The sequence below is a fragment of the Rhodobacter sp. SY28-1 genome (assembly GCF_005222785.1).
Classification (GTDB): domain Bacteria; phylum Pseudomonadota; class Alphaproteobacteria; order Rhodobacterales; family Rhodobacteraceae; genus Tabrizicola.
Map to the genome: position 1 here is coordinate 1 of NZ_STGH01000007.1, position 55,043 is coordinate 55,043.

The 55,043-nt window shown below is 64.4% G+C and carries 58 protein-coding genes and 1 pseudogene; 9 read left to right on the forward strand and 50 right to left on the reverse strand.

The annotated features are described in order from the left end of the window. Positions 1–235 (forward strand): hypothetical protein (locus E8M84_RS21630; RefSeq protein ID WP_205914650.1); only part of this gene is annotated, 235 nt, incomplete at its 5' end. Here E8M84_RS21630 and E8M84_RS21015 read toward each other — a convergent pair. The 16 genes from E8M84_RS21015 to E8M84_RS21090 form a co-directional block, all read right to left on the reverse strand. Next, on the reverse strand, positions 183–1,040 hold the full coding sequence (locus E8M84_RS21015) for a nucleotidyl transferase AbiEii/AbiGii toxin family protein (protein ID WP_137113219.1): 858 nt from the start codon (positions 1,038–1,040) through the stop codon (positions 183–185). The genes E8M84_RS21630 and E8M84_RS21015 overlap by 53 nt on opposite strands. Continuing rightward, positions 1,033–1,620 (reverse strand): type IV toxin-antitoxin system AbiEi family antitoxin domain-containing protein, encoded by a 588-nt coding sequence (locus tag E8M84_RS21020; protein ID WP_205914651.1) that lies wholly within the window; start codon positions 1,618–1,620, stop codon positions 1,033–1,035. Before E8M84_RS21020 ends, E8M84_RS21015 begins: the two co-directional genes overlap by 8 nt. A gap of 263 nt (positions 1,621–1,883) precedes the next feature. After that, entirely contained in the window at positions 1,884–2,141 is a 258-nt protein-coding gene (locus E8M84_RS21025; protein WP_137113221.1) for an addiction module antitoxin, read from the reverse strand. Further along, on the reverse strand, positions 2,101–3,027 hold the full coding sequence (locus tag E8M84_RS21030) for a hypothetical protein (RefSeq protein ID WP_137113222.1): 927 nt from the start codon (positions 3,025–3,027) through the stop codon (positions 2,101–2,103). The genes E8M84_RS21025 and E8M84_RS21030 overlap by 41 nt, the downstream gene beginning before the upstream one ends. A 128-nt stretch (positions 3,028–3,155) precedes the next feature. Continuing rightward, positions 3,156–3,401 (reverse strand): hypothetical protein, encoded by a 246-nt coding sequence (locus tag E8M84_RS21040; RefSeq protein WP_137113224.1) that lies wholly within the window; start codon positions 3,399–3,401, stop codon positions 3,156–3,158. Next, positions 3,398–4,072: a D-Ala-D-Ala carboxypeptidase family metallohydrolase gene (locus tag E8M84_RS21045; RefSeq protein WP_137113225.1), complete on the reverse strand. Its 675-nt coding sequence runs from the start codon at positions 4,070–4,072 to the stop codon at positions 3,398–3,400. The genes E8M84_RS21040 and E8M84_RS21045 overlap by 4 nt, the downstream gene beginning before the upstream one ends. An 83-nt stretch (positions 4,073–4,155) precedes the next feature. Then, positions 4,156–4,410: a DUF6127 family protein gene (locus E8M84_RS21050; RefSeq protein WP_205914652.1), complete on the reverse strand. Its 255-nt coding sequence runs from the start codon at positions 4,408–4,410 to the stop codon at positions 4,156–4,158. 32 nt (positions 4,411–4,442) lie between these two features. After that, complete coding sequence (locus E8M84_RS21055) at positions 4,443–5,441, reverse strand: FscB (RefSeq protein WP_137113227.1); 999 nt, start codon at positions 5,439–5,441, stop codon at positions 4,443–4,445. Continuing rightward, positions 5,438–6,304, reverse strand: coding sequence for a hypothetical protein (locus tag E8M84_RS21060; protein WP_137113228.1), 867 nt, complete (start codon positions 6,302–6,304; stop codon positions 5,438–5,440). The genes E8M84_RS21055 and E8M84_RS21060 overlap by 4 nt, the downstream gene beginning before the upstream one ends. After that, on the reverse strand, positions 6,301–6,978 hold the full coding sequence (locus E8M84_RS21065) for a DUF2793 domain-containing protein (protein ID WP_137113229.1): 678 nt from the start codon (positions 6,976–6,978) through the stop codon (positions 6,301–6,303). Before E8M84_RS21065 ends, E8M84_RS21060 begins: the two co-directional genes overlap by 4 nt. 33 nt (positions 6,979–7,011) lie before the next feature. Beyond that, entirely contained in the window at positions 7,012–10,146 is a 3,135-nt protein-coding gene (locus E8M84_RS21070) for a phage tail protein (RefSeq protein ID WP_137113230.1), read from the reverse strand. Beyond that, positions 10,136–10,354 carry a hypothetical protein gene (locus E8M84_RS21075; RefSeq protein WP_137113231.1) on the reverse strand — a complete coding sequence of 73 codons (219 nt, stop codon included), beginning with the start codon at positions 10,352–10,354 and terminating at the stop codon, positions 10,136–10,138. Before E8M84_RS21075 ends, E8M84_RS21070 begins: the two co-directional genes overlap by 11 nt. Beyond that, on the reverse strand, positions 10,351–10,599 hold the full coding sequence (locus E8M84_RS21080) for a hypothetical protein (RefSeq protein ID WP_101923142.1): 249 nt from the start codon (positions 10,597–10,599) through the stop codon (positions 10,351–10,353). Before E8M84_RS21080 ends, E8M84_RS21075 begins: the two co-directional genes overlap by 4 nt. A 9-nt stretch (positions 10,600–10,608) precedes the next feature. Next, positions 10,609–11,469, reverse strand: coding sequence for a phage BR0599 family protein (locus E8M84_RS21085; protein ID WP_137113232.1), 861 nt, complete (start codon positions 11,467–11,469; stop codon positions 10,609–10,611). Between the two features lie 54 nt (positions 11,470–11,523). Next, on the reverse strand, positions 11,524–11,658 hold the full coding sequence (locus E8M84_RS21850) for a hypothetical protein (RefSeq protein WP_276607140.1): 135 nt from the start codon (positions 11,656–11,658) through the stop codon (positions 11,524–11,526). Between the two features lie 28 nt (positions 11,659–11,686). Next, positions 11,687–11,899 (reverse strand): hypothetical protein, encoded by a 213-nt coding sequence (locus E8M84_RS21090; protein WP_137113233.1) that lies wholly within the window; start codon positions 11,897–11,899, stop codon positions 11,687–11,689. Positions 11,900–11,954: 55 nt separating this feature from the next. Here E8M84_RS21090 and E8M84_RS21095 point away from each other — a divergent pair, with 55 nt between their 5' ends. Continuing rightward, positions 11,955–13,370, forward strand: coding sequence for a hypothetical protein (locus E8M84_RS21095; RefSeq protein WP_137113234.1), 1,416 nt, complete (start codon positions 11,955–11,957; stop codon positions 13,368–13,370). Continuing rightward, complete coding sequence (locus E8M84_RS21100) at positions 13,370–13,993, forward strand: hypothetical protein (RefSeq protein WP_137113235.1); 624 nt, start codon at positions 13,370–13,372, stop codon at positions 13,991–13,993. The genes E8M84_RS21095 and E8M84_RS21100 overlap by 1 nt, the downstream gene beginning before the upstream one ends. A 654-nt stretch (positions 13,994–14,647) precedes the next feature. Here E8M84_RS21100 and E8M84_RS21590 read toward each other — a convergent pair. The 16 genes from E8M84_RS21590 to E8M84_RS21180 all read right to left on the reverse strand — a co-directional run bounded on the left by E8M84_RS21590 (position 14,648) and on the right by E8M84_RS21180 (position 29,694). Then, on the reverse strand, positions 14,648–15,796 hold the full coding sequence (locus tag E8M84_RS21590; RefSeq protein WP_170972026.1) for a hypothetical protein: 1,149 nt from the start codon (positions 15,794–15,796) through the stop codon (positions 14,648–14,650). After that, on the reverse strand, positions 15,789–18,251 hold the full coding sequence (locus E8M84_RS21110; protein WP_137113236.1) for a phage tail tape measure protein: 2,463 nt from the start codon (positions 18,249–18,251) through the stop codon (positions 15,789–15,791). The genes E8M84_RS21590 and E8M84_RS21110 overlap by 8 nt, the downstream gene beginning before the upstream one ends. Beyond that, entirely contained in the window at positions 18,244–18,423 is a 180-nt protein-coding gene (locus E8M84_RS21115) for a hypothetical protein (RefSeq protein WP_137113237.1), read from the reverse strand. Before E8M84_RS21115 ends, E8M84_RS21110 begins: the two co-directional genes overlap by 8 nt. 50 nt (positions 18,424–18,473) lie before the next feature. After that, a complete protein-coding gene (locus E8M84_RS21120; RefSeq protein WP_137113238.1) occupies positions 18,474–18,911 on the reverse strand; it encodes a hypothetical protein in 438 nt (145 codons plus the stop codon). A 2-nt stretch (positions 18,912–18,913) separates the two neighbouring features. Continuing rightward, positions 18,914–19,858, reverse strand: coding sequence for a phage tail tube protein (locus E8M84_RS21125; protein WP_137113239.1), 945 nt, complete (start codon positions 19,856–19,858; stop codon positions 18,914–18,916). 24 nt (positions 19,859–19,882) lie between these two features. Beyond that, the gene (locus E8M84_RS21130; protein WP_137113240.1) at positions 19,883–20,305 is read right to left on the reverse strand and encodes an acyl-CoA transferase; all 423 of its coding nucleotides are present in this window, start codon (positions 20,303–20,305) and stop codon (positions 19,883–19,885) included. A 144-nt stretch (positions 20,306–20,449) separates the two neighbouring features. Beyond that, positions 20,450–21,559: a hypothetical protein gene (locus tag E8M84_RS21135; RefSeq protein WP_137113241.1), complete on the reverse strand. Its 1,110-nt coding sequence runs from the start codon at positions 21,557–21,559 to the stop codon at positions 20,450–20,452. 82 nt (positions 21,560–21,641) lie between these two features. Continuing rightward, positions 21,642–22,277, reverse strand: coding sequence for a DUF6441 family protein (locus tag E8M84_RS21140; protein WP_137113242.1), 636 nt, complete (start codon positions 22,275–22,277; stop codon positions 21,642–21,644). Beyond that, the gene (locus tag E8M84_RS21145; RefSeq protein ID WP_137113243.1) at positions 22,274–22,588 is read right to left on the reverse strand and encodes a hypothetical protein; all 315 of its coding nucleotides are present in this window, start codon (positions 22,586–22,588) and stop codon (positions 22,274–22,276) included. Before E8M84_RS21145 ends, E8M84_RS21140 begins: the two co-directional genes overlap by 4 nt. A 7-nt stretch (positions 22,589–22,595) precedes the next feature. Continuing rightward, complete coding sequence (locus tag E8M84_RS21150; RefSeq protein ID WP_137113244.1) at positions 22,596–23,621, reverse strand: major capsid protein; 1,026 nt, start codon at positions 23,619–23,621, stop codon at positions 22,596–22,598. 48 nt (positions 23,622–23,669) lie between these two features. Continuing rightward, positions 23,670–24,050 (reverse strand): head decoration protein, encoded by a 381-nt coding sequence (locus E8M84_RS21155; RefSeq protein ID WP_137113245.1) that lies wholly within the window; start codon positions 24,048–24,050, stop codon positions 23,670–23,672. A gap of 81 nt (positions 24,051–24,131) precedes the next feature. Then, complete coding sequence (locus E8M84_RS21160) at positions 24,132–25,439, reverse strand: S49 family peptidase (protein ID WP_137113267.1); 1,308 nt, start codon at positions 25,437–25,439, stop codon at positions 24,132–24,134. Continuing rightward, complete coding sequence (locus E8M84_RS21165; protein WP_137113246.1) at positions 25,439–26,944, reverse strand: phage portal protein; 1,506 nt, start codon at positions 26,942–26,944, stop codon at positions 25,439–25,441. The genes E8M84_RS21160 and E8M84_RS21165 overlap by 1 nt, the downstream gene beginning before the upstream one ends. Positions 26,945–26,946: 2 nt before the next feature. Continuing rightward, positions 26,947–27,159 (reverse strand): phage head-tail joining protein, encoded by a 213-nt coding sequence (locus E8M84_RS21170; RefSeq protein WP_137113247.1) that lies wholly within the window; start codon positions 27,157–27,159, stop codon positions 26,947–26,949. Beyond that, the gene (locus tag E8M84_RS21175; RefSeq protein WP_137113248.1) at positions 27,159–29,210 is read right to left on the reverse strand and encodes a phage terminase large subunit family protein; all 2,052 of its coding nucleotides are present in this window, start codon (positions 29,208–29,210) and stop codon (positions 27,159–27,161) included. Before E8M84_RS21175 ends, E8M84_RS21170 begins: the two co-directional genes overlap by 1 nt. Further along, the gene (locus tag E8M84_RS21180) at positions 29,158–29,694 is read right to left on the reverse strand and encodes a hypothetical protein (RefSeq protein WP_137113249.1); all 537 of its coding nucleotides are present in this window, start codon (positions 29,692–29,694) and stop codon (positions 29,158–29,160) included. Before E8M84_RS21180 ends, E8M84_RS21175 begins: the two co-directional genes overlap by 53 nt. Positions 29,695–29,810: 116 nt before the next feature. Between E8M84_RS21180 and E8M84_RS21185 the strand changes: the two genes are divergently transcribed. Both E8M84_RS21185 and E8M84_RS21190 read left to right on the forward strand, forming a co-directional pair. After that, positions 29,811–30,038 carry a hypothetical protein gene (locus E8M84_RS21185; protein WP_137113250.1) on the forward strand — a complete coding sequence of 76 codons (228 nt, stop codon included), beginning with the start codon at positions 29,811–29,813 and terminating at the stop codon, positions 30,036–30,038. Between the two features lie 95 nt (positions 30,039–30,133). Continuing rightward, positions 30,134–30,691 carry a DUF3489 domain-containing protein gene (locus E8M84_RS21190; protein ID WP_137113251.1) on the forward strand — a complete coding sequence of 186 codons (558 nt, stop codon included), beginning with the start codon at positions 30,134–30,136 and terminating at the stop codon, positions 30,689–30,691. Between the two features lie 44 nt (positions 30,692–30,735). On the opposite strand, the gene E8M84_RS21195 is transcribed toward E8M84_RS21190, so the two are convergent. Next, entirely contained in the window at positions 30,736–31,224 is a 489-nt protein-coding gene (locus E8M84_RS21195; protein ID WP_137113252.1) for a hypothetical protein, read from the reverse strand. 197 nt (positions 31,225–31,421) lie between these two features. Between E8M84_RS21195 and E8M84_RS21635 the strand changes: the two genes are divergently transcribed. Continuing rightward, a complete protein-coding gene (locus E8M84_RS21635; protein ID WP_205914653.1) occupies positions 31,422–31,856 on the forward strand; it encodes a hypothetical protein in 435 nt (144 codons plus the stop codon). A 15-nt stretch (positions 31,857–31,871) separates the two neighbouring features. On the opposite strand, the gene E8M84_RS21205 is transcribed toward E8M84_RS21635, so the two are convergent. The 7 genes from E8M84_RS21205 to E8M84_RS21235 all read right to left on the reverse strand — a co-directional run bounded on the left by E8M84_RS21205 (position 31,872) and on the right by E8M84_RS21235 (position 43,245). Then, complete coding sequence (locus tag E8M84_RS21205; protein ID WP_137113253.1) at positions 31,872–33,200, reverse strand: site-specific DNA-methyltransferase; 1,329 nt, start codon at positions 33,198–33,200, stop codon at positions 31,872–31,874. Beyond that, positions 33,197–34,459, reverse strand: a complete 1,263-nt coding sequence (locus E8M84_RS21210) for a site-specific DNA-methyltransferase (protein WP_137113254.1) — start codon at positions 34,457–34,459, stop codon at positions 33,197–33,199. The genes E8M84_RS21205 and E8M84_RS21210 overlap by 4 nt, the downstream gene beginning before the upstream one ends. Positions 34,460–34,935: 476 nt before the next feature. Continuing rightward, positions 34,936–35,559, reverse strand: coding sequence for a hypothetical protein (locus tag E8M84_RS21215; RefSeq protein WP_137113255.1), 624 nt, complete (start codon positions 35,557–35,559; stop codon positions 34,936–34,938). Then, on the reverse strand, positions 35,556–39,101 hold the full coding sequence (locus E8M84_RS21220; RefSeq protein ID WP_205914654.1) for a BPTD_3080 family restriction endonuclease: 3,546 nt from the start codon (positions 39,099–39,101) through the stop codon (positions 35,556–35,558). Before E8M84_RS21220 ends, E8M84_RS21215 begins: the two co-directional genes overlap by 4 nt. Further along, positions 39,101–42,037, reverse strand: coding sequence for a site-specific DNA-methyltransferase (locus E8M84_RS21225; RefSeq protein ID WP_205914655.1), 2,937 nt, complete (start codon positions 42,035–42,037; stop codon positions 39,101–39,103). The genes E8M84_RS21220 and E8M84_RS21225 overlap by 1 nt, the downstream gene beginning before the upstream one ends. Positions 42,038–42,145: 108 nt before the next feature. Continuing rightward, positions 42,146–42,829 carry an RES family NAD+ phosphorylase gene (locus E8M84_RS21230; RefSeq protein WP_205914657.1) on the reverse strand — a complete coding sequence of 228 codons (684 nt, stop codon included), beginning with the start codon at positions 42,827–42,829 and terminating at the stop codon, positions 42,146–42,148. Between the two features lie 2 nt (positions 42,830–42,831). Next, positions 42,832–43,245 (reverse strand): MbcA/ParS/Xre antitoxin family protein, encoded by a 414-nt coding sequence (locus E8M84_RS21235; RefSeq protein ID WP_137113256.1) that lies wholly within the window; start codon positions 43,243–43,245, stop codon positions 42,832–42,834. A 312-nt stretch (positions 43,246–43,557) separates the two neighbouring features. Here E8M84_RS21235 and E8M84_RS21240 point away from each other — a divergent pair, with 312 nt between their 5' ends. Beyond that, complete coding sequence (locus E8M84_RS21240) at positions 43,558–44,235, forward strand: competence protein CoiA (protein ID WP_205914656.1); 678 nt, start codon at positions 43,558–43,560, stop codon at positions 44,233–44,235. Here the strand turns inward: E8M84_RS21240 and E8M84_RS21245 are convergent. The 7 genes and pseudogenes from E8M84_RS21245 to E8M84_RS21270 form a co-directional block, all read right to left on the reverse strand. Continuing rightward, a complete protein-coding gene (locus E8M84_RS21245) occupies positions 44,232–44,897 on the reverse strand; it encodes a hypothetical protein (RefSeq protein ID WP_137113257.1) in 666 nt (221 codons plus the stop codon). The genes E8M84_RS21240 and E8M84_RS21245 overlap by 4 nt on opposite strands. Further along, positions 44,894–45,466, reverse strand: coding sequence for a DNA methyltransferase (locus E8M84_RS21760; RefSeq protein ID WP_240790481.1), 573 nt, complete (start codon positions 45,464–45,466; stop codon positions 44,894–44,896). The genes E8M84_RS21245 and E8M84_RS21760 overlap by 4 nt, the downstream gene beginning before the upstream one ends. 49 nt (positions 45,467–45,515) lie before the next feature. Then, a pseudogene (locus tag E8M84_RS21765) lies at positions 45,516–45,977 on the reverse strand (DNA cytosine methyltransferase); the annotation flags it as partial. A gap of 5 nt (positions 45,978–45,982) precedes the next feature. Beyond that, complete coding sequence (locus E8M84_RS21255) at positions 45,983–46,990, reverse strand: helix-turn-helix domain-containing protein (protein WP_137113259.1); 1,008 nt, start codon at positions 46,988–46,990, stop codon at positions 45,983–45,985. Beyond that, on the reverse strand, positions 46,987–47,382 hold the full coding sequence (locus E8M84_RS21260) for a VRR-NUC domain-containing protein (RefSeq protein WP_137113260.1): 396 nt from the start codon (positions 47,380–47,382) through the stop codon (positions 46,987–46,989). The genes E8M84_RS21255 and E8M84_RS21260 overlap by 4 nt, the downstream gene beginning before the upstream one ends. After that, the gene (locus E8M84_RS21265) at positions 47,379–47,618 is read right to left on the reverse strand and encodes a hypothetical protein (RefSeq protein WP_137113261.1); all 240 of its coding nucleotides are present in this window, start codon (positions 47,616–47,618) and stop codon (positions 47,379–47,381) included. Before E8M84_RS21265 ends, E8M84_RS21260 begins: the two co-directional genes overlap by 4 nt. Beyond that, positions 47,615–47,863, reverse strand: coding sequence for an AlpA family transcriptional regulator (locus E8M84_RS21270; protein ID WP_137113262.1), 249 nt, complete (start codon positions 47,861–47,863; stop codon positions 47,615–47,617). The genes E8M84_RS21265 and E8M84_RS21270 overlap by 4 nt, the downstream gene beginning before the upstream one ends. Before the next feature lie 625 nt (positions 47,864–48,488). Here E8M84_RS21270 and E8M84_RS21275 point away from each other — a divergent pair. After that, positions 48,489–49,091, forward strand: a complete 603-nt coding sequence (locus E8M84_RS21275; RefSeq protein ID WP_137113263.1) for a hypothetical protein — start codon at positions 48,489–48,491, stop codon at positions 49,089–49,091. Between the two features lie 3 nt (positions 49,092–49,094). Here E8M84_RS21275 and E8M84_RS21280 read toward each other — a convergent pair whose 3' ends face one another. Further along, positions 49,095–50,366, reverse strand: a complete 1,272-nt coding sequence (locus E8M84_RS21280) for a site-specific integrase (RefSeq protein ID WP_137113264.1) — start codon at positions 50,364–50,366, stop codon at positions 49,095–49,097. Between the two features lie 529 nt (positions 50,367–50,895). Here E8M84_RS21280 and E8M84_RS21285 point away from each other — a divergent pair. Beyond that, positions 50,896–51,834: a cache domain-containing protein gene (locus E8M84_RS21285; protein WP_170972027.1), complete on the forward strand. Its 939-nt coding sequence runs from the start codon at positions 50,896–50,898 to the stop codon at positions 51,832–51,834. On the opposite strand, the gene E8M84_RS21290 is transcribed toward E8M84_RS21285, so the two are convergent. Next, a complete protein-coding gene (locus tag E8M84_RS21290; RefSeq protein ID WP_240790482.1) occupies positions 51,815–53,746 on the reverse strand; it encodes a glycosyltransferase in 1,932 nt (643 codons plus the stop codon). The two genes, E8M84_RS21285 and E8M84_RS21290, sit on opposite strands and share 20 nt — an antisense overlap. A 53-nt stretch (positions 53,747–53,799) precedes the next feature. Further along, positions 53,800–54,963, reverse strand: coding sequence for an HlyD family secretion protein (locus tag E8M84_RS21295; protein ID WP_170972028.1), 1,164 nt, complete (start codon positions 54,961–54,963; stop codon positions 53,800–53,802). Positions 54,964–55,043: the final 80 nt, after the last annotated feature.

Genomic DNA, 55,043 nt, shown 5'->3' on the forward strand with positions numbered 1-55,043 from the left:
GGCTCATAACCTGAAGGCCGCAGGTTCAAATCCTGCCCCCGCAACCAAAATCTATAAGAATATCAAAGACTTCAAAGCCGAGCATAACGCTCGGCTTTTGTCATTCCAAATTCTTGTCAACACCTGGTCAACGTTTTACGAGGCCCCCTACACGGGCAACATGATCACGCAGAACGCGGCAATCATTCCGCCGCCCTGCATGCCGGTTCAAGCCAAGCCCAGATCTCCGCAGTGACCTCCGCGAGCGGCCGCCCTTCGAGAGCCGTGCCCCCAGAGTAGGCCCGCCACTGCGTCATCTTCGCCGGATCGGTCGAGAACTCCTCCGACAGACCGACAGGGCAGGAGACTGGAACAATCGTATCGCGTCGAGCGAAGGTTCCTCGGATCGCGGCCGTGAGGTCGCCCGTGTCGATGTTGACGGACTTCGGCAGCGTCCAGAGATCATAGAGATCCTTCATCCGGCTGTTCGCCAAGCCCAGCGCAACTACGGCCTGGAACTTCTCGGCGATGACGGTGGCCGGTGAATAGGCGCGGATCGATGCGGCAGGAAAGTCCAGCAGGGAGCCGTACTCGATCTCGAATTGCGGATCCGCCAAGGCATCGCCAAAGCCGAGGTCCACGGTGATCGGAATGCGCGTGCTCCCGAGATATGCATCAGTCCGGAGCCGCATCCCGCCATAGATCTGGTCTTCCCGAATGGCGACGGCCGTCAGGCTGGCTACGTCGTAGACCAGCCCATCGCCTCCATCGATGGCGAGGATCTGAGAGAACGCGGTCTTGAGTTCGGCCTCCTCGTCCGAGCTGAACGCCAGGAAGTCGATGTCCCGGGTGAAACGCCCGGTGTCGGCTGTCCACAAGGTGACGAGCATGCCACCCTTTAGGACGAAGCGGTTGCGGTATTCGGAGACCGACAGCCGGTACACCAGTCGTTCGAGACCGAAAGCCACCAGGACGACGTCGAACAGCTGACCTTCCGCACGGGCGAGGTTCAGCAGACGCTGACGCACAGATGCCGCGATATCTTTCGGCTGCTTAGCCATTTGACGTCAGGGCCTCCAGATAGGGGCGCATCTGGTTCCATGCGCCGTTCTCGCGAGCGGCGGCGGCAAGTTGGCCTGCCGTTGCCTTCCTGGCGCTCAGCGCGGCCTTCATCGCTTCGATGGCCACCGATCGCTCCACCAACTTCGGGTTCCGAAATGCGTCTGCAATCGTCTTGGCGATGGAATAGACCCGAACCTCCGCCTCCCCGATCCGATGGACCTCAGTGCCATTGGTCAGGTAGGGCTCACGGAAGCGCACGATGCGGATGCGCGGGTATTCGATCTTCGGGGCCCAGTCCTTGGCGCCGATGGCGATCCATACCCGGCGTGGCAGCTGGTCAGTCAGCTGATGAAAAGACAGTGCCGAGGTCAGGCAGATGACGGCCTTGGGTGCGAGCTTGGCGATCTCGATCAGCCCTGCATGAAGGTCTGGCTCGCTGTCGGGCAGCTGGTACAGTCCCCGCCCGATCCGCACTACCACGCCATCTGCCACCGCCCTCGCGATGGTGGTTCCGCTCACGCCGATGGAGGCCAGATCCCTTGAACGGGCTGGCGCATGAACTTCCATGTAGTCGATCATGCGGGCGCGCTGGCCCTGATCCGTCGCAAGCATCGTTACAAAACCTCGGACACAAGTGCATACTGTCCTAGGTTTTGTAACATGCCGCTCGACTTCACGCAACCTGCGCAGGTCCGCACCCCACGGCGTCATCATGTTCAATCACCGCAGATTTTGCGGAGATTAGACCCGCTATTCTCCGCAAGACTGTTCCATAGGCGGATTTTGCCGGTCGATGAACCTTGGAACGGATCGCACCCGGATCACGCGAAACGGCTGATCCGTCAAAGGCGGTTACGCGCGCTCACCTCCGCAGCAGACAACGGATGGTAGGTGGATTCTGGGGCGCTGAACCCAGCGACAATTTCCGCCCGCAGTTCCATGAATGCAGAGGCCTCCTGGCTTGCCATGTCGCGCCGGACCAAGTCTTCAACATAGGCGCTGACAGATTGATAGGGCCCTGCGTCGCTCACCATCAACATCAGGATCTCGTACAGTTCCTCATCGATTTCCAGCGTCGTCGTTCTGGGTCGGGCCGTCATCCGTCTCTCCCTCTTCGCTCTCAGCTTGAGCCTCGGCGACCGCACGGCCGCAGTCGGGGCACGCAGTTTCTGTCCTTGAGAACGCAAATCCGCACTCCGGGCATGGCTTCAGATCGGTCATGTCCTCCAGGAAAGCGCAACGCTTACACAGCGTCTTTGTGTGCTTCAGCGACAGATACTCCCGGAAATCCGCAAGCCATGCGAGAATCGCTCCGCGCTTCCAATCACCGTCCCAGTTCGTCGCCTTCTCACGCCAGGCCATATATTTTCGCGCGCGGATACCGCGTTTCTGGGCCGCCGTGAGGGCTTCCTTCTTCGCCGGAACATCGAAGACGTGCCCGCAATAGCCCCGCCCGACGGGACTGTTGCAGATCCACGTTCCCGCCTTCTTGCGAAACTGAATCGACAGGCTGAAGCAAAGAGGGCAGCAGTCCCGCATTTCCGGAACGACGGCGTCTCGGATCGCGTAGCATTCTTCCCGCAACTCAGCGCGATAGTCGTGGGCAGGTTCCCGCGCCGCATATTCAGCCTTCGCCTTGTCCAAATAGGGCTGAACACGGGGGATTCTCACCGTGTGCTGAAGAACAAGCACAGCTTCATGGTCAGCGCCGCACGTTGCGCATTCCGAACCGAGGAATTGCACCCTGGTGCGCTTCCAGTTCTTCCAGTGCCAAGGCGGGCCATGCTTCCGTCTTGCGACGAAGATTTCGCGCGCAGCTTCCTGGCCTGTCATGGTCCGCCTTTCGAGGGCGTCATGAACACGCTGGAACTCAAAGGGCCATTCAATCATAAGACCATACCGCTGATCGAGAACAACGAGCCACGGCTGAGAAATTGGTGCCGAGGCCCGTGCTTTGTCATCATTGGCACGCTCGCGCTTGATCACGCAAGACAGCGTAATCGCTCAGCATCCGGACGATGACCGCGCCTTCCGGCAAAGCCTCTACCTCGTCGCCCGCCCGCACCTGCTCGGCGGCCGTATAGTCGACCACGGGCGGACATGGCCCGCGGGTCTTAGAACCGGCCATCGCGCAGCCGGTCAGCCAGAGCAACGCGATCAGCAGGGCGGCGGGCGGCGGCGTCGAGCATCTGGCGGTGGACGGCATCGTTTCTCTCTCTGGCATCAAGCCGTTCGGCGGCACGCCCAGCGCGCTCACCGGCGAGACGCAAGTTCATCAGGAACAGCAGGATCGCTACCGCGGCGAGAAATAGGCCCAGCGCCTTCCGCGCCGGGCCATAGGTGGGGAGCCAGCCGATCACCGCTGGCCCCGCTTCCAGTCGTCCAGCCGGGCGTGGATGGTGATGGCGATTCCGATCAGCGCGATAACGATCAGCACCCAGCGCAGCGTGTCGAGGTAGGGCACAAGCGGCTGGATCGTGGACTGGGTTTCTGCGAGGACGTCCTGCAGCACTTCAACACCGGCGGCGCCGACGGTGGCAGCGCCCGCAGCACCCCCGCCCCGGAGCGTGCGGCTTTCCGACAGGGCTTCGCGCGCAGGCGGCAGTTCCGGCGCGAAGGGCACAGGCCGCACCGGGAAGGGATCGCCCCAGGACCGGGCAGGCCCGAGGTCGATGTGTATGAAGCCTGACCGGCGGTAGTACCCGAAGCCGAGGAATCCGACCGCCCTTGCCGCCGCCTCGAAGGCCACCGGATCGTGGTTTGCCATGGCGATGTCGAAGGCCGTGCCCTGCATGTGCTTCGAGGCCGGGGCCCCGCCGACAGCGCGGTTGTGTTCGGGACTGCGATAGGCTGACCGGACAATCAGCGGCTTGCCCAGCCGGTCGCGAAGGGCCTGCAGCTTGTCCATCGCCTCGGTGTTGATCTTGATCGCGCCGGTGCCGCGGCAGGCGATCTCGGCGGGCGAGAAGCTGGGCCAGCGCCACGCCTTCTCGGGAACGTCGCGCCAGGTGGGAAAAGACAGGGTCGGCATGGGGAATCCTCCAAATGGAAAAACCCGCCTTTGGGGGCGGGTGAGGTGGTGGTTTCGATGATGAAATGGGCAGCGCCTCCCGGTCAGGGCGCGCTGCCAAAGATCTTCAGCTTGATCGCAATCCCCGCGAGCAACGCGAGAATGACGCCCGTGGTGATCAGGTGAACCGCGCTCTGGACAGCAGTTCGGCGCACAAAACGGATGGCATCAAGCAGCGCGCGCAGATCGCGGATGTCGAGGGCGGCTTCCTTGCCGTCGAGGCCAACATCGGCCAGCGCACGCTTCGCCCCCTCTTCTGCCGCCCGCGCGAGGAGTTCCTCGAACTCGGCATCCGGCATGCGGACATGGCCCTCTCCGGAACGGCGCGGGCTCATGTGGAGAGGATCCCGACTTCGGCAGGCAGGGTCACGCTCGTCCAGACGCTGCTGTCAGCCGGGTTCAGTGCCCATGTGGAATAGACCGACCTCGGCGCAAGAGACGGCACGGTGACCGGGGCCGCATCATGATTGACCCCACCCATCCGCAGGAACCCCGCAGCCGCCTGCGGCCCAACCGTCCCTGCCTGCGCGACCTGCTTCACATGAACACCGGCGATGGCGGCAACTGAAGCGGGCCCGGTCGGCCCTGTGAGCGAGAAGGACAGCCGCTGACCAGCGGTGTTGCTGGACACGCGGGTGCCGACATCCTCGTCCTTCAGCGCATCGATGCTGCCCGCCATCTGGCTGAAGGTGGCGATGGCATTGGGCGTGCGGCGGACAAAGCGCCGCCCGATGGTCGACACGCCATCCAGCACCGCGAAATGCGCATAGTACCAGGTGCGCGTGACGCTGGTGCCGTGCAGCCCGACGTTCGGGAAAACGATCTGCACCGGCTTGCCCTTGCCTTGGGTGTTGGCGGCTGTCGACGAACTTTGCAGGACGCCGTCGACGTAGAAGTCGATGGTGATGCTGGCTCCCACCGCCACGCGCACGTCGATCCATTGCGGCTGGCCATTTGGGGGCGTGTAGCTCGAATTGCCCTGCACGCTCGTGTCGCCGCGTGCGACAGCGTGGTAGCGATCCGTGCTGGCCACCGGCTGGATCTGCGCGACGCGGACCTGGTTCGCGTCGAAGAACTCGATGAAACTGGCATTGGCCTCGGTGATGAGGTCGGCATCCCCGTTGGGCGGCACGTAGCGGAAGCCGAGCCAGAGATCGCCCGCGGGTGCCGCAAATCCGAGGGAGAACGGCATGGCATAACTGCGCGAGGCGATGAAGCGGATGCCGTTCACGTCGAGGTTGGCATCGAAGCCAATGGCGGTCGTGTTCAGAAGCCCGGAAATGCCCGAGACGTCGGTCGGCTGGTGGCCGAGATGCAGGATGTAGCTCATGGCAGTTCCACTTCGATGTAGAGGTTGGCTTGGGTCCAGGTGGCGCCGCGCCCCCCACCGTGCTCGAGGAAGAGCGCGGCATCTGCGGCGGTGAGATGTGCCCCGCCACCCCGGCTGATCCAGAGGGAGGCGCCAGCGATGCTGAGGCCGCTGTCCCAGCCGATCTCGAGAAAGGCAGCGGCGTCGAAGACGCGGAGGTCGGGATCCAGGTAACCCAGCGCCGTCACACCCGGGGGCACCGGATAGCTGAACTGGGAGGGCAGCGAGCGGAGCGTGCCGCCGTCACCGGGGTTGCGCCCCTGGACCTGCGGATAGAAGGCGGGGCTTCCGCCTGCGGTCCAGGTCGCGGCTGCGCTGACCGGATCGTCGCGCCAGATCCCGTTCTTGCCGATCCAGAGGCGGCCGAGGGCCGGGTCGAGGACGAACATCAGAACGTCACCCGCGCCGAATGTGGGAAGACCCGTCAGACGCTGTTCCGCCGTGGCGGTGGGTGAGGACCAGAGCACCCCGGTGCCGCGCCAGCCGATCGAGCCCAAGGTGATCGGGTTGAGGCCGACGTTGAATTCCTCGCGCTGTGCCGCCGCGACGACGCCCATGTAGCCGTCGAAGGTGGCGGCCCCAGTGGCGCAGAGGACTTCCCAATAGCGCCGCCCGTCCGTGGGCAGGATTGCCTTGGCGGTCGGCACCCAGCGCATGTAGTTGGTGCCGCCCGAGGTGTTCACGGCGGTCTGATTGCCGTTCGACAGGGCGTAGCCCGCGGGGCGGCGGGTGGTGTCCAGCTGCCAGACCGCGCCGATATCGACCGGCGGTGCGGCATCGCCGCCTTGGGCAAGGATGGCACCGCGCATCATCAGGAGGCTCATGCGACGGCTCCCGCCAGCGCGCCCTGGATGATCCAGGCATCCGCCCCGCGCTTCACGAGGGCGGCACCGGACCATTGGCCGTCGAGGGCGACCGAACCGCCCGGGACACCGTTCAGCGACACACCCGCCGCAGCTGCCACCGTCGCGACCCCGGCGCCAACCTGCGTGATGTTAATCAGCGCGCCGAACTCGAAGGGAACGGTCGCCTCGGGGGGAATGGTCACCGTGACGGCCGAGGAACCGGTCGTCTCGAGAATGCTGCCCAGATCGACCGTTTCCAGTGTGTGGCTGGTGGCGGTGAGCGTGCGGATGCGCACGATGCCGGGGCGCGGAACCTCGACCCATGATCCGGCCGTGAACCGTACATGTCGGGCCTCGTCGGCGATCCAGACCTGCCAGCCTTCTTGCGGGGGCAGATAGACCCAAGCCGCAGCCCCGGCTAGCGACTGGTCCCAGAGCGCCAGCGCATTGGCATTGGCGCCTGCCGCGGCGGGCACGATGGCGATCTGGCCCGCGGTGCCGGTGGCAGGAAGTGCTGCAGTCCGTGAAGTGGCGCGCGGCTGAACCAGCGCAGACACACGTCGCAGGTCTTCGCTGAGGCTGGTGCCCCAGTTGCGCTGGCCGGGATCATAGAAGGCGCGCAGCCCCAATCCCGGCATGATCCGTTCCGGCATGCTTGTCCTCGCTCGTTATCGTGAATTCCGGGGTCAGGTGCCCCAGAGGAAACCCCAGCCTCGGTCCCATCCGGCGGCAAACGGTGCCGTCAGCCGAAACCAGCGCGCCTCGCGGTCGGTGATCCAGCTGCCTTCGACCAGACGCCGGGACCGGACGGCCAGTTCGATCTCGGCCGTGCGATCCGGCGCGCCCAACTCTGGAATGGTCTCGGGCGCCACGGACCAGCTGGCAGCGGTTCCTGCATCGATCACCACGCCCGCAGGCAGGATGGCCACACCGGTGTCCGGGTCTACCCAGCGCACCTCGATGATGTAGCTGACCCCCGGCTCCGGCCCGATGGAGGCTCCAGTGTGGTCGACGATGACGGGACTGGTCTGGGTCAACCGGTCCCGATGCGTCCAGGTCAGGGCAAGACTGCCGGTGACCAGCGCATCGACGTTTGGGGCATAACTGCCGTTCCCTTGCACCCGCCCTGGCGGCAGGGGCCGGATGGCGCGGTGGTCCAGCGTCACGGCATCTTCGGGCGCGAGCGCGAAGGCCAGTGTGCCGCGCCCGGTCTCGGGAAGCAGCCGGGCCAGCAGCGTCTCGCCAGCGGCCCAGCTGTCTTCGGTGATCCGAGCCACGTCATCGAAGAAGATCACCGGCGTGCCGGAGGCATGTGCGCGCGGGACGGTATCGAGGCATCCACGTCCAACTGTGATGCTGCTGGGCGTGATCCCGTCCACGCGGACCAGTTCGCCATCAATGCTGACGAGCGTTCCGATCTCGACCTCGCCGATGTCGCGCCAGCTGGTGACCGGGACCACGCGTGCTTCCGGGCTGTCGGTCACATCCGCAGCCAGCAGAGCGGTCGGGGCGAAGGCGACCACCCCCTCCTGCGCGGGTCCGGTACCGGGATCGATCCAGAGCTGGGCCGCCAGGGCATCGGCGCTCGGGCGTTCGCCGGTCGCGACCAGCGCGCCTGCGTCCGGATCCTCGGCAAGGCGGCGGTCGGCCTCGCTGTGGCCAAGCTCGCGGACGAGAAGCCAGTATGGGGCTTCCTCGACCATGCGCCGAGCGAGTGCCCGCGGCGGGGCGGCGACACCCGAGCCGGTCGGCATCCGTCCGCCCGCGATGGCGGTGGCGCCCAGCGCGAAGACATCCTCGGCAATCTTCAGCCGGATGCCGTTGTCGCGGCCATCGCCCTGTCCGATCTCGGAAATCCGCATCACGACGTCATCGAGACCCAGCCGCGTCGAACGCAGCCGGATCACATCGCCCGGCCCGAGGTCTGCGCCTTCACGGTTGACGACGATCTCGCCGGTCAGGAGGGGGGCGGACAAGGCACGCAGGTCACGTTCGGCCACGCGTACCGCCAGCCCCTGATAGCGGATGCCGGGATAGTCGAGCGTGGTCGCCAGCACCTCGCCCATGGCCTGGACGCGCGCGGTCTCGGTCACGCTGACGGCACCGGTATCGTCGGTCCAGGCATCGGTGAACCGCACTGTGACCGAGTTCACCAGATCGGAGGGCGAGCGACGGCCAAGACGACCCCAATCCACAACATTGGTCTCGTCGAAGAGCGGCAGCGTTGCGGCTGCATAATCCGCCCGGATCAGCTTCAACTCCCAGAGCCCGGTGCGCCGGTCGATGAACAGCGTGGCATCGATATGGTCGAGGACGCTGGCGATGAACTCCTCGATGGACGAGTCCTGCTGCCAGATCAGCGAGAGGCCGAAGCCCTCGGTATAGAGTGCATCCGCGGCGGTGGTAAAACTCGCCCCGATCTCAACCGAGGAATAGCCAAGGCCCCAATCCCGGTTGGTCAGGCATTCCCGGATGATATGCGCCGGGTTCATGTCCTGGCCGTTGCCGAAGGCGCCGCGCAGGGAGGCGACCAGTGCCTGCGGGTTGCCGGGCGGGATCACCGGCACCCCATCGACGGGGGTGTTATCGATGCGCGCGGTGTAGGACGTGTTCGCGAGCGCGATGTTGAAGCCGAAGATGTCGGCAGGCGGAAGGGTGCGGATGATGGCCAGCGCCGCATCGACCGAGGATACTGGCGATGGCTCACCATCGGTCACGAAGATGACGATCCGGCGTTTGGACCCACCACCCGCGAAGAAGGTGTTTGCTTCCGCGAAGGCGGCGTTGAAACTCGTGCCGCCATTGGTGAAGTTCGAGAGCCCCAGCATCCAGGTCTCGAGTGCGGCATAGTCGGCAGGGCCCATGTTGCGTCGTTCGATCGATCCGGCGACCGCAGCGTTCCAGAGGACGATGCGGATGTCGTTCGGCCGGTCGGGATCCACGCCCGCCGCGATCTCGCGGATGAGGGCTGCGACGCCTGCCTTCTGGGCCGACATACGTGTGCCCGACATAGAGCCCGAAACGTCGAGCGCGATGTAGATCGCCGCATCCGAGATATTGGCCTCCGGCACGATGGCTGCCTTCTCGGGATACCACTGCACCGCCCCCGCCTCTCCGGTCAGCACGCGGGTGACCCGAACCGCCCATGGTTTGAGATACGGATTGATGCCGAGATAGACCTGCCGCAGCACAAGGCTGCAGAGGCCACGGTAAGCAGGCACGTCCCCGCCCATGCGCGCGGCCAGATAGTCGTTCGGCCCCTGGCTCGGTCCGCCCATCAGCACATCGACATCGCCGCGGATGCCACCTTCGCGGCTCTCGCCGCCGAAGAGGTCGGGTTTGTCGATCCGGATGCGGCCGCCACCGGCGCCGGTATTGCTGGCGCCGGTCATGGCCTCGAAGACCTCGACCGATTGCGCCGGGAAGCTCAGCGCCTCGGGCAGGACTGTCCAGCGTGTGATGTTGGCTGCGGCATCGAAGGTGACGGCCTGCAGGGTGATGGTCTGGCTCGACCCGTTGGCGAGGGCGAGGCGGTAATCGCGTCCGATGCGCACGCCCGCGCGGGTGCCGGGGAAGCTGAGGGTTGCGCCGCTGTCTCCCGCCAGTGCCGCGGTGGCGGTCATCCCTGCGACGGTGCCGATGCGCGTCTCGACCGCCGCGCCCCCGCCTCCGGTAGAGCCCTCGCCGGTCGTGACGGACCATGCGGTGCGACGGTCGACGAGGATCTCGCGGATGGCATCGACCGGCCCGTGACAGAGCGCCAGATGCACGCCCAGCGAATAGCGGTAGCCGACGGTCTGCGCCTTGCTCCTACCGCCCATCGTCTGCCTCCGGCATCATCGCCGCCCGCGCTTCAGCCTTCAGGATCACCGGTTCCACCAGCGCGTCACCTGTGGCGCGGAGCGTCTCCGCCTCAATCCCGCCGTCGAGAAACGCCTGCCAGTCGAGCCCATGCCGCCGGAACCATGGCCGCACGCCTGCAAGGCAGTAGCGTGCCGCGCGCAGGTCCTGGATCGTCACGCGGGTCACTTCTTGCCGCCTTTCTTCTGGATGGGATCGACCCGCAGGTCCCCGGCCCAGACGACGTTCGGGCCAGTGATGAGCACGGTGCCGAAGACAACCGGGATCGGTCGGCCTTCTTCAGCCGTGGGCAGCGTGAAATCGTCGAGCCCTGCCGCCTGGGGCTTCTCGACCTTGGGCCGCGGGCTCAGCGCATAGGAAATCGCGGAAAGCACGAGCCCGAGGACGAGCCGCGCGATGAAGGTCCAGACCATGGATGATGCTCAGACGATGGAACTGCCGCCGAACGGGTTGCGGCCGGGGATCTCAGGGAATCCGCCGAAGTTCGCGAGGTTGCCGAACTTGGCCGCACAGGTGGCCGCTCGCAGGTCGCAGCCGGGTGCGATGTCGGCAACCACCGGCAAAAGGTCACCGGTCTCGGGATCGACCTCGGGTGCGGCCAGCGCCGCCGCCACCTCAGGCATCGGCCGAGATAGCGTCAGGGTTGCTCCGGCATGGCCGATGATGAACCCAAGCTGCGCCCCGAACCTCAGTACCCCACCCCGGAACCAGCCATCGGGCTGCCCCGCCGCCTCCGGGATCGTCAGTGCATTGCCCGAGACGGCCGTCACGGTGCCGGTCTGCCAGTGGAACCCGATGTCGAGCCCGCAACCACGGCCGTAGAGCGCGTGGCGGCAGAGGCGCTGGTACTTTGCCCGAACTCCAGCCCTGCGCAGGGTGCTGAAGACGGACTCGCAGTTCAGAAGGATCCGGACGCCCTCGACCTCGGCCCCGACCACGCGGCCCTTCCAATGCGCCACCGTCTCGCCCAGCACCTGCTCGTGGCCACGGAAGATAGTCAGTGTCACCGGCGTGTTGCCCAAGGGCGCGAGGAAGCGGCGCGCGAAGGGGTGCGAGAGCGGCCAGGTAAGTTCCAGTCGGCCGCGTTCAATCTCGCTCGTTTGCACCACATCGCCATGGGAAATGGCGGCGGCTTCCCAGGTGATTGCATCACCTTCGCTGGCAGCGCTGGTCCAGTCCATGGCTCGGCTGGTGAAACGCCAGACCTGATCGCCCTCGACGAACTGGTAGAGATAGTAGGGACGGCCCTCGGCAGTCGAGGACTCGATGATGGCGTGAGTCATGATTATTTGGGGGACCAGTCCAGGCTACGTGTGGTGATGCCGGATGGCGGATCATCAGCCGCCTTCGTGATATTTACCAAAAAAAATACCAAAAAAAGTTTCTCTGTATACCATTTCTGGCAGATACAGGTCGGTAGCGGCTTGCCATGTTGAGTTCATCAGAAAGGGAGACGGCTCGATGATCAACATGGCTTCACCGACCAACACGACACGTCATTCACGCCAGCGGTGCCAACAACGCGGCATCCGGCCCAGACTGCTCGAAGCAGTTCTTGCCAACTCTGACGTTGAGCGCCCTGCGGGCAGCGGTTCTTTGATTGTGTCGGTCAGCAAGGCTCAGGCTCAAGAACTCAATATCGACGACAGACTCGGGCGCTGCTGCGTAGTCCTGTCCGACGATGGCGCAATCATCACGGTCGGGCACATCCATGGTTCTCGGCGCGGCAAGTCATGGCGCCGTGGACGTCGCTGAAAGGAGGAACAAAATGTCCGGCAAAGCTTCGAAAGATCACAGTGCGGAACATATTCGTCGCGTGCGTCGTCGTGTTGCGGCACTCGTGGATGGTGCAGCCCCAAAGCGACTGAAAGACCGTCAACGGCTCGCGGCAGCTGCCCAAGTCGGAATGCACGTGAAACTCCTCCGTGAAGCGGGCACTTCCATGTCAGAAATCTGCGAATACCTCGGCGAGCGCATTGGTGCGGGCCCCCGATCGCAATCTGGCGAGCCGTTCCGTCTGCATCGGTGGATGCTCAAGGGCGGTGCGACCGAGGTGACCGACAATCTGGTTGCGCAATACAAGGGACGCGCCGAGCCACTACGCAGCACGGCAGTCTACCTGCAACTCCTGGAGCATCTCGCGCTTATGGCTGGTCGTGAACCGATCAATAGTCAGGGGGCATTGCTGACCGCACTCGATCTGTCGGTCAAGGATATGCAACCAGACGATGGCATGCCTCTTCCGGAGCAGCGTCTCGCGGCGCTTATGAATGAACATGCTGCTGTGATTGCACGGAACCTTGATCTGGTTCGGCTTTTTCAGCGGGCAGAACGTCTTCAGGCTGGCTGGAACATCAAGCAGAGCCCAGCTGAGGTTGTTGACCTTGCGACCGAGGGAATTACGGGCAGCTTCAAATCCACGGAACCCACAGATCGTCAGTATTGGCTCGAGACTTCGGCACCGCCGCTACCGACGGTTCCCGTTGCACGCTTGCCTTTTGGGTGGCTGTCCGGCCCCTTTCGGCTGACCAACCAGGCTGGCGATACACAAGAAAGACCCGGCCAAGCGGTGGCTTACTGGGAACTGCATCTGGCAATCGGGCCAACCGGACCGCTCAGCGTTGGTGCCTATCTTGTAAGAGCCAGCAGCGTCGATCTGGATATCGATGGCCACCTCTTCATGCTGCCGGACATGCAGGATGATGTAGAGCAGATTGCCTCCGGTTATCCTCACGCGCCGAAGATCGACCTCTTTGGTGACATCTGGGGAGTCTCCTGCGCCGCACAACCGGTTTATCGGACACAAAGGGCAGGCTTCGATGAGGACCCACCTTCCGAGACGGTACCTTTGCTTCGCATGGATCCCGTCAGCGCATCCAGCGTGCGTGACTGGTTGATGACACCCATGGATTTCGTACTGGACGATGGCCCCCTGATCAGTGCTGTGGACAGACTGGCCCCAATTGCCTTCGACGGGATCGGTTGGGTGCGCGCGGATAGTATTGCGCGCAGTCTGGAGATCGCGCTTCGCGATGGGCGTTTGGATGAGGGCTTCCGTCGATGGCTCGACCAATACCTGCCAGCGTTGGCTCAATTCGAAAAAGACTGGCTTGACCGTTGCCTCGAACTGGATGCGGCACTTCGCGCCCGTTCGGCCGCAGGCGACCTTGTGGGAGATGAATAATGAATCGTGAAAATTGGCATCAGCGTCTCGTCGTCGAGGAAGCAGAACTTGGTCTGCGCGACGGTTTCCGTTTCGTCTATGGGCCTTGGGCCACGCTACAGACCGGGCGCATAGCTTTCCTTTCTCTCAATCCTGGCCGGGCGTCATCGGACAGCGTGAAGCAGGAAGTGTCCGATGAAAGGGGAAATTCCTACGCCGTCGAACGGTACACGACGCTGTCACCCATCACGGACCAGGCGTTGCGGGCGTTTTCGGTTTTCGGGGCGCAGCCGCATGAGGTGCTTACAGGGGTCGTTTGCCCATTTCGGACCCCAAGCTGGAATGATTTGAGCAAGGACGACCGCGACCGGGCACTCGCACTGGGGCGTGAGTTCTGGACGCAGCCACTCCAACGTCCCGGCATCGAATTGATCGTTTGCTGCTCGACGGAGGCATCACGAGCCGTTGTGACATGGTTAGCGGCGCGCCACGAGGCTTCGGCATCCGCAGGATGGGGTGACATTGCCATCCATCGCTACCGAACCAGCACGGGCGTTCCCATACTTGCCTTGCCCCATCTGTCGCGCTTTCGTCTCTTTGGCCGCCCTCAGTCTGAAGAGGCGATCCGCAAGCTTCTGGCGTGAGTCGCTTCAGCGGCGAATCCGGGCCCCACTTTGATCGAAGCATTCGTTCCAGGGGGGGTCAGATTGCGCGGGGCTTCAGGTTGCGCTTGCAAACTGTCGGTGGCTGGCCGTCGCGGGAATACCCCTCTGACCCGCAGTCAGCGCAGGTCCATCGAACGAAGCCAACCTCGTTCGATGGGAGATCATCCACGCGCCATTTGCAGCGTGCAAACCGGGATCGTCCCATGCCCTTCCACCGGCTCCCCGACGGAGAAAGGCTGGGCACAGACTGAAGTGGTGCAGATGGACGCGCGACTTCGGACGCAGACGGTGTCCCCCAAGGCGATAGTGGATCCTTCGGCGAAGGCGGCAGCACTGCCAACGTCGTTCTTGGTCGACGAGCGCGGCGTATTGCTGCGATGGAGATCAGAAAAAAGAGGCCCAAAAAGGCTTCAGCGCCGTAGTCGGCAATCAGACGATCGAGCCAAACGCCTCCGATACCGATCCCGGAGGGTTCGGCAGATTGGTACGGCCAAGGAAATTCCGGCCGTGGTGGTGGCACCGGCGAGCGTTCCATTTCTGGTTCTCAGCACGAGGCGTGGGCGATTTTGTGGCCAGGAGCGGGCGAACAGTTCATACCGAAGCGTGTCATTCGGGTTCTGTTCCAGTCAGTTGTCATTCCGGAACCTCCACGACCGGCAGGTTCACCTCACTCGCCACGGCCCCATGCTGGATCTCGATCCGATCCGCATCCGACCGCATCAGCGTCAGGAAATGCACCTTGATCCCGATGGCCACCGGCTCGCCGAGGCTGGAGGACAGCGTCAGCCGATGATCCGCACCATCCGCCACAGCCGCGGTGATCGTCCGGAACCGCAACCCGCTCGGCATCTCAAGCAGGATCGCGCGCCCGACATAGGCCGCCAGTTCCGCAACGGGCACGACGCGCATCAGCGTGGATCCTGACGTCATTGCTGTCCGCAGCTGCAGCTCCCGCCCCCAGGTCGGCAGCCAGAAACTTGCCTGCCGCCCACGCAGAGACCAGAGCCAGCGGCGCAAGGCCCAACGTTCCGCCGCGCCCTGCGCCTTCAGGGTAAACGCCTCACCGCGCTCGAACAGATCGCGCAGCGGTTCGACCACGACCGGCCCGAAGCCGTTGTCGACGTATTCGACGGCGCGGCGCAGGCTGGCGGTGATCGACGAACGGGTCAGGCTCGGGTCGGTCTGGACCGGACGGCCGAGATAGGTCGGCATGACCGGTGCGGACAGATCAGGAGCATCGCGCAGCAGGAAGGTGGCCGTGACCATGCCGTCATTCTGGCGGCGACGTGCGATCTCGACGGGGGCAGACAATACGCTGGAACGGATGGGTGCAACGGCGATGCGCGTCGCAGCTACGGTGGTTGCGGGCAACTGTGCGCCCACCGGTTCCACCAGGATCAGCCGATCTGCCTCGACGTCAGCGATCTCCGCAAGAGATGCCTCGCGGCCATCCACCGCGATAGCCACAGCATCCCCCGCCCGGAAATCCGCCACGCCCGTTTCTAGGACAATCTCGGTCGCCCCCTGCACCACATCTGCCGTCGGCTGCACCGCCATGTGCCAGAGCGGTACCCGCCATTCCCCGACAAACCCCGCCCGCGCCAGCTCCGCCGCGCGCGCCATGCCCAGCGCGTCGTAGCGATGCTGGAAGGTGACGATCTCCCGCGGACGGGACCGCAGCGCGATGCGCTGTTCGCCAGCCTGGGACTGCAGCACATCCGTGCGCCATTCCAGAACCTCGGTGATCTCCTGCGCGGCCGGAAAGGGCCAGAGTTCAGGCATTGATGGCGCCCCGGTTGCGGCGGATGACGTTCAGGATGGCCCGCTCGCCCGAGGGCGTGGCGAGATAGTCGCCGACGACGGAGGGGTCGAGCACATTGATGATGCGCGTCGACATCGAAGAAGCCGCCGATGCGCCGTCACCATTCATCTCGACCCCGAGCCTGCCGCCCCTACCGCGGCGCAGGGGAAGGATGGCCTCGGGTCCAGCCTCGCCCATGAGCCCCACACCTTTGGCGAAGGGAAACACCGTCGGCTGGTTCACGACGCCACCCCGCGCGAAGGCGGTCAGTTCCGCGCAACCCGCAAAGACACCGCCCTTGGCAAAACCGAATAGGCTGCCGAAGAACCCGCCGCCACCGGAGAAGGCGTTGATCAGCGCGTTCTCGATAGGCTTGAAGGCCAGATCGATCAGCCGCGTGGCGAGGTTCTGCGCGATCCGCGAAATCGCACCGGCAAAACTCTCCCAGGTAAACTCGCCCGAGGTCAGGGCTTCCTTGATGGGTCCGGTGATATCCTGCGCGAGCCCTTGGGCGATCTCGCGGGACTTCTCCTGCGCCTTGCGCACCGCCTCGGCCGTGGCCTCCCAGGCATTCCTGGCCGCGTCTGCCCCCTCACGCAGCGCATTGCCTGCGCCGCGCCCGGAACTGCCAGCGGCTTCCGCGGCCTCCCCGGCACCCTGCAGGGCGGTGCCAAGGCCCGTCGCGGCCGTGCGTGCGTCCTCGAGCCCAGCTGTAGCCTCGGTGCCGGACGCCGAGACGGCCTCCCGCAGGGCGGCCACGGATTGCAGGGGAGCGGTGGCCGCTGTCGCCACCTCACCCATCATGTCGCGCAAACGTGCGGCCTCGGCCCGCGCTGCCTCGGCAGCCGCCGACAGGCCCAGATCGGGTGGCGCGATGGGGTCGCTGTTGAAGGCCGCCTCGAAGGCTGCGCGCGCCTCCGCTCCCGCATTGGCTGCAGCCCCCTCAAACGGGTTCTCGATCCCGCCAAGCTCGATGGTGCCGATCAGCGGCACCCGTTTCTCGATGCCCAGCACATCGAGACCGGCATTGATCCCTTCGAGGAATCCGTCGATCCGTGCCGCTACGCCGTTCAGCATGGCCTCGACCCCGCCGATCAGCGCGTTGGCCGCACCGTAGGCGAACTCGCCAATGGTGGCAGGCAGTGCCGACCAGAGCACCTTCACTGCCTCCATCGCCCCCTGAAACGTGTTCAGCGTGGCGTTCCCGAACCCCACCACCGCCTCGAGCCCGGTCTGCAAGGCGGCGGTGATGCCCGCGCTGATCTCCGCCCAGCCCGCCATGATCGAGAGGCCCAGCGCGACCATGCCGAGCTTCATGCGATCCCAGACCTCGCGGGCCACGTCGCCCAGAAGGCCCAGCGCGGCTCCGACGCTGCCCGTACCCTGAACCAGCCGCCCGAACTGGAAGATGAGCTCGCCCGCGCCGACGATCAGCGCCCCGATGCCGGTGCGGATCAGTGCGCCGCGCAGGACGACGAGGGCCGTCGCGAGCCCCCGGACGGAGAGCGCGGCGGCAGCCAGACCCGCCACCCAGCGGCCCGCCATGACGCCCACAAAGGCCGCGGCATAGGAGGCCATACGGCCGAGGTTCTCGCCCAGCGCATCTAGGGCCGTCCGCAAGGCTCCGCCTTCGGAGGCAAGCGCCACGAAGGCCTCGGCAAGCCAGGTGACGGCAGGCGCCACAGCGACGGCAATCTGGTTGCGGATCCCGTCAAAGACCATGCCGAGACTGCCCAGCGCAATCTGGGTCTGGCGGAGCGAGGACAGTGCCTCGCCGTCGAGGATCGCGCCGACCGAGCGGGCCTGATCGCCGAAGCGGGTCATCTCGGCCCCGCCATCGCGCAGCAGCGGCAGGAGGCGCGTAGCATCCGAGGCCATGGCCTCGAGATAGAAGGTCATCTCCTGCTGGCTGAGCCCCGCCTTCTCCAGCGAGGTCACGTAAAGCTGCAGGGCTTCCGGTCCCGACAGGCGTGCAAACTCTTCGGCCGTGACGCCCACACGCGGGGCGATCTGTTCGAAGAAATCCTTCATCGGCCCGCCACCGGTCTGCAGGAAATCCCCGACCCGGTCGTTCACGTCCTTCAGGATATCGGCCAGCTTCTCCTGCTCGACCCCGACCGTGCGTGCCCCCGCCGCCCAGCGTTGGAAGCTCTCGGGCGTGGCATTGGCGACTTGCGCGAACTGCCGGATCTGGTCGGCGCTCTGGGCCGCGTTGCGCACGATGATGCCAAGCCCTGCCGTCGCGGCAGAGGCGGCCGCAGCCATGGCGATCCCGGCACGGCGCGCGAAGGCGGCGAGCCGGGTGTTGGCCGCCTCCATCTCCCGCGACAGACGGCCGAAGCCGCGCGTCCCGGCCTCGCCGATCCCTTCCAGTTCGGCGCGCACCTGGCGACCGCCGACGGCCGCGAGGCGGACAGAGACCCGTTTCTCAGCCATCGCGGCGACCTTCTCTCTCTTCGTTCAACTTGCGCACCATCGCGGCCTCGATCACTGGCAACAGTTCGACGACGGCGCGCGGGGAAATGCCCATGGCGGCGGCCATGGCCAGTGCGGCCGTCATGTCCCATCCGAGGACAGCGCCGGGGATGGCGCGGATCTGGCCGCCCATGCGCTGCGCCAGATCCCAGACCTGCCAGCCCTCATGGCTCAGGGGCGCGTTCAGGATTTGCGGGCAGTCCGGGCAATGCCCGTCGCAGGCCTGGCAGTAGCCTTCGCCCCCTCCGAAGACCCAGTCGGCGAGGGCGGTAAGACGTTTTTTTCTGCCTCGAGCTCCAGACCCTTGGCGACATAGGCGGTCTGGAACTTCTCGAAGATCGGCCAGAGATCGAGGAGCGCGTCGATGGCCTCGGGGCTGACCGGGATCGGGGCGCCATCGGCGTCGCCCACGCCTTCCCAATCGACGATGGCGCGGGCAGCGATAGCCTTGGCGAAGATCACCGCGATGCTGTCGTCGGGCGTGCCAGGCGCGATGGCGCGCACGGCCGGATCGGTGCGGGCTGCGACCATGATGGCCGTGGTCAGGGGCTCGACCTTCACGCGCACGCCCAGCGCAAGGTCGAGCCATTCAGCTTCACGGGCAAGGTTCAGACGCAACAAGATCAATACTCCTCGATGTCGTTGACGAGCGTGGCAGTGCACATCCGACCCAAGGTGGCATCGCGTGCGGCCTGCCAGTCGAAGGTGGCCTGGATGCCCTGCGGCCCCGGAATCTCGATCCGGGGGCGCGGCAGATAGACGGCATGCGCCGAGAAGGTGAAACTCTCGCCCGAGGGCAGGACATAGGCGAAGGTCAGGGCGCAGGGATCGCCCGCGATGGCCTGGTTCACCAGCACCTGATCGGCGAAGCGGACCTCGATCTTGCCGGTCAGCGCGGCAATGGAGGGGTCTGCCCCGTCGATGCGGCCGTCAGAGCGGATGGTCTCCACCCGGTCGAGGTTGTTGGCGTAGGTGATCTCGGCCGAGATGATGTTGCCGAGCGGCTGGCCGTTCCTCGTGATCGCCCCGTTGAAATGCCCGAAGCGCTGTAGGTCGAGGTCGGCCATCGTCCCTGCGGCGGAGGCGCTCGCGATGGATTCCCCTTGTGCGACAAGGCTTGCCATCGCGGTCAGCAGCCCCGAACGCTGCATCTGCCAGTTCAGGCTGTCGAGAACGCAGCCGGAATACATGGCGTAGCGCGGCACCTCCGGCATGCCGGTCTCGATAGACATCGACGGCAGGGCCCAGGCACCGGAGCGAAACTCGTGGGTGAAGGGTCCCGGTGCAGCGCCGGAGGTCACCGGCGCCCCGAAGGCGGCCTTCAGCCAGAAGCCGAAGGCCGCGGCATCGATCGGGATGACCACGTTGCCGTCCGCCGTCACGGCATCCTTGATCGGCGCCAGTGGATCGCGGCCATATCCCAGGAGCTCGCTGTTCAGGAGCGGTTGCTCGGATCCCAGCGTGGTGCTGGCGAACGGCATCTTCGTGAAGCCGCCCGTGGGCGGGGTGCCGTAACTGGTCTCGAACGCAAGCGCCATTTGCGCCCGCGCGCCTTGCGCACGTGCCATGGAGGTCTCCTTGGAGGTGGGGTGTCAGGCCAGAGGGCCGGTCGTGGTGTAGTGCAGTACGACAGTGATCAGCGCCGCCTTCAGCGCTGCGGCGCCCTCCACGGGTAGATCGATCGAGGCCGGGGCCTCGGGTTCGACCCAGTCGCAGAGGTCGCCCAACGTCCGGTCAGCCTCAAGCGCAGCACCTATTGCGGCGATCAGGTCGTCGAAGGCGCTGGCCCGACCGGTGCCTGCCTGGACGACGACCTCCAGTTCGGCCCGGTGCTGGTAGTGATAGCGCAGGGGCGAGAGCGTCACCGCAGGCTCGCCCGGCTGGCCATCGCGCAGGATAATCAGGCCGGCCGCGGGGATCCGTTCGGGCAGCACTTCGTCACGCAGGGTGAGGGCGGCAAGCGGTTGAAGCCGCGCGTGCAGCGCAGCGAGGACGGTTTCGCGGGTGGTGGGCATGGCTCACAATACTCGTGATGCTAGAATGGCCGGGCGCAGGCCACTTAGACGTGTGCCCATCAGCTCTCTGTTGAACGGCAGTGACTGGCCGAGTCCTAGGTTTGAGTTTCGCCTTGGAATGCTTCGCCGCAGAGCGATCCCATTTTATTCTGCGGAGATCACTTCCCACATTGCGAGCATTTCTCGGATGACACGCTTGTCCCCGTCTGACACGACGTAATCATCATAAAATTGCTGCCCATTGAAGCGAATGACGGCGCGATCCGCGTCGGCGATTTTGCGCGCAAGCGCAACGGCGGCGTCGCCTCGCATGCTGGCGAACTCCCAAATCTCGGTGTCATTGTCGCGAAACCATTGACCAACCGGCACTCGGGTCGTTTCCCCGTCAGTGTTGATCGAGGCGCTTTCGACGAACAGCCAGCCATTCCGTGATGTGTAGTTGAAGAACAGCTCCATAGTCTTCTGACCCGAGCCAGATTCGATCAGATAGAGGGTCACATAGTTTCGGATATCCTGAAAGCGCGGGGACGAAGGGTGCCGTCCCCAAGAGGAACCGTCGAACTCGGCCGTCGTGCGCACCAGTCGCCCCTCGAGCGCACGGGCGGTTCTTTGGAGCTGCTCACGTTCCGCTTCGACAGCTTGTTCGTAGCTGGCGGCCTTGTCGACGTAGGTCTGGTTTTCGCCGTTCACCCGGCCCAGGGCTTGATACGCGATAAGATTGCGTTCGGCTTGTGCGGCGGGAATAGGTCGAACGTATGTATTAAGAGCTGCCTCAAGCGCATCACGTTCAGGACTTGGAGGCGGCGCAAAGGTCGTGTCCGCGGCGATCTCGCGCACAATCGCTTCCACGTCTGCCCCATCTGCTTCGATCCGAGAAAGAAGATCTGCGAGCCGCGTATCGGCTGCAGGCGCGTCTGCTTGTGGTGCCGCTGCCTCCTCAGACAGAGCAGAGGTCGGGCTGACTGCATCGGATAGGCCAGCCGCCCTTTCACGAGCGGTGTCCAGACTCGCGCCTTCAATTGCATCGGCAAAAGCAAGGCACAGCTCGACCTCCCTGGACCAATCCGCGTTCTGCAAGGAACCCCATGCGATCATTGATGCCGCAGCGTCCATATAGGCTTCGGCATCCCGCGCAAGAAACGCATCGCGGCATTCTGAACGCGCTGTGTCGAGCTCTTGCTGCGACGGATCAGCACTGGCAGGAAATGCGATGAGTGCCGTCGTGGTCAGGCCAAGGAGGAAATTGCGCATCATTTTGAGAATTCTTCCATTATCGGGTTAGAATCAGGCTAGCGGTGCGCAATTCAACCATCAAGCGAACATCGCTAAGCCAGCATCAGGCCCTGTCCGAATTTGTCACCCATCCCGCCACGATCTTTCCTCGTGCGCCGTCCACCGCCCGCTCTGCATCACGTGCTAAATCCAGCCGTTTGCGTAACTTGACCTGCGGCACCAGCAGGAAAATCGGCACGGTTGCCACGCCGCGCCCAGTTTTTGACTTCGACGCCACGGCCCGGCCCTTCGAATTCAGCCGCCACTCGGCCACCAGCAGGCCGGGCCCGCGGCGGCGATAAATGAAGCGTAACCGCAGGCCTGTGCGGCGTTCCCATTCGCCGGGGGTGATGCGCCCGCCGCGGGTGGATTTGCCCGCGGCCGGGGTGGGGATCGCCAGCCAGAACCCGTTGCGTGACCGGATCAGCGGCCCCGTGTCATGCGCGCCGACGATCACGGGGGCGTTCGACCAGACCAGCGCAGCGGCGTTCAGGCTCTCGCCGCCCTTGGGGTAAGTGGCCAGCCGGATCGAGTTTCCAAGCCGGGTGCCAAGCCCCGCGCCGGTGATCTGCCCGCGCCAGGCAGATTTGAGTCCCGCGCCCGCCTCGCGCATGGCGGTGGTGACGGCCTTCTCGCCCGCGGCGATTTCGGCCTGCATTATTGCGACGAGGTCGGGACTGATTTCCAGCTTCAGTTTCATGCTGGCCTTAGATCGAGGGTCCAGACCAACCGTTCGCGATCCCGTAGCGGTTCCCCGTGGATGACATGGCTGTCGGCACCGATCACGATCACGTCGCCCGGCCGCGGGGTGGGCAGGTCGGCCACGCGCACATCCACCACCGTCGTGTCGCTGACGAAGCGGCCCGCGCCGAAGTCGGTGACGCGATCCGGGGCGCGGCGGATGATGCGGATCGGGCGTTCCTCTGAGGTCGTGGCCGAGATCCAGAGGGCGGGGGCCGCCATGGACGCATGGGTGAAGATGCGGTCCATGGCGGCGGCAAAGACGGACATTTGCGTGTCAGTTCGACGTGTGCAGGCGGATGGCGAGGCGCGGCCGCTTGTTCACCGGCAGGATCGAGGCCTCGGTCATCACGTCGATCCAGCGCCCCTTCTCGTCGAGATGCTGGCGGGCATAGAGCGGCAGGCCGATGGTGTTGGCGGTTTCCAGCAGGTTCGCCGGGCCCCCGTAGGTGGTGAAGGTGTCCATCGTGCCCAAGGGGAACGCGATCCCTTCGTTCGCCGGGACCAGCCGTTCGGTGGCCTTGGTCGAAAGGGTGACGGTGCCCGAATATTCCTCGAACAGAATGCCGCCGAAGGGAAAGTTGCGGCGGACGTCCTCGCGCAGGGGCTGCGCGCCGGTCGAGGCATAGAACTTGTAGGCTTCTTCCGTCTTCGGATGCGCGATCAGCTTGTCGAAAAACTCGCGGCTGACCAGCGCATGGACGGATGTCATCGCCTCGCCGAGCAAGTTGTCCTCGATCGCACGCAGCACCTCGCGGACCTTGCCCTGCACGTTGGTGCCTGCGGTGCCGAGAACGAAGTCGACCGAGATCTGCGCCAGGCCGAATTCGGTGAAGTAGTTGTATAGCGTGGTGCCCGCGCCGTCCTTCACGATGCCGCGGAGCGCGTTCATCTCCATGTATTCCCGCGTCTGCGCATGCTTGCGACGCATCAGCAGGAGCTTGCGGTTCATCACCTCGACCAGGGGATCGGCCGCGTCGAAGGCGCCGCCCAGCGCGGGGGCGCCCTGGATGTCGGCTGGCAGGACCACATCGTCATGCGGGATCCACGGCAGCGCGAAGCTGCGCATGGACCGGCCTTCCCGGGTGCCGACCGTGGCGGGACCGCCGAGGGGGACAGAGGGCAGGAGGCTGAGGACACCTTCGTATTGTTCGATGATGACCGAGCGCTGACTGACGCCTTCGAAGCGGAAGAGGCCGATCTGGGCGAGGCGGGTATAGAGGTTGGGCAGGATGTTGATGGCCTGGGTCATCTCGGCCAGCGAATAGCCGCCAGCGTCGAAGGGATTGCGGACGAGGGTCATGGTGGGGCTCCGGGGGATGAAGGGATGTGCGCGGTCGGGTGGACAGCGTCAGACGCCGTCGCGGGCGATGATGCCTGCGGCGGCCAGCTGGCCGATCTTGGTGGTGATTTTGGCGGCATCATCGACGGTGGCGTCGTAGGCGAGCTCTGCGCGAGACACGATCGCGGGGCCACGGGCGACGACAATTCCTTCGGCGTCCGCCAGCGTGGCGTCGACGGCGTAGAGCAGGACAGCCGTTGCGGTTTGCGCGCCATCGGTGCCGCCGCTGGTCGCCAGTTTGTATTTGCCGTTGGCGGTGATGCGGCCGAGGACGGCGCCCACGGGATAGGGCATGCCCGCGAGCAGCGTCACCACCTCGCGGGTGTAGTTCGGGTTGACCTCATATTTGAGGACGTCGCCCATGCTGGGCGGTTCCGTCAGGACGGGCATGGTTCGGTCTCCATTGTTCTGTGGGGTGGGGAGGCGGGGCGAGGGCGCAGCGACGAATGCCGCCGGTGGCCAGCGCCAATGTCAGCGCGAGGCGGCGGCCGATTTCTTCGCGGCCGCGACGATGGGACTCTCTTTCGCGCCAGTCGCCGGGGCGGTGGCGATGATGCCCGCGGCATCGCTGCGGGCAGCGAGATCTGCCAGGACCTTGGCGCGCAGGGCCTCGGGTTTCACGCCCTTGGCGACAGCATCGGCAGCATCGATCTGAACGCCGAGCCGGGCGGCCTGCGCGCAGACCTGCGCAACCTCCGCGGCCTCGGCGCGGATGGCCTCGACGGAGGGCGTCGCTTCCGTCTGCGGCGGCGCGACTGCCGCGGGCGCGGCCGGTTCCGGCGGGGTGCTGGCAGCAGGCGCGGCCGGAGGCTGCGCATGGTCTTCGGGGGCGGTGTTCATCATCGGGCCCTTTCCTCTGGGGGTGATTGTGCCGCGGGGTGCGGCGGCGAAAGCGCGGAAGGCGGTGACGGGATCGGCCACCTCATCGGCAAGACCGGCATAAATGGCCGCCTCACCGCGGAAGACGGCGGCCTCCGTGCCCAGCGCCTGGCGTGTGTCCAGGCGGCGGCCACGACCTTCGGCGACGGTTTCGGCGAAGAGCTGCCGGAGATCCTCAAGTTCGCCCGCGATCCGTGCGCGGACGGCCTCGGGCAGGGGCTGGTAGGGATTGGCGTCGACCTTGCGGGCCCCGGCGTGGATTAGTGTGACGGCGATGCCCTTCTGATCGAGCGCCCCGCTCATGTCGCTGTGCATGGCCACGACACCGATGCTGCCGACAGCGCCGGTGCGGGGCAGGATGATCCGGTCGGCCTGAGAGGCCAGTGCATAGGCGGCCGAGAGGGCGTGATCGGCGACGAAGGCTTGGACCGGCTTCTGCGCCCTTGCCGCGCGGATGCGATCCGCCAGATCGAATGCCCCGGCGACCTCGCCGCCGAAGCTGTCGATATCGAGAGCGATGCCGCGAATGGCGGGGTCGGCCAGCGCCGCCTGCAGCTGCGCCGCGATCCCCTCGTAGGAGGTCAGGCCGGAGGATTGCCCGATCCAGGCCCCGCGATGCACCAACGTGCCAGCGATCTCGATCACGGCGATCCCGTCGACGACTGCAAAGGGCTGGCCGCCGTTTCGCGCCTGGCGGTTGGTCAGGTCGTCGCCAAAGAACGAGGCGCGGGCAGGCAGGGTGGCGGTGGCTTGATCCTCGGTCGTGACCTCCAGCCCCTCGACGCTGATTTCCCTGCCGGTGATCCGAGGACCAAGCCCGGTTAGGAAAGCCAGCGCCTTGGCAGGATCAACCATCAGCGGCGTGTTGAAAACGCGCTGGGCGATCTGGGTGTGGTGCATCATGCATCCTCCGCGGGCCGGTGTTCCCGGTCCTCGCCATCGTCGTTCTCTCGCTGGTCCTCTCTGGCAGGGTCCGTTTCGCTGCCCTGATCCTCGCGGCTCCCACTCGCCGCCTGTGCCGGGGATCCCGGCCGCCGGAAGTCGAGACCCAGCTCGGCCTCGCGTTTCCGTTCTGCCGCGATTTCGCGGTCGACCTGCTCTGCGTCGTAGCCGCGTTCGGCGATGGCCTGTGTGCGGGATTTCAGGCCCGCTTCGATCTGCAGGATCTCGGCCGAGGCATCCTTGGCGGGGTCGATCCAGTCCCATTTCGTGGGGAGCCAGTCACAGGCAAGGTATGCGGGCCGGTCGCTGGCATAGCCCGGCAGGTCGATGGCGCCCGCCAGCACCGCCATGTCCATCCAGCGCGTCCAGACCGTACGGCAGAGCTGATAGACCATGACCGAATGCTGGAAGGCCGAGATGCGGCGGCGGAAGTCGACCAGCGCGATCCGCGTGTTTGAGAAGTTCCCCTTGGCGGTGTCACCGGTCAGGTAGCCATAGGGCACGCCCAGCGCCGCGCCGATCTGCAATAGCGTGCGGTACTGGAAGGGTTCATAGGTGCTGCCCGAGTCCGGGGTGGATGGCGTGGTGACATCCTCTCCGGGGTCCAGTCGCACCACCTGGCCCGGTTCGACCTCCAGATCGTCCTCTGCCGGATCGAGGGCGGTTTCTGGCGCAGGCGAGGTGATGAACATGGCGAACATCGCCGCGGTCTTTTTCCGCTCCAGTTCCGCATCGTCGTAGAGATCGAGGGTGAAGAGCTTCACCACGGCCGCGGCAAAGCGCGACACGCCCCGCAGCTGTCCCGCCTCGACCGGGTCCAGAATGTGGATCACCTCCGAGGCTGGAACCCGCACCGTCTCGCCCGCCAGCCCCGGATCGGTCATGTCGCCAGGGTGGCGGCGCAGGAAGTGATAGGCGACGCGGCGGCCGATCCCGTCGAACTCGATGCCCTGCCGGATCGATCCCGCGCCCGGAAGGACGCGGGTCATGTCCTGGGGCAGCATCTCCGAGGGCAGCATCTGCAGCTGCATCGGCACCGTCAGTCCATCTTCGGGGCGGCGGGTGCGAATGCGCAGGAAGACCTCGCCTGCGAGGAACACCTCCCGCGCCGCCCGGCGCTGGAGGCCGAAGAAGTCGGTCAGACCCTCGGCATCGGCCTCGTCCGTCCAGGCGAGCCAGAGCTTTTGCAACTCCTCCTTCTTCGCGGCCTCGGCGATCTTGGATGAAGGCTTGATCCCGTCGCCGACGACATGGTTGGCAAAGGCATCGACCGCGTTCGCGGCATAGCCGTTGTTCCGGACCAGCCAGCGGGCCCGGGCGGTGATGGTCTCGCCCGAGGCAGCGATCAGCGTGTTCACATGGGCCCGGGTGGCGCGGAAGCCGCGCATGCGCCGGTGGGATTGCGCCGCGTCGAACCCGCCGATGATGCTGCCAAGGCGCTGACGGAAGGCATCCAGCACCATGGTCACAGACCCTTGTTGGCGACGGTGCCCCAGCGGCGGCGACGCGGCGTGGCAGAGGCGGTAGCAATTCGGCCCTCCAGATCCCGGATCGCCGCCGCCAGTTCTGCGTCCGAGCCATAGGTCACGGTCTTGCCGTCGTAGCTGACGCTGCGCAGCCCGGCGAAGCGGGCTTCCTGCAGCGCCGTGAGCAGGGCCTGCATGCGTTCCAGGTCCATCAGTCCCTCATGAAGTTCGGGGTGTAGGCCCGCCGTTTCCGGCGCGGCGTGGTCAGGGTTCCGGCCTTGGGCTGGGTCGGATCGGGTGGTGTGGCGTCCGTCGCGACCGCCGCAGGCATGCGCGTTTCCACGCCCGCCTGTGCCTCGAGCCGCCGCCAGGTCGCCTCGTCCCATCGGTCGGCGCCGAGGATCCACGCCGCGGCGCGAGCGTAGACCCGGCAGTCCAGCGCCTCGTTTCGCTCGCGCATCTTCTGCCATTCTTGATGGGCATAGCCGCGCTTGTTGCGGATCGTGACCAGCTGTTCGGCCACCAGCTGCTTCAGCCATTCGGTGTCCGCCCAGCTTGGGGTGTGCACGGTCCCCGGCGCATCGAGGATGCCCAGCGCCCGGTCCTCATCTGACGGCCGTTCGATCCGCAGAAAGCGGTAGGTTTCGGCCTTGAAGGTCGCGGTCGCCACCGACCAGAGCCGAGCACCGCGCCGCAGGCGTTTGCCGCCGATGGTCGCATCGACATAGGTCGGGCCCGACACAGGGGCGGCGCGGTTGAAACCCTCGAGACCCTTCAGCGGCGCCACCTGTTCGAACCCGACCTTGCGCGACCAGGCATAGACCGCCGCGGCCTCATAGCCGGTGTCGATACCGAACCGCGCCACAGTCATGAAGGCGCCGTTGGCATGTTGCCAGCTGCGTCCGAGCAAGGCGGTCAGCTTGTCCCAGGCGGCCGGATCATCAGGTCCGCCCGGGATCACGATGTGATCGACGAGCCAGCTTTCCATGCCCCGGCCCCAGGCCCAGATATCGACTTCGATCCGGTCCCTCTGCACATCGGCCCCGGCGGTCAGGAACAGCCCTGCCGCAGGCACCGTGCCCGGCTTCCACGATTCCCGCCGATCCGCCAGCCGCTGCCATTCCGGCGCGTCGCCGCTTTCAACCCAAGTCTCGCCCAGCAGCGTGTTGCGCGCGGCGCGCAGCGTCTCGTCCGACCCTTGGGCCGCCAGCCATTCCCGGGCGACGTCGGACCAGCTTTTCCAGCCCAAGGGCGAATAGAGCGCCGAGAGGTGGAAGCCGATGGCCTTCGGATCCTTGGACACGGCTGTTGCCCGCCATTCCCCCTTGGCCAGCATCTCCGTCTTGTGGTGCTCGGCGATTGGGCGTTCGCAGCCCTCGCAGTGGTAGGCAGCAGTCTCCGGCTTCCCCTTGGCCCAGCGCAGCCGGTCGAACTGCAGCCATTGCATCGCCCCGCAATGCGGGCAGGGGACGAAGTAGCGCCGCTGGTCGGACGCCTCGAACTCGCGCTCGATCCGGCTCAGCCCCCGGATCGTCGGGGTCGAGACCATGAACACCTTGCGCCGGTGCGAGAAAGTCGTCGTCCGGGCCTCGGCCAGCGTGACCGGATCGCCTTCCTCGTCAGCCGAGGCCGGATAGGCGTCGACCTCGTCGAGGAAAACATAACGCGCGGGCATCGACCGCAGACCGGTCGCCGAGTTGGCTCCGGTCAGCACGAGGATGCCGCCGGGGAATTCCTTCGACAGCATCGAATTGCCCGCATCGCGCGACCGTGCCGGGTTCACCCGCTCGCGCAGCGCCGGGCTGTCCGCGATCAAGGGATCAAGACGGCCACGAGACGTCCGCTTCGCCAGTTCCAGGCTCGGCAGCACCGCCAGCATCGGCCCCGGCGCGTGGTGGATGACGAAGCCGATCCAGTTGTTGCCTGCTTCCGTCGCTCCGACCTGCGCCGCCTTCATGAAGGTGATGCGCTGGGCGGGATGGCCGGGCGACAGCGCATCCATGATCTCGCGCAGATAGGGCGCGCGGGCGGTGCGATACCGCCCCGGCTCCGCCGCGCCGCGCGACGACAGCCAGCGATGCTGATCCGCCCACTCCGACACCGTCAGGTTTGGGTCGGGACGCATCCCCTGACGCCAGACCCGTAGCAGGTCTTCGGCGCCGTCGAAGCCGAGGTCGAGGTCGGCCGCTAGGTCGTTGTGATCTTCCTCATCATGCAAGAGAGACCCGGAGGTCGGCGAGGGCGTCGAGCTGTTCGCGGACATGGGCTTCCAGCACCCTCTGCATGATCGCGGTCTCGATCGTCACCGATGCCCCGGATTGCCGTTCCACCTCCGCCATGATCTGCGCCGCCATAAGTGCTGCCACCTGTCCGGGCCAGGTCACCCAGACATCCCGTTCCTGCCGCGCCAGGCGGAAGACGAGGGTCTCCGCCCGCGCGCGGTCGACCAGCGCGCCCTTCTTCTTCTGCACCGCCAGTTGGCGTTCCTGGGCCGCATAGACCGTGAGTGCCGTGCGCGCCTTGATATAGGATGTCGTCTCGCCCGGGCTGCTGGACAGCCCGTCGCCACCCAGCGACCGGCGCTGCTGGTCCGGGTCCGTCATCTCCGCCCGCCGCACGTCCGAGGCCGCGGCGTTGATCGACCCGTCGTCATGGACCACCAGCCGCCCGTTCTTCCGCGCCTTCTGCACCCCGCCGCGGGACAGGCCGGAATGCGCCGCGTACTCCCGCTCGCTCATGCCTTTCATGGCGCAGATAATCCGATCAAGCCAATGATATTGCCTGGTATTCAGTTGATTAGAGGGCGCGGCAGAGCGACTCTGATCGCAAGGAAACGATGCAACTCACCGATGGATGCCCCGCCATGACGATCAGCCGCGCCGCCTCGAACGACAAAGCCCTCGACGCCTTCATCGCTGCCAAGGCCGAGATCGACGTGATGCTGGAGCGCCTGAAGACCCTCAGCGACGACCATTTCGAGACCAACCCCGACGAGATCCATTGGGGGCATGTCGGCACCCTGAAGCACTACGCGGGCCTGCTGCGCCAGATCACCGACAGCGCCTTCAAGGAAGGCGAACACGCCGCCTGACGCACCCACGCGGCACGACGGCCGCCCCGTCCGACGACGGGGCTTGCCTCCGTAGAAGGCCCGCAGATCGCGCGCCCAAAGCCAAGGAGGCCCCGATGACCACCCCATCCGACACCCAGTCCCTGATCCTGTCCCGCGCCGCGACCCGACCGGGGAACCTCGCGCTGCCGCTGCCCGAGGGGCTGGTCGGCGCTGCCGCCAAGATGGTGGTCGGCAAGATGATCGCCCGCGGCTGGCTCGAGGAGGTCGAGGCCAACCTACGTCGAGGCGAGCCGATGTGGCGCGAGACCGGCGACGGCCACGGCACCACGCTGATCGCGACCGAGGCCGGGCTGGATGCCATCGGGATCGAGCCGGTGGTGGCCAGCGCCGTCACCAGTGCGCGGAATGCGAAGCCGAAGCCGGAACTGGCGCAAACGCCTGACGATGCGGCTAAACCAGCGGCAATCCGCGCTGGCACCAAGCAGGCGCTAATCATCGACATGCTGCAGCGCCCCGAGGGTGTGACAGTCTTAGAGATGGTCGAGGCCACCGGATGGATGGCCCACACTGTCAGGGGTTCGATTTCTGGCGCCCTGAAGAAGAAGTTGGGCCTGCCTATCAATGGCGAGAAGGTCGAGGGCAGGGGAACTGTTTATCGCATCGTCCGTTAGGCACAGTTTGGGGTCTGAGCCAAACGAGTTTCAGTAACGCGTGCCTATGTGCACAGGCCAGCCCATGGGCGAACATGCCGCCACCACTCCAAAGGTGTAAGAATCCTGATCGGCAATAGCCTCAATTGATCACGCTTCTTGATAATTGTCCGTCGGTCTCTGGTGCAGAAAACATCACATTCGAGGCCGACGGCATTTCCAATCAGCTCCCGATCTGCCTTGTCAGGCAATCGGTTGGTGAATGAAGCATCGATCAAACGCCGCCCGACCACTGAGGCGTATGCGTTTGCTTCGTCTTCAGGGTAGATCAACTCTACTGCGAAGTCTCGCAGCCGCTGGCGATGTTCGGGATCAGGCGTATTGTCAACTTCATCCAGTGTCTTGCGGGATGCCATTATCGCCCAATTTGCCCGCCTTCCAACGTAGAAGATGTGCATCAGCGCTTCGATGTCCTCAGCAAGCATTGCGTCTCCGAGCTCGGGTAGCGGCTGCTGTTCGAAAATCTGGTCTGGGTAGTTGACGAGCAGGTTCACCACATTCGTGTCGAGAAATATCCGTCTAGGCACTGCCTCATAGGGGTAGGCCCTGCAGTCCGCACTGTGTTCGGCCTCACTGCGATACAGTATCCAGCGCTTCCGGGTTTCGTCCCAATGCTCGATGCCCAAATGTGTTACCCGCTCGACCGACCCTTACGGTGGTCAGAGTAGCATCGGTCAGTTATTGCTGCACCATGGAGGTGGACCCTTTGCGAAAATTATCCCATCAACAGGCCGGAACTCTCGGTGAATTGCTTGCCTTGGCGAAGCTGAACACGCTTGGGCTTGCTGCCTACATCAGTCCCGAGGGCGCGCCCGGACACGATCTGATTGTGATCGTCAATGGGGAGGCAAAATCCATCGAGGTAAAGACCCGGCAGTTTCTTGAGCGGCCGACTGAGATCGGTCGCTGGCCCGTCGATCTTGGTACAAAGGGCGAAGCGGACTTTTTTCTTTTCGTCGAACTCGACCTCAGAACAATGACGCCAACCTTCTATCTGCTAAGCAATGCCCAAGCGCGTGCTACGAACCGGATTAGTGCTGGTTCCGGTATGGGTAATTGCTACCCGGCGCATGTGCGAAGGCTGATAGCCCCGAATGATTTCTCTCCTCTCCTTGCTGGAATCTGAGCGCGCTCGGTTCGATCAAATCTCCAGCCGTTCTGCTTGTCTCTTCGTCGCCATCTCCCACCTCCGCACGGCGACGTCGCAGTAGACCGGGTCCAGCTCCACCGCACAGCAGCGCCGCCCGGTGCGTTCGGCGGCGATCAGCTGTGTGCCGGAGCCGCAGAAGGGTTCGAACACCAAGTCGCCGGGATCGGTGAAGGCCTCCAGCACCGCCTCGACCAGCGCCACCGGGAACACGGCCGGGTGCGATCCGGCCGCGCCCAGCCCGCCCTTGTGGCGCATGATCCGAAAGACGCTGTCCGGAATGCGGTGGCTCTGGATCGCGTTGCCGTAGCCGGTCTTGCGATGGACCGTGCCGTCGGCCCCGCGCAGGCCGCCGCCGCCGAGGCTTTCGCCTGCGTGCTTGCTCTCGACCGTCTTGTTCGGCTTCCGGGGCTGGCGGTTGAAGTGGAAGATGAATTCGTGCGAGGGTGCGAGGCGGCCGTTCCAGTCGCCGGGCAGGCCGGGCCCCTGGTCCCAGACATACCAGCCGAACCGCCGCCAGCCCTGCGCGCGCATCCAGTCGAGCCACCGCTCCCAATAGGGAATCCACTCACCATCGCGATGCACAAGGCCGAGGTTGACCAGCAGCTGTGCATTGGCGGTGACGGGCGCCGCGGCGAAGACGCCCTGTAAGAGCGCGTCCCAATCGCCGACCTTTTCCTTCGCCACGCCATAGTCGCGCTGCTGCGCGTAGGGCGGTGAGGTGAACAGAAGCGAGGCCTGCGCCCCGTCCATCAGCCGTGCGACCACGGCCGGGTCGGTTGCATCGCCGCAGATCAACCGGTGGTCGCCCAGCGCCCAGATATCGCCGGGGCGGGTGATCGGTTCGGCCGGTGCCTCGGGGATGGTGTCGGCTGCGTCATCGTCGATGGGCGCGCGGTCGTCGGCATCGTGCAGCAGCGCGTCCAGTTCATCCTCGGGGATCCCGATCAGCCCGAGGTCGAAATCCTCCGCCATCAGCCCGCGCAACTCCTCGAGCAGCAGCGCCTCGTCCCATTCGCCCAGTTCCGTCAGCTTGTTGTCGGCGATCCGGTACGCCCGCCGCTGTGCCTCGGTCAGATGGCCCAGCACGATGACCGGCGCCTCGGCCAGCCCCAGTTGCGTGGCGGCCAGGACCCGGCCATGGCCCGCGATCAACTCGCCGTCTGCGGCGACGAGGCAGGGGACCGTCCAGCCGAACTCGGCCATGCTGGCGGCAATCTTCGCCACCTGGTTGGCATCGTGGGTCTTGGCGTTGCGGGCATAGGGCCGGAGACGGGCCAGCGGCCAGTGTTCGATCCGGCCGGGCAGGAGGGGCGCGTTCATGCCGCGAGCCGCCTAGCCTTGAGGGCAGCGAAGGTCTCGCCGGTTTCCGCCAGCACAGCCTCCTGGCCGGTGAAGGACTGCCACCGTTCGATGGCGACATCGACATAGGCTGGGTTCAACTCGACCCCGAAGCAGACCCGGCCGGTAGTCTCGGCCGCGATCAGCGTGGTGCCGGAACCCATGAAGGGCTCATAGACCGCCTGGCCGGGGCTGGAGTTGTTCAGGATCGGGCGGCGCATGCATTCGACCGGCTTCTGGGTGCCGTGCACCGTGTCGGCATCCTGATCCCGGTTGGCGATCTGCCACAGCGTGGTCTGCTTGCGGTCTCCGGCCCAATGACCCTTGCCCTTGGCGCGCACCGCATACCAGCAGGGTTCGTGCTGCCAGTGGTAATCGCCGCGGCTGAGGACCAGCCGGTCCTTGGCCCAGATGATTTGCGACCGGATGGCGAAACCCGCGGCCACCAGGCTGTCCGCCACGGTGGCGGCATGCAACGCCCCGTGCCAGACATACGCGACGTCGCCGGGGAACAGCGCCCAGGCTTCGCGCCAGTCCGCCCGGTCGTCGTTCAGCACCTTGCCGGTGCGTTTCGTCTTGGCCGCGCCCGCCTGATTGCGCCAGGAGGGGTCATACTCCACGCCATAGGGCGGATCGGTCACCATCAGCAGGGGGCGCACATCGCCGAGCAGCCGCCCAACCACATCGGCCGAGGTGCTGTCGCCGCAGATCAGCCGGTGCGCGCCGAGCTGCCAGAGGTCTCCCGGTACCGACACCGGCGTGACCGGAAGCTCCGGAACATCGTCCTCACCCTCGACCGGACCATCGCCGCCCAGCGCCTCGGGATCCCTCAGTAAGGCATCCAGATCATCGTCGCTGATGCCGAGCAGGGTCAGATCGAAATCCTCGGCCAAGAGCCCCGCGATCTCCTCGCGCAGCAGCGCTTCGTCCCATTCGCCCAGTTCCGTCAGCTTGTTGTCGGCGATCCGGTAGGCGCGCCGCTCGGCCTCGTCGAGATGGCTGAGCCGGATCACAGGCACCTCGGTCAGCCCGAGCATGGTCGCAGCCAGAACTCGACCGTGCCCTGCGATCAGCTCGCCGTCGTCGGCGACCATGCAGGGAACGGTCCAGCCGAACTTGGCCATGCTGGCGGCGATCTTCGCCACCTGGTCGTCGCCATGCATTTTGGCATTGCGGGCATATGGGCGCAGCCGGGCGATCGGCCAAGACTCTACCTGGCTCGGCGCGAAAACGAGGTCCATGGGATGGGGCTCGGGATGTGGGGGAGGGGAAATGAAAAGCGCCCGCGAGGGGGTTCCTCCGGGCGCAATTCTTCGATGATCAAGGGGTAGGTCAATCGGGGCAGGTCTGTCAACCCGAAAAGTGTAGCGGAGTCAACAGCTTCTAGTGAATTGGCTTTCCGCGGCGGCTTCCGGCCACCTGGCTTCCCCGGAGGTGGCTTCCCTGGCTTCCCGCCGGGAATCCACTCCGGCCAGATCGTGATTCCGCAAGCCCCTGATCGGACTCAGGAATTCCAGCATCAGCGCGCAAGGTGGCTTCCGCCTGGCTTCCCCGGTGAAAATGCCTCGCGCTAGCGAACCGCCGCGCTGCGCCCCCCCGCATACGTTCAGTGCCGGGGAGGAACCAGAGGAGGGGGCGCTCGATCGAGAACAAGTGGCTGGGGATTCCAAAATCGCACTGCGAATACGCTTGGCCGACGAAAAGGTCCGGCAAGTAGCTATTTGTCGGAACCCTCAAGGAAGAGATTGCAGCTCACATGCGCAACCGCGAGCTCTTCGCCGGAAGAGTGCGCATGGTGCGACAAGAAGGACCATTTGATGGTGTGGTCAGAAGTATGTCCCTGCTGACTGCAGGGTAAATCTTCATCCATCTTTGCCCTAACCGATTTTACCAGCTGCGCAATGTTGCTCTTCCTAACGTAAGAAAGAACAACGCCTCTTCCTTCTCTTCCTGTTGCGTATCGGTTCAGGAGCTGTTCTAGCCCACTTATATGATAGCTTGGCCCGTCATAAATTTTGGCTTCAAAGAGTTTCTTTCTAACGGGTGTGCAATGGTGAAAATATACGGTGATGTCCACATGGCCATTCGAGTGTGCTTCTTGAAGCACTGTCACTCCAGGCATTTTAAGCGAAGCAGCGAACACACCTGACAGACCCACTTCGTCTAGAGCGGCAAAGTTCTTCTTATTTACTTCCAGATGATCGACTGCCTCGCCTATAAAGGCGTCATGGGCACTGTCAAACTCATCATCTGTGCTAGCGCAAATGAGTTCAACGAAATCCGGTGCCTTCTTGATTAGCAACTCTGCAAAAGCGAGGGCTGAGTTTGGGTTCACAGTCACCGCGCAAACCCTTCCATGAACTCCCACCTTACTTCGAAACTATTCGCCCAATTTCGCCATTCAGATTCTGTAATCCTGCCTTGTTTCCAAGCGGACATCATTTTGAATAGGTCGGCCAAGCCCGCCGTGCTGGTCGATCCGGAAATTGAAAGCAGCCTCATGCGCAGGAGTGGGTGCTCATAGTCCGTCAATGCCGAAACAACGGACAGACCTTGGATCACTTCGCATGACGCGGCAAGTGCAGCAGATTCAACATGCTCTAGCTGGAAATACCTTCTGCTTTCTTGCTGTGCCTCTTCAAACAGTATTTGGCCGACCTTAACCAAATTTGGCATGTCTCTAAAGTGTTCAAGCAGCGTACCCTTGAGCGCATTCGAAAACTGATCATTGTTGAAAAGTGGCAAGTTGGCACTCTGCTGTTCCAGGTCCCACTTCTGACCCGCTAGGCCATTGATGGCCAGTCCGACCTTGCCTGGATCATCTACCAGCAGATAGTGCCACGTCCCGTATCCTCCTGTGTGGTTTACGGCTTCGACCCAGCGTTCAGCTGCCTTTGCCTTCGCGTCTGCGTCGTCATTAACTCGGCCTTTGATCTCGATGATTACGTTCAGATCTTTGTCGGTTACGACAATGAAGTCAGGGACATATCGAGAGACAACACCTCGATGTCGGTAAGGAATAGTGAAGCCGAGCCTATCGTTCTTGACCCAGCGCTTTACCCCAGGATGACTATCGAGAAGGAATGCAGCACTCTGTTCCCATTTCTCAGTATCGGCCACCATCGCGTTGAGGTGGCATCGATTGACCGGGTAGACTGGCTTGGTCGAATGAAAATCGACGTTCAAGGTGCTTCCGCGCCCTGCTGCACCGGTGGGAATGACCGCGACCTCGCGCTCTCCCGTCTTCGAACCTTTCTTGATTGCCTCAAGCAGGGAGCTGATCGCAGCCTGCATGTACTCGCCTACCAACAGCAAGTCTCTTGGCAGACTGTCACCCTTTAAATCGAGCTTCTCGTCGAGGAATCGCTTTGATGCGAACGCAACCTTCGGAAAGAGCTGCTGAACCGGAACAGCTTCTGCGCCGTTATCGGCTTGCCAACGAGCACACACCTCCCGAGCGAGCCTGAATGCCACCTGTTGATCGCGGAATCGCGCCCGCCAGTCTTTCAAGGACAACACAGGTCGCTCACCCGGTCCGAAAACGGCGAGCGAGCCGTCCGGTGAAGTCAGCGGCGTCAGCTCCACCGTCTGGGGGATTTTCATTGGATCGATGGTGACCTTTGACACCTTGGACCAGTCGACATGAACATCGAAATGCCCCGTCTGATGGTATCCGGAAACGACCGGGAACGTGATTTCGTAGTCTGCTTTCTCGGGGACAGAAAAGATGTGATTGGGGTCGGGTTGGGGCGGCTGCGGGCCGACTGGTTTGACTTTGAAGGGGATCAGTTCGAACGGAACCCCAAAGACCTTTGCCGTTTCCTCGGCAAACATTTGGGTCTCTTCGTTCAACGCATAGCTCTTGCGGCGCAGTGCCCTGCCGACGACCTGTTCGCACAGGAGCTGCGACCCGAATGGCCGCAAACCAACGATGTGAGTGACCGTGTTCGCGTCCCACCCTTCCGCCAGCATGGCTACGGAAACGATGCACCGCACATCGCGACCGGGCGGAATGCGTTCATCTATCCACTTCAGTGAGCCGTCATTGTCGTCGCTTGCGACCTTGTCATTGTGCTTGCGGACCAGCTCGGACCAGTCTTCAGGGATTCTGCCTCCCGGCCAAGTTGCTTTGCCCACTGTGTCGAGGATGAACCGTAAGCGTTTCGTTTCATCCTTTGAGCCGCCATCCTCGATGTCCTCCATCACCTTCGAGTCGATCCGGACTGTCACTTCTTGTCCTGGCGCGTTTCTGAACCAGTTGGGCGCTACGCCGTAGCTGTCGTTGCCGTTCGCCAACCAGCCGTGGACTTCCTTGGCGACCGCGGTGTCGCGGCAGACCACGATGAAAACGGGTGGCACCGGGTGTTTCTGCTGCTGCTTGGATTGCTGTTCCCATTCCGAGAACCGCTGGTACCATTCCTGTGCAAGCAGATTGATCGGTGCCGAGGCATAGTTCATCACGATCTCGGGCGTGATGTTGGTGCCGAGGCCATCTTCCTTGGCTTTCGCCTGCACCCACCGCCAGATGTTGAAGTAGGCGGCTTCCTCCGCCCCCGATACATCTCGGGCGGGTAGCTGCGGGATTTTCACGAGGCCCGATTCAATGGCGTCGAGCAGACTGAAGTCCGAAACGATCCAGGGGAAGGGCTTCCCGACCTCGTTGCCCGATCCCTGGATGTAGAAAGGCGTTGCCGAAAGATCGACGCACAGGTTGATCCCGCGCCTCCGGCCACCGCCAGCCAGCTTGTTGATCCTGTCCAGCGCCTCAACCCAGATAGTCGCTTCCCGAGCGTTCTTGCTGGCGAGATCCTTGTCCTCGTCGAGGCTTTCTTCGCTGGCCGCATCGCCGCGACGATAGGCGTGGTGGGCCTCGTCGTTGAAGATCAGCCAATGCGGGCTGCGCCCCTTGCCGCTGCCCAGTTCTCGTCGGATACGCTTGAACCATGCCGGATCGGACTCGAAGTACTTCGTCTCGACGCTCTCATTCGCCTTGCCCGCGTTCTTGATGACCTCGACCGCTTCCCCGGTTTTCACGACCTTGGCGCTATCCCCGTTGACGGTGTTCGTCTCCTTTTTCGCCAGGCGATGCCAGTTGGCGATCATCACCTCGCCGCGGCGCAGCTCTTCCATGCGGCGCGGCGGGACGAGCTGGCGCGTCCGGTAGAGGCTGACATCGCCCAGCGCCGGGTCGAGTTCTTGCAGCCGCTCGCGGATCGTCACGTTCGGACAGACGATCAGGACCGTGTCCGAAAACCGGTCATCGCGGGGCGAGGCGACGCGGTTGAGGATCGACCAGGCGGCCAGCATGCCCATGACGGTCGTCTTGCCGCTGCCCGTCGCCATCTTGCAGGCGTAACGAATGAAGGCACGGACACCGGCCGCCTTTGCCTCCAGCCCGGGTTCGTCGCGCGGAACTTCAGGAACGCCCTTGCGGTAAACGTCCTTGGCCTCGACCAGGAAGATGATCGTTTCGGCCGCCTCGATCTGGGCAAAGAACAGGCGTTGCATGCGCTGATCGCTGCGCCACAGCTCCAGCAGTTCCCGCGTCACAGGCGACGCACCATCATAGGCCACGCCACCGCTGTGGATGCCTGCCCGCCAATCCTTCACGCGGCCGCGGATCGCGTTGACGATCTCAAGCTCGACCTCTTCACCCGCCTGGCTTTCGAACAGCTCCGCCTGATTGCGGTCAGGGCGGCCACGGCCGGAATGTTCCGGCACGCGGTAGAAATAGCTCGCACGGCGCCGACCCTCTGCCTTGTAGGGGGGCTTTGCCTTTTCGATCTTCCAGTGAACCTGCGGCTCCCGGAAGGGCGAGTTGATGATGACCGGCTGATCCTCGGGGATCGGTTGCGGTGCGTCTTGTTCTGCGGCAACGGACATCAGACGGCATCCTCTTCGCCGCGGGTCGCCATAAGCTCGTTGCCGCGTTCGTCGATCACCTTCACCGCGATGCGCTTCTTGTCGCCCAGCGCGAAGGGTTCGCTGACCGTCCCCGCAAGGTGCGACCAGACGCTGTCTTCGAACTGGCCCTTCAGCGATTTCTGCAGGTTGTCCCAGGCGCTGGTCTTGGGGAAAAACACCTGGCTGGCATAGAACGCCATGCCGTTGTGATTGGTGTCGAGCATCCAGCAGGGCAGGTTTTCGGCATCGATGTGATCCGTGTCCATCAGATGCGGCAAGAAGATGTCGAGCCCGCGCAGCTCCACACGATAGAGCGGCGTGCCATCGGCACGTTGCCCTGCCTTCTTCAATCGCACATCCGGCAGGCCGGTGATCGAGAAGATTTCGCTGTTCTTCGACGTCTTCAGCAGGTCCGACATCACCACATCCGGTGTCACCGCGATGTAGGCCGTTGGGATCTTCATCTTTTCCAGAAGTTCACGAGCCTTGGCTTGTATAGCAAAGCCGAACAGGAACAGCTGACCAAAGCCCTGCTGCATCGCCTCCATCGCGGCGTTGAAGACGTAGTCGGAGCCGATGGCGCCGTCCTCCGGGCCGAAGGCTATGGCGATGGTCTTTTCGGTGCCGTTCTTTGCCACGGCCTCGGCATGCAGATACTCGCGGCCGGCCAGTGGGCGAACGTTGTCTAGCTGCAGCGTCACGTTGCCGGGCAGGCTCAGCGATTTGCTTTGCCGCAGCACTTCGGTCATCCGATCAAGATAGGCGCGCGGGCTCGATGACTGTGGCTGCGCGGTTGCGCCTTCAGCGTTTTCCTCCATGCTCATCGAGGCTTGGATGGTTGCTTCGACAGTGAAGGGCCCGCAGACGCGCGTGATCTTGTCGTTCACCTCGGGGCGGTCTACTACACGAACAACGACCGGGTCATCCCCGTTCGCAATGGTTTTCAGAGTAATCCGAGGGACGAGCCCACCAATTTCTTCCCCCTTGCGGTTTTGCTTTCGTTCGTAAACGAAGCCACCAGCGGGCCCTTTGCTCGGCTCCTTAAGGCGATACCAAGGGAAGGTAGCTGTAAGCAAACGCTGTCGCGCCAAGGCGATCGGAACTCGCGATGTATCGCAGGTTATCCATTTCCGCCCAAGTTGCTCAGCAACGAAGGCTGTCGTTCCCGATCCGCATGTTATGTCGAGAACCAAGTCACCCGGATCTGTGGTCATGTTGAGGCATCGCCGCACAACCTCATCAGAGGTCTGCACGACATAACTTTTCCCGCGCGCGCCAATTGTATCGGGCCACGAAGCGTTCATCTTTGCGAGCTTGTAGTCATCCAGATAAAGGACGTATCGAAGATATCTTCCCTCTGGCTCGATCCTTTTGGCATCTACCAGAGCTTTCATTCCTGCTGGACTTGAAGGATAACAGGCGCCTGGCGCAGGTGGCCATTTCTTGCCGCCGTACTCGACCTCAAACACTCCCGACTCCGAAAATGTCGGTGGCCACATAGAAACAAGCCGAAAAACTCGTGCGCCCTCTGGCAGAAGCGAATGATTGTCTACCTCCTCCTTCGACATTGAATGGCGCGAACCGTCTGGCAGTTCATACCACTTCCAGTGAAAGTCTCCCTGTACATCCTGTTCATAATACGGCTGATGGAATTTCGCCTGCTTTGGGTTACGGCCGTACCAAAGCAGAAAGTCGTTCATCTGTTCGAGATACGTTGCCCCCAGCGGCATAGTCTTTTTGCGAAACGGTATGAGCGCAATGAAGTTCTCTGGATTGAAAACTTCATCCATCATTTCCCGAACATGATGCAAGTTGTCGTCCGAAATCTGCACGACAATTGAACCGTCGGGAGTCAGGAGCTCCTTCGCTAACGTTAGTCGATCTCTCATGTAGCTGAGGTAGGAATGCAGCCCCAGTTCCCACGTGTCCCGATAGGCTTTCACCATTTCAGGCTCTCGGATCATTTCGTTGTCCGGTCCGTGCTTTACCTTGTTCTTTCGAACAAATGGCTGGAAATTTGACCCGAATTTCACGCCATAGGGCGGGTCGAAATAGATCATCTGCACCTGGCCGCCCATGCCCTCGTACTCTAGGAGCGAGTTCATCACCTGCAACGAGTCGCCGAGGATCAGCCGGTTGGTCCAAGGGCCCTTGTGCTCGTAGGCATCCAGCCGGTCGGCGATGTCGAGGTCCAGATCGCCGAATAGGTCCAGCGTCTGCCCACGCGCCTTGTGCGATTTCAGCGTCTCGAGGATCGCCGACGTCGAGTGACGTTCGTGCACGAATAGGGGCAGCGTCGGCACGCTGATCTGCTGCCGTTCCGCCTTGCCCGCCCAGTTCAGGAAGGGCTTGGTAAGGCTGCGCAGCCGCGCCGCACACTGCGACAGCGATGTGAATCGTTCCTCCGTCCCCTTCCAGACCTGCGGTTGGGCAAAGACCGTTGCCTCGCCCTTTTCGGCCGCATCCGCCACCAGGTTCAGCAGCCATTCCGCAAACGGCCGCTCGCCGTTCTCGTCCCAAGCCAGTTCCGGCGCGAGGCTGGAGTCGTAGCGATAGGTCTTTGGCGGCTTGCGATGCGAGAACTGCGCCTCGACCCCGACATCCGGGCGCAGAACCGCCTGGTCGGCATGCGCATAGGCGCCAGACCCGGCAGAGGATGCGATTGGCGCAGCTTTGGGTTTGGCAGGTTGCTGTGCCGTGGGCGCGTCACCATTCGCCCTTGCGACCGAGCCACCCTGACCGCGCCCTTTGGCAAGGACGCCTTCGGCGATCAGTTGGTCACGAACCTCGTGATAGTCCTCGTCCGTCAGATCTGGCAGGTCTTCGCGCAGCAGGGCAAGCAGGGCGCGATTGCCAATGGTAGAGCCGTCTTCGGGAATAAGGGAAAGGACAAGATCACGTAGGGATTCGGACATAGGGTACCTTCGGGGACATCGGCTATTGCAGCCAAGCTAAGGACTTTTCAGGCAAAATGCAGCCCAAAGTTGATGAATGCGGATTGAGGCTGACCGTTTCTGACAGGGTCATGTGACGTGCCACACCTCGGCGTTGTCGAGCTGCTTGACGAAGTCCACCGCTGCGCCGTTCCAGTGATAGGCGAAATGCGCGCCTTGGGTGGGGATCGGGATCACGTCGGGCCAGAAGACGGCGATGCATTGGCCCTCGGGATAACGGATGCTGGGCCAGGTGATGCCGTTCGACCCTGCCGCCCGCCGCTCGGCCCCGAAGACCTGCGAGGCTCGGTAGTCGTCGGGGTCCAGCAGTTCGGCGTGGCCGGTGGTGTCGTCAAGATCTGCATCGACGGACCCGATCAGTTCGCGAAACTGCGATGTCCAGCCGGGGGCCTCGTTCGTCGCGCGCATGAAGCGGGCGTGGTGGTGGATGGTTTCGGCGATGGCCACTTCGGTGCGGTCGCCCGCGTAGTAGAGGCCGAAGCTACCGTCAGAGAACCGTCCTGGCCGCAGGGGCGAGCAATGGACAAAGGGCGCCATGACCCAGCTGGCGCCGGGCCCGGTCACGCGGCGTGCGACCGGCACCTTCGACAGATCACCGATGCTGTCGCGGATGCGTGGGTTGAACTTGGCCTCTGCCGAGGCCAGCGCCTCCCAATCGGCAGGATCGGCGATGTCCTCGAACAGGTCGATGGGCGGGTGGATCGAGCGGATGATGCGGACAGTGCGGGGCCATGTCACGCGGCGGAGAGGCACATTCACCAGGCGCCCCGTTCGGCATCCAGATAGGCCCGCAGGTCGATCAGGTCGGTGATTTCGCCGCGCATCATGATATCCAGTGCGCTGCGCCCTCCAAAGGCCTCGCTGGGCTTGCGGATCCACGCGTAGCCCCGGGCGGGTTCGGTGAAGAGGTACCGCAGCGCCTTGTGGATGCCCATCAGGATCGCCATCCGCGCGCGCAGGTCCCGGTCGATGCGCCCGATGTCGCCAACCTTCCAGCGCGCCCATGTGCGCTGGGCCATGTCGCCCAACAGAACGCGCGCCTCGCCATCCGTCAGGCCCCAGGCGCGGAACAGGTTGACGGTGGTGCGTGCCAGAGCAGCCGCTTCCTCGTCGGTGATGACGGGAAGGTCGGGTCGAGCGATGATCGGCTGGACCGTGGCGAACTGCATGGTCGTTCTCCTTTGGCATCAAGATAGTCATTGTGTGCCAAAAGGCAATAACCATCCCTTACCCGGATGAACGCACCCTTAGTCACGGCCGCGTCTGCGGCATCGCCTTTGTCACCTCGACCCCGCGCCGCATCACGCCCGTGGTCAGTCCCTACCGAACCCAGCCCAGCGCCTGCCACCAGTCCTCATAGCCGCGCCGGTCGGCCACGATCTTCATGGCGCGCGCTCTGCGGCCCCGCCCACGGATGCTTCGACCGATTGAACAAATCCTTCGACCTGTGCAACCTACCGGCTCACCAATAAAGAGTTTGAATGCCCACCGACATGCGATTTGCCATTAAAGACCAAACCCGAATTGAAGCGACGCCCCAGGCGCGGGGTACATGTCCCGGCTGTGGCGCTGAACTCGTGGCTAAATGCGGAAACGTCAAGGTCTGGCACTGGGCACACAAGGGGCAGCGGCACTGTGACCCCTGGTGGGAAAACGAAACCGAATGGCACCGCGCATGGAAGAACAACTTTCCCACTGACTGGCAAGAGATCCCTGCTCGCGACCCAAAAGGGGAGCTGCACATTGCGGATATCAAAACGCCGCATGGGCTCGTGGTTGAATTTCAGCACTCCCATCTCAAGGAGGACGAGGCACTGCAGCGCACTGCGTTTCATCAGAACATCATCTGGGTCGTGGACGCCATGCGCCGAAAGACCGACGCCAGCCAGTTCGTCCGGGCAAAGTACGAGGGAATAAGGCACGATACGAAAGACGGTGTCGTCGATCAGCTCTGGCTTTACTCGGCCCGACTACTCAAGGAGTGGACGAAAGTGGGGGTCATCACCGCCTTTGACTTCGGCGGCGAGAAAGTGTGGCTGCTGCGACGCGTGCATTCGGATTGGATTTACGGGTTCGACTATCCAAAGACCGAGCTGATCGAGCACATTTCCGAGGGTAGCCCATTCCCAGACGTGCTGTTCGGAAAGCCAAGGCGCTAACGGACCCTCCACGGCCGCGCCTTCGGCATTGCCACCGTCACCTCGACCTCCCGCAGCATCCCGCCTTCGATCAGCCCGTCCCGGACCCACCCCAGCGCCTGCCACCAGTCATCATAGCCGCGCCGGGCGGCCTCGATCTGCTGGGGGTGAGGCGAGAACGTGATCGGACAGGCCAGGATGTTGATGGTCTTCCATGTGGCGCGCGCGCCCGCTCCACGTACCCGGACACGCTCCGTGCCCACGACGATGGCGCCCGCATGCGTGCCGTGCTGGTTCTGCTTGACGATGGTCGGCACGCAGCGCGGGACGGCGCCGGGCATCCAGTCCGGTGTCAGCCCGGCGCGGGCCAGTTCGGCGACGCGGATCGCCATGCGCTTGCCGCCGAGGCTGTCGGGGATCCCGGCCACGGTGGCGGCGATGACCTCGGCGTCCTCGTGGGTATAGCCGCCGATCTTGTGCTGACCGCCGTCGATCTTGCAGCCGAGCACGGCGCGCTGGAGGAGAACGTATTCCAGGCCGAAACCGAAGCCTTCCTCAGTGACGTCGGGGGGCAGCGGCAATTCCAGCTGCGCCTGTTCCACCCGGAACGCCCATTCCAGCGCGGCCTGCACGCCCAGCGCGCGCTTGACCTTGGTGCCGCTGACGCGACCGTGGAAACTCATGGCTGCAATCCTTCAAGAAAATTCATCAGCGCCGGGCGCTGGGCCTGATTTGTCGGCCGCCAGATCCACGGGCCTGAGGCCATGGGCAGCTGCGAGAGAGCGCCACGCATGTGCTGCTGCCAGAGGGTGAACTCCGTTTCCGAGCAAGCGCAGAGCGCGTGCCCGATGGGCCAGCCCATCAGCCATCCGACGAAGAGCGGGTTCAGCCGCCGCCGTGACCGGCCCTTCAGGATACGCCGCGAGACGACGCGCCCATGCGAGGCAATCATCGAAGCCCAGAGCGGGCGCGAGATCGGGGCGTGCGGCGAGGACCGCGGACCATCCGGCAAGGTCGCCGGGGCCGGGCGGGTGAAGCCCTGTTCCGCTCGGTAGTGCAGCAGGTCCATCCGGGATTTGCCGTCGGTGCGGGTGACGCTGGCCTGGCTCGACCCCTTCCAGTTCTGGGCGGCCGGGGTCGGCCAGTGGTTCGGCAGGGCTTTCGCGATGCCCAGCGCCAGCGCCTCGGCCTTGCGGGTGAAGTCGCTGTTCCCGGCCGGGTTGTAACTGCCGGTGCCGGGATGCAGGCTCATCGGTGTGGGCCAGGATGAAGATCCGCAGCCGCTGATGCGGCGCGCCGACCTCTGCCGCCGAGAACAGGCCCGCCGCAGGCGTGTAGCCCAATCCCCAAAGCTCTCGCAGGACGGTCTCGAGTCCGAGGGTGACATGCCCGGCGACGTTCTCGAGGAAGACCCATTCAGGACGGCATTCTCCGATGACCCGGGCGACGTCGGGCCAGAGGTGGCGAGGATCGTCGGCGCCGCCGCGTTTCCCGGCCGCGCTGAAGGGCTGGCAAGGGTATCCGGCCAGGACGGCATCGAAGGCGCCGCGGAAGGGCCGGGCATCGAAGCTGCGCAGGTCGGTCCAGATTGGGGCCGGGACGAAATACCCCGCGCGCTGGGCGGCGATGAGCACCGACCTTGGCCAGCTCTCCCACTCGACGAAGGCGCGGGTGTGATAGCCGGGTTCGGCGAGCATGAGGCCCAGATCAAGGCCTCCGCCGCCTGCACAGAGGGACAATCCGTGCCGGGGACGTGACACCATGCCATTCACCGCACCCCGCGCTCGCGCATGCGTTCGGCCGTTACCAGCCCGCGGGCCAGCATGGCATCGCGCATGGTGTTGCTGATCGCACTGACCGGCAGGTAGCGGTCGGAATTGACCAGATCGGCGTAGAAGGCGGGCAGGTCGGTGATCGGCTTCGCAGCCGGGGCAGGGGCCGCCTTGGGCTTCCGGCGTTTGCGCCCGGCATCCTCGACCTTGCGCTGGGCCGCCCGTTGCATCGCCCGGTCCAGCGCTTTCGGCCCATCGGGTGGTTCGGGGTGTTCCTGGCGGCTGGCCTCGGCCGCGGCGATGATCTCCGCCTCGGTCAGGCCAAGTTCGTCTCGCCAGCGCTGGACGTGCAGCCGGGGCGGCCAGCCTTGCCACCAGCCGGGCAGGGCGTCGGGGTCGAGGCCCAGCGCGTCCAGCAGGTCTCCGAAAACTTCATCGGAAATCGCCTCGCGCGCCTGCGCGCCCTCCTCCTCCTTTACTGGTTTACTTAGAGGTTCCCTTACAGGGTTAGTGTCCGAAATCCGGACACGGCTTTCGGCATTTTCCGGACACGGCTCGGCCTGAAGATCGGACACGGCTTCCGCATCGGTCCCGTGTTCGAAATCCGGACACGGCAGGGCGTCGGTCGCGGCATCGACATGCGAAGTGCCCGCATCCACGGTACTTTCTGTGCCTTCATCCTCGCCGTGTCCGATTTCCGGACACGGCACCACAGCCACAGGTGTGAACCCCGGCTCGAACCCCAGGATGTAGCGGGTGGGCAGCTGGCGCTTGGTCACGGGATCGAGCCGCGGCACCCGCCGCAGCAGGCCCACCGCCTCGAGCTGGCCAAGGTGATCGTTCAGCGTCGACCGGCTGATCTCGCAGTCATGCGCCAGCCGATCTTGTGAGGGAAAGCAGCCGTAGTCCGGGTTGAACCGGTCGCAGAGGTGCCAGAGCACGATCTTCGTCGTGGGCTTCAGCCCGCGCTGCTTGATGGCCCAGTTGGTGGCCTCGTGGCTCATGGCGCGGGCCTCCGTGCGGCAGGGGAGATGCGCGTGGTGAAGCCGTGATCGGCCAGCGCGCCCAGCGCATCGTCGAGACTTCGCACCAGCGCCCAGCCGAACCCTTGCGCCTGCACCGCGTCGCGGAACGCTTCCTGCTCCGGCCGCAATCGCCCCTTCGGTGCCTTCAACTCGAGAAACAGGACGCGGCCGCCGCAGAGGACCATCAGATCGGCGAACCCGGCATGCACGCCCATGCCGACGAGGATCGCTTGGCGCTTGGCCCCTCTCGGCCCGGCCTCGGTCACCTCGTTGGCGCAATGATGGATGATGGCCGAGCGGGGCAGGGCGATGCGCAGCGTCTGCACCACGGCACGCTGCAGATCGGCTTCGGGGGTGCCACAGCGCATCATCGCGCGGCCCTCCCCTGATCCTCGCGCTGGGCGCGCCGCACCGGCCGCCGCGCATCAACGACGACCAGCAGGCGCTGGGCATCCGCACGTTCGCCTGGGGTCTCGCCATGCTGGGCGAGCACACTGCAGGCCAGCCGGATCAGGAGATCGCTGTGATGCGCGACGTCGGCGATCACGGCGCGGGCCTCGGCCACGCGGTCGGCGGGCCAGGTGGATGTGCTGGGCTGGATGGTCATGACCGCCCCCGCGTCTTGCGCACCGGATGGGCCTGTTCCTGCGCCCTGATCCATTCCTGGATGGCGGCGCGGCGATAGAAGGTCTTTCGGCCTATGCGTGTGCAAGGCGGTCCTTGGCGGCGGGCTTCCCACCGGGACAGCGTGTCGGCCGTCAGGCCCAGCGCCCAGGCCAACTGCTCTCGGCTAATCCAGTCAGCGAGTAGGTCAGGGATGTCTTCGTCGAGATCGGTCTGAATGTCCTTCATGGGCTGCTCCGTTGGCCTTGCGCCCCTCTGACGGGGGCGGGGTCAGCGAAGCAGAGCGCGAGGACCGGAAGACAGGCGGAAGGTGGAATTGCAGGCCGTCACCCCGTTCCACCCCTTGTTTCATTGGATTTTTGCGGCCTCGGCTAGGCAGGATCACCGCAGGACGGCGACTCTGCGACCATCATCCGTGCCGGTTCCGGGCGGTGATCCATGCGCCAGCGTCATCACTCTCTCCGGGGCGGGCTGATTGACCGGTGTTCGGACGGATTCATCGGTTCTGCGAGGGGTGGAACTGCCGGAATGAATTGTTCCGGTCGGGTTCCGAAGGCGTTCGACGATATCCACCGAAACTCTGCCGACGACGGTCGAAGCGCACGGGATTGCTGTTGCCGACTCGTCCATCGGCTGAGTAGATTCTTCGCTGAGCAGTCCATAAGAATCGAAAAGACGAACGCATTCGGATGCGCACGCCGGTCACGGTGTGCCTCTGGCGTACAGGCGGTTTTCCTCGACGACGTGCTCTGAACCATATGTCAGCCCACGTGCTCGGCACGGCGGGTCACTTGTAACCTGCATGCCGACGGCCTTGGCCGAAGGATGCCGCATGTCTGAAAGGAGTTTCCCAATGCCCCTGCCGCCTGTCGCATTCTTCTCGATCTACGAAATCGCCGTGCGCTGGGGTTGCCCTCCCGCCGATGTGGCAGGCTGGGCTGCGGCGGGGCATCTGCATGTCGTCGCGGGCATTCCTCCCGTCCTCTGCGGTCACGAGACGGTGGCCGGGATGGTCCAGGTGCCGATGGCGGAACTGATGGGCATGTTCCGACGGATGGGCCCAAGCGACGAGCAGGCGAGGCTCAGGCGGGTCATGCCGCTCGGCAGCAAGGCCTGGCTCAAGATCACTGACCCGGCCGAGGGCTTGATGGTCCGGTCCTCCGACCTGCTGCTGGATTCCGGAACGCTGCAGGCCTTCGAGGAGGAGCGGGATCTGCTGCGGCGCCCGGCCTCCACCATCGGGGCCAGCCCGCGCTACGATTGGGACGCGATGTACGCGTGGCTGACGTGGTTCCTGTTCGAAAAGGGTGTGCCCGATACCCAGACCGCGCTGGTCTCGCTGGTGCAGGAGTGGTTCGTCCAGAATTCGAAGTCGGGCGAGGTGCCGGATGAAAGCACCATCCGCAAGCGGCTGTCCTCGCTCTGGCGCAGGTTGCGCGGCGAGGATGTTGCGTGAGGGTCAGGCCGATTTCGGCAGGTCGGCTCCATCTTGTGCCGCGTCATGCACAAGGCGCGGCCGCGGCCGCAGGAGGCTGGCCACCGTGTCGACGCCCGCGCGCAGGGGGGAGTCCATCAGGTGCGCGTAGCGCTGGGTTGTCTGCATCTGGCTGTGGCCCAAGAGCTTGCCGATCATTTCCAGTGACGCGCCGCCACTGACCAAGAGCGAGGCGAAGGTGTGTCGCAGGTCGTGGATGCGGACGTCGGCCAGCCCGGCTTCCTTCTGCACTTTGGCCCAGAAGCGGCGGATTTCCCGCACGGGCTGGCCGACCGTGTCGCCAGGGAACAGCCACGGGTTGCCGCGGGGCACCGCTTGCTGGCGCAGCCGCACGATGGCAGCGACGTCCTGCGAGATCGGCACCCGGTGGATCTTGCGCTGCTTGGTGGTCGAGGCGGGCTTCGACCAGATGGCGTAGTCGAGGTTGAACTGTTCGAACCGTGCGGTGCGCACCTCGCCCACCCGCGCGCCGGTCAGCATGCACATGCGGATGATCGCGGCGGCACGCTGATCCTCGGCGGCATCCAGCACGGCCGCCAGCCGGGTCAGCTCTTCGGGCGACAAGAAGCGCTCACGGGCATGTTCGATGCGCCGATGGAACCCCTGCGCGGGGTTGTCCGTTCGCCATTCCCACTCCACCGCCAGCGTAAACATCTTGCGCAGCACTTCGCCCATTCGGTTAGCGCGGATCGGGGTGGGCTTGTGACCCTGCAGCTTGCGTGCCCGGTTGTTGGGCTTTGTTTTGCAGGGACGTGGCCGCCCCTCGGCTACGAAATCGAGGAACTTCGCGACGTCGGACTTGGTGATCTCCGTAACCAGCCGGTTTCCCCAGGCGGGTTCGACCATCTTCTTCAGCATCGAGACCTGGTCGCCCGCGTTGGTCTTGGCGAGTTTCGGCAGATGCTCGGTGATGTAGCGGTCGATCATGTCGGTGACGCGCGGGGCCCCGCGCCACTCGTCGCGCGCCGCCAGAGGATCCTGTCCCTCGTCGATGGCGCGGCGCAGTTCCTTGGCGCGTTCGCGCGCGGCCGTGACACTCCACTCCGGCCAGCGCCCGATGGTCATTCGGCGCTGCCGCCCGGCGTGCCGGTAGTCGATGGTGAAGGTGCGCGCGCCCGAGGCCTGCACCCGGGCGGCGAAACCGATCACGTCCGTGTCGAAAATCTGATAGCTGACGCCGGGCTTGGGCTCCGCCTCGCGCAGGGTTTTCTCATTCAGTTTCAGTCTCTTGACCATCCATCTCGCCTCCTTGCCCGACGACACAGGCGTAGACCCGCGCCACTATCAAGTCGGACCATGGGGAAGGGACCGGAATACAGGCGGAAGGTGGAACTGGGGCGGGGAGGGGCGTTCCGCTTCAAGTAAGCAACGGCTTCGCTGGAGGGGGCCTGCCTGTGGTCCGGTCCGAAAGATCGGAGCAGAACGCGCGCTTTTCCGGAGGCAGATCCGAAATGGCAAGTGTCACACCATGTACGGGTCGTGCCTGATGGCGGCGCGGGGCATCGCGCAGGCTCGTGCGACCTAGAAAAGCCTTCAATTCTCCGCTTTTGCCAGTGTATTCCTGTCCCGTTCAGCAGCGCAGGAGGCCTTGATGGAGCGTATTACGACGAAACGTCCGGTCACATTGCCAACCGCCATCTATGCCTTTGTCATAATCAGTGCCCTGATCGGTGCCGCTTTTTTGACCGTGGCCCTGCGCTCTGCCGTAGACCGCATGGTCCAGGGAGCGATGGCCGAAGCAATAACCGTTCGTTCGGATGGCCTGATGAAGGCATTCACTCGGGAACTGTCGGACGAGTGGCTGCGGATGGAGGCGCTTTCGGCCCGGCTGTCGTCAGAGAACCCGGAAGCCTTGCGACCGGTCATGGACCTCATGGCCTCCGAAGGCGACAAGATTTCGTGGGTCGGATTTGCCGCGATGGACGGAACGGTCACCGTGGCGTCGAATGGCATGCTGGAGGGAGCGAACGTCAGCGAGCGTCCATGGTTCCGGCGTGGTCTTGAAGGCTATTTTGCCGGGGATGTTCACGAGGCGGTCCTGCTGGCCAAGTTGCTCGACCCCGAAGGAGAGAACCCGCCTCGCTTCATCGACTATGCCCTGCCAGTAATCGACGCGGAAGGCCGATACATTGGGGTGCTTGGCTTGCATATCAACTTCGACTGGGCCGCGGGCCTTGTCACGGACCTTGCCAAGGCGCTGGACATAGACGCGCTTCTGGTTTCGCAGGACGGTACCATCATCGTGTCGACGCTCGATGCCGACCCGGCCAAGCCGACCATTGCACCTTTCCGGCAGGCGGCACTCGCGGCGACCCGGGCCGCCAGCACGCAATGGCCCGACGGGAAGACCTATTTCTCGGTCGTGCTGCCGGTGGAGGCCTCCGGTCAAGTTCCGAACTTCGGCTGGAGACTGATCTCGCGCGTGGACCAGACGGCTTTCCGCACCATCGATGCCGACCTTCCGTCACTGCTGGTGCCGTTCATTCTCGGCCTTGTCGCGGCGCTGTCGATTGCGACCGTCATCTTCGTCCGGGTCTTTGCGGCTCCCTTCGGGGCTGCGGCCCGCAACGCGGCGGCCATTGCCGGCGGCGAGGACGCATTCCCGTTTGAGTCGCAGCGGACGCAGGAGTTGTCGCAGCTTTCGGCGGCCATCGCGCGCCTGCAGGGGCAGGTCCGGGCCCGACTCAGCGGGGGCCCTCGTTGAAGGACAGTCGCCGTGTGATCCCCTCGACAAGCGCGGCCATGCGGATGTTGAGGACACCCGGCGCCTCGCCATCGGCGTAGAAGCGTTCCAGCAGGGCAGTGCGCTGCGCGTCATCCGGCATGAGGCTGAGCCGCGCGCCGTCGTCTGTCGCAGACAGCGCAAGAAATGGCACATCGCCGACACCCTGAATGCGGAGCGTTCCGCGCGCGCCCGTCGCGCAATCCGCACCCCGGATGCGGACACGGTCCTGCGCCAGGGCAACCAGCCAGACTTCCTGCGGGATGCCCCCGTCTGGCATGAGTTCGGCTCGCTCGGGAGTGTCTGCGATGTGGCGCTCGCGACGTGGAAGCTCGATGCAGACCAGTATGGTGAAGGTGAGGACCAGGACGTTGTAAAGCGTCCAGAACAGGACGACCGCCTTGCCGTCCCCCGCATCGTAGAAGGCGAAGCGGTCGGACAGGATGCCGATGGTCAATCCGATCAGCGTCAGCGCCAGAATAACCGCGAAAGGAGCCAGAAGCGCCCATTGCACCGTCACGCGCGACCGGTCGCCGCCTTTAGCCGTGACCTTGAACGGATGCCCTTTCGGTCGCAGCAGGCCGACAAAGGCCGCGCGACAGATGGGCAACGCCCCCAGTAGCTGGCTGACATCGGTGAGGACCGGCGCGACCACGCCAAGAGTCACAAAGTTCAGCGCCATGATCACCCAGATGTAATAGGTTCCGAAATACCGGATGACGTCGGGCACGGTGGCATCCACGACCGTCACGTTGGCGAACCAGTAGAACAGCGGATAAACCAGCGCCGCGAGGCGGAAGGGAAAGGTCGTCGTCCAATAGAGGACGCTGTCGATGACGCTCCAGCGGTCTCGCAGGCGAAGTCGGTTTCGCGCGAAGGGGCCGACTTTGCTACGCGCAATCTGCATCATGCCAAGGCACCAGCGCGCGCGCTGGGTGACGTATTCCTTCAGGCCTTCGGGGGCCAGGCCCTCCGTTAACGGCTCGTTGAGGTAGGCTGTGGACCAGCCCGCCTCCTGCAGAACCAGCGTCACCATGAAGTCCTCGGTCACGCTGTCCGTCGAGAACCAGCCGATCTCCTTCAGCGCGCTGAAGCGGGCCACCGACGAGGTGCCGCAGCAAAAGGCCACGCCCCAGGCATCGCGCGCGGCCTGCATGTGGTCGAAGAAGAAGCGCTGCTCGTCGGGATATGACCGGCTGAGTCCCAGATTGTGCTGGATCGGGTCGGCGTTGAAGAAATGCTGCGGCGTCTGCACCAGCCCGACCTTCGGGTCGCGGAACAGGGCCAGCGTCCGGCTGATGAACCCGCGGTGCGGCACGAAATCGGCGTCCAGCACGGCCACGAAGTCCGGCGGCTCGGGCGAGGCGTCCAGAAGGGCCAGCGCATGGTTCATGTTGCCGGCCTTGGCGCCCTTGTTGTCGGGCCGGGTGATGTAGCCCACGCCCATGCGGCCGCAGTAGTCGCGCAGCCAGTCGCGGCGGCCGTCATCAAGGACAAAGATCTCCTTGCGCGGATGGCGCAGCGCCAGCGCGCCGACGACCGTGCGTTCCAGCACCTCCAGTTCTTCGTTGTAGGTGGCGATCAGGATGGCCACCTTGGGCATCGGCCCGGGTTCCCACCAGCCGAGGTTCTCGGTGGCGTCGGGCGAACGGTCGCGTGTCCGGGTTAGCATCACGAAGGCGCTGAGGGATCCGACCAGGGCCGCCGCCTCGAACAGGAACAGCGATCCGCTGGCAAGAAAGTCGAACGTCAGCCCCGGTGGGGCCAGCGTAGAGGTCGCGCGCCACCAGATGTAGCGACCGGCGAATAGGAAGGCGATCCCGAACAGAAGCAGCCGGTGCCAGGTGGTGCGCCGGTTCAGGACCGACGTTGCAAGAAAGGCGGCCGCGATCACAGCGCAAAGTTCAACCAGCGCCGACTGTGTTTCGGAAAGAAGCGGAACGCCGATCACTGCCCGATCAACCCACGCAGCCAGTCCAGCGGACGCGCCGCAAAGAACACGCGCCCCGTGCGGCCGATTGCGCAGGCAAGCCCGGCATCCTCGGCCAGCCCCGGAACATCCACGGCCACATCATAGCGCTGCAGGTGGCGCTGGCTCGGGGCTACGGCGAGATTGCGATAGACCGTCTCGGCCCCGGATCCGGCCAGCCGCGCCACCGTTCCCTCGAAGGTCCGGCTGTCGCCTTGCGGCCGGAACGTGGCCGGATCGCCAATGGACAGCGAGTTGTAGATGCTTTCCGTCACCGAGACCGTGACCATGACCGAGCCGCAATCGACCAGCTTCAGAAGCTCGTCGCCCCTCTGGACGTTCTCTCCGCTGGCCGATCGCAATTCCCAGACGATCCCGTCCACGGCCGCAGTCAGGGGCGCGGTGGCCAGCCGGTTGACCCGCAGCCGCTCGGCGTCGATCCGTGCCGCAAAGGCGGCGGCGCGCGCCTCGGCCTCGGCCAGCACGCTGCGATGTTCCGCAAGCCGCGCCCGCAGGTCGGCGCGCCACTGTTCAGACCAAGGGGCATCGTTGTAGCCGTCGCCAAGGAAAACCGTCCCTCGCGCCGCCCGAAGCTGGTTTTCCAGCACTGCCACCCTCTCGCGCGCGTATTCAAGTGCGATGCCGGGCAGCAGTGGATCCCCGGGGTTCTCGGTCTGTCCGGGGCTGAGCGTCGCCGCCGGATCATTGTCTTCCGCCGCCGGGTCCTCTTCAAGTAGCACCAGCCGGGCGCGGGCATGGGCGAGCCGTGCCTCGATTTCGGTGATCCGAGCAGTCCGGTAGGCTTCAGTCCTGCCATCGAGTGCGGCAATCTGCGAGTCCAGGTCCGTGATGATCGCCCGTTCACGGGCAACCGCCGCCTCTTCCAACTGCCGCTCCATGGTGAGGTCATCAAGCCGGACGGCGTCCGACCTTGGGTCGTCCACACTGCCAAGCGTGTCGCCTGACCGCACGCGTTCGCCCAACGACAAGGGCACAAGGGTGACATCGCCCGCAACGGGGGCCCGCACCGCAGTCAGACGCGCATTGACCACTGCATCGGCACTCACCCCTGCAAGCTGTTCGCCTACAAGGATCCACAAAGCGACGAGAAGGACGCCGAGTCCGATGAGAATACGTGTCAAGCGCATCGCTGCTCCGGTAAGGCTAGGAATATCCAAGCGGAACCACATCGCAAACGTGGATCACGGTCAAGGCCGAGCCG

Excerpts from the sequence above, each read along its gene's own strand:
- E8M84_RS21220 (WP_205914654.1), bottom strand. The coding sequence starts at position 39,101 with ATGTCCGTTGCCGCAGAACAAGACGCACCGCAACCGATCCCCGAGGAT.
- E8M84_RS21760 (WP_240790481.1), bottom strand. The coding sequence starts at position 45,466 with ATGAGCCTGCATCCCGGCACCGGCAGTTACAACCCGGCCGGGAACAGC.
- E8M84_RS21185 (WP_137113250.1), top strand. The coding sequence starts at position 29,811 with ATGACGATCAGCCGCGCCGCCTCGAACGACAAAGCCCTCGACGCCTTC.
- E8M84_RS21130 (WP_137113240.1), bottom strand. The coding sequence starts at position 20,305 with ATGCCCACCACCCGCGAAACCGTCCTCGCTGCGCTGCACGCGCGGCTT.
- E8M84_RS21135 (WP_137113241.1), bottom strand. The coding sequence starts at position 21,559 with ATGATGCGCAATTTCCTCCTTGGCCTGACCACGACGGCACTCATCGCA.
- E8M84_RS21125 (WP_137113239.1), bottom strand. The coding sequence starts at position 19,858 with ATGGCACGTGCGCAAGGCGCGCGGGCGCAAATGGCGCTTGCGTTCGAG.
- E8M84_RS21210 (WP_137113254.1), bottom strand. The coding sequence starts at position 34,459 with ATGGACCTCGTTTTCGCGCCGAGCCAGGTAGAGTCTTGGCCGATCGCC.
- E8M84_RS21020 (WP_205914651.1), bottom strand. The coding sequence starts at position 1,620 with ATGATCGACTACATGGAAGTTCATGCGCCAGCCCGTTCAAGGGATCTG.
- E8M84_RS21190 (WP_137113251.1), top strand. The coding sequence starts at position 30,134 with ATGACCACCCCATCCGACACCCAGTCCCTGATCCTGTCCCGCGCCGCG.
- E8M84_RS21260 (WP_137113260.1), bottom strand. The coding sequence starts at position 47,382 with ATGATGCGCTGTGGCACCCCCGAAGCCGATCTGCAGCGTGCCGTGGTG.
- E8M84_RS21275 (WP_137113263.1), top strand. The coding sequence starts at position 48,489 with ATGCCCCTGCCGCCTGTCGCATTCTTCTCGATCTACGAAATCGCCGTG.
- E8M84_RS21160 (WP_137113267.1), bottom strand. The coding sequence starts at position 25,439 with ATGCACCACACCCAGATCGCCCAGCGCGTTTTCAACACGCCGCTGATG.
- E8M84_RS21155 (WP_137113245.1), bottom strand. The coding sequence starts at position 24,050 with ATGCCCGTCCTGACGGAACCGCCCAGCATGGGCGACGTCCTCAAATAT.
- E8M84_RS21115 (WP_137113237.1), bottom strand. The coding sequence starts at position 18,423 with ATGGGCGGCCAGATCCGCGCCATCCCCGGCGCTGTCCTCGGATGGGAC.
- E8M84_RS21070 (WP_137113230.1), bottom strand. The coding sequence starts at position 10,146 with ATGGGCGGTAGGAGCAAGGCGCAGACCGTCGGCTACCGCTATTCGCTG.
- E8M84_RS21065 (WP_137113229.1), bottom strand. The coding sequence starts at position 6,978 with ATGCCGGAACGGATCATGCCGGGATTGGGGCTGCGCGCCTTCTATGAT.
- E8M84_RS21170 (WP_137113247.1), bottom strand. The coding sequence starts at position 27,159 with ATGGACCTGGAACGCATGCAGGCCCTGCTCACGGCGCTGCAGGAAGCC.
- E8M84_RS21270 (WP_137113262.1), bottom strand. The coding sequence starts at position 47,863 with ATGAAGGACATTCAGACCGATCTCGACGAAGACATCCCTGACCTACTC.
- E8M84_RS21090 (WP_137113233.1), bottom strand. The coding sequence starts at position 11,899 with ATGGATGTGCCCGACCGTGATGATTGCGCCATCGTCGGACAGGACTAC.
- E8M84_RS21140 (WP_137113242.1), bottom strand. The coding sequence starts at position 22,277 with ATGAAACTGAAGCTGGAAATCAGTCCCGACCTCGTCGCAATAATGCAG.
- E8M84_RS21280 (WP_137113264.1), bottom strand. The coding sequence starts at position 50,366 with ATGGTCAAGAGACTGAAACTGAATGAGAAAACCCTGCGCGAGGCGGAG.
- E8M84_RS21045 (WP_137113225.1), bottom strand. The coding sequence starts at position 4,072 with ATGCCGACCCTGTCTTTTCCCACCTGGCGCGACGTTCCCGAGAAGGCG.
- E8M84_RS21235 (WP_137113256.1), bottom strand. The coding sequence starts at position 43,245 with ATGCAGTTCGCCACGGTCCAGCCGATCATCGCTCGACCCGACCTTCCC.
- E8M84_RS21175 (WP_137113248.1), bottom strand. The coding sequence starts at position 29,210 with ATGTCCGCGAACAGCTCGACGCCCTCGCCGACCTCCGGGTCTCTCTTG.
- E8M84_RS21285 (WP_170972027.1), top strand. The coding sequence starts at position 50,896 with ATGAAGGCATTCACTCGGGAACTGTCGGACGAGTGGCTGCGGATGGAG.
- E8M84_RS21245 (WP_137113257.1), bottom strand. The coding sequence starts at position 44,897 with ATGAGTTTCCACGGTCGCGTCAGCGGCACCAAGGTCAAGCGCGCGCTG.
- E8M84_RS21225 (WP_205914655.1), bottom strand. The coding sequence starts at position 42,037 with ATGTCCGAATCCCTACGTGATCTTGTCCTTTCCCTTATTCCCGAAGAC.
- E8M84_RS21150 (WP_137113244.1), bottom strand. The coding sequence starts at position 23,621 with ATGACCCTCGTCCGCAATCCCTTCGACGCTGGCGGCTATTCGCTGGCC.
- E8M84_RS21145 (WP_137113243.1), bottom strand. The coding sequence starts at position 22,588 with ATGTCCGTCTTTGCCGCCGCCATGGACCGCATCTTCACCCATGCGTCC.
- E8M84_RS21050 (WP_205914652.1), bottom strand. The coding sequence starts at position 4,410 with ATGCCGGATGCCGAGTTCGAGGAACTCCTCGCGCGGGCGGCAGAAGAG.
- E8M84_RS21590 (WP_170972026.1), bottom strand. The coding sequence starts at position 15,796 with ATGCCTGAACTCTGGCCCTTTCCGGCCGCGCAGGAGATCACCGAGGTT.
- E8M84_RS21015 (WP_137113219.1), bottom strand. The coding sequence starts at position 1,040 with ATGGCTAAGCAGCCGAAAGATATCGCGGCATCTGTGCGTCAGCGTCTG.
- E8M84_RS21025 (WP_137113221.1), bottom strand. The coding sequence starts at position 2,141 with ATGACGGCCCGACCCAGAACGACGACGCTGGAAATCGATGAGGAACTG.
- E8M84_RS21635 (WP_205914653.1), top strand. The coding sequence starts at position 31,422 with ATGGAGGTGGACCCTTTGCGAAAATTATCCCATCAACAGGCCGGAACT.
- E8M84_RS21080 (WP_101923142.1), bottom strand. The coding sequence starts at position 10,599 with ATGGTCTGGACCTTCATCGCGCGGCTCGTCCTCGGGCTCGTGCTTTCC.
- E8M84_RS21100 (WP_137113235.1), top strand. The coding sequence starts at position 13,370 with ATGAATCGTGAAAATTGGCATCAGCGTCTCGTCGTCGAGGAAGCAGAA.
- E8M84_RS21240 (WP_205914656.1), top strand. The coding sequence starts at position 43,558 with ATGCCCACCGACATGCGATTTGCCATTAAAGACCAAACCCGAATTGAA.
- E8M84_RS21110 (WP_137113236.1), bottom strand. The coding sequence starts at position 18,251 with ATGGCTGAGAAACGGGTCTCTGTCCGCCTCGCGGCCGTCGGCGGTCGC.
- E8M84_RS21205 (WP_137113253.1), bottom strand. The coding sequence starts at position 33,200 with ATGAACGCGCCCCTCCTGCCCGGCCGGATCGAACACTGGCCGCTGGCC.
- E8M84_RS21060 (WP_137113228.1), bottom strand. The coding sequence starts at position 6,304 with ATGAGCCTCCTGATGATGCGCGGTGCCATCCTTGCCCAAGGCGGCGAT.
- E8M84_RS21165 (WP_137113246.1), bottom strand. The coding sequence starts at position 26,944 with ATGGTGCTGGATGCCTTCCGTCAGCGCCTTGGCAGCATCATCGGCGGG.
- E8M84_RS21085 (WP_137113232.1), bottom strand. The coding sequence starts at position 11,469 with ATGACTCACGCCATCATCGAGTCCTCGACTGCCGAGGGCCGTCCCTAC.
- E8M84_RS21850 (WP_276607140.1), bottom strand. The coding sequence starts at position 11,658 with ATGTTGATCATCGAGCCGTCTCCCTTTCTGATGAACTCAACATGGCAA.
- E8M84_RS21265 (WP_137113261.1), bottom strand. The coding sequence starts at position 47,618 with ATGACCATCCAGCCCAGCACATCCACCTGGCCCGCCGACCGCGTGGCC.
- E8M84_RS21255 (WP_137113259.1), bottom strand. The coding sequence starts at position 46,990 with ATGAGCCACGAGGCCACCAACTGGGCCATCAAGCAGCGCGGGCTGAAG.
- E8M84_RS21095 (WP_137113234.1), top strand. The coding sequence starts at position 11,955 with ATGTCCGGCAAAGCTTCGAAAGATCACAGTGCGGAACATATTCGTCGC.
- E8M84_RS21055 (WP_137113227.1), bottom strand. The coding sequence starts at position 5,441 with ATGAGCTACATCCTGCATCTCGGCCACCAGCCGACCGACGTCTCGGGC.
- E8M84_RS21180 (WP_137113249.1), bottom strand. The coding sequence starts at position 29,694 with ATGAAAGGCATGAGCGAGCGGGAGTACGCGGCGCATTCCGGCCTGTCC.